Here is a 57671-nt window from a genome sequence, read left to right as displayed (position 1 = left end):
CTCATCCACATGTTTTGCCGTCAAACGAAGTGTGACTTCTCCATCTCCGGCAAGCGGTGCGATCGTTGGATTACTTTGGGCATCAATTAGGTCGATAATTTCTGTTTCTAGTGCCGCTTCACCAATTCCAAAGAAACGCAGAACCCTTGAAACAATTTTTTCATTGACCGCATCTTTAGGAGAAAGTGCTGGACAGCCATAATAACGGAACATAGGCTCCATTTCCTTTGGAGGACCCGGAAGTAGCATATAGGTGTTCCCATTTGTTTCAAGCACCATTCCAGGAGCCATACCGTGGTCATTTGGAAGGATATGAGACCCTTCTAACACCAATGCTTGCTTTCGATTATTTTCCGTCATCACCCGGTTTGTCCGAGAGAAGTACAACTCAATGGACTCTAGTGCATTTTGATCCATTACAAGATTCTTTCCTAGATGATGGGCAATTGTTTCCTTCGTTAAATCATCTTTTGTTGGCCCTAAACCGCCAGTAAAAATAATGACATTAGCCCGTTTTTCTGCCGTTTTGATCGCAGATAGAAGTCTGTCAGGATTATCGCCGACAACCGTATGAAAAAATACGTTAATTCCAAGATCCGCTAACTGCTGTGAAATAAATCGGGCATTAGTGTTAACAATTTGTCCAAGCAATAACTCTGAACCAACCGCAATAATTTCAGCATTTTTCAAGCCCTTCTCCCCCTTAAAAACAAACCATTTTCAGACCTATTTTGAGTTTTTTAACACATGACTGTTCTTGGCGAAATAATCCCAGCCAGACCAAATGGTAAAAAACATCGCAACCCATAATGACAAAATATCAAAGCGGAAAGGAATCATTGCAAAAATAAAATTATGTAATAATAACGACGAAATGGCGATAATTTGTGTCCAGGTCTTAATTTTACCAAGCATATTTGCTGCCACTACCTCACCCTCACCCGCCAATAACAAGCGAAGTCCGGTAACAGCAAATTCTCTGCTGATGATAATAATCACAATCCATGAAGGGGCATAAACATCGTTAAGTTCAACAAGAACGATTAAGGCGGCTGACACTAGTAATTTATCAGCTAATGGATCAAGGAATTTGCCCATATTTGTCACCAGATTAAATTTTCGGGCGTAATAACCGTCAACCCAGTCTGTAGTTGAAGCGAATATAAAAATGAGTGCTCCAACAAAATGAGTGACAGGTAAATCTGCGCCGAGAAGATGCATATCGCCCCAATCAAAAGGTACGAGCATAATGATTAAGAATAATGGGATTAGTAGGATCCTTGATACCGTTATTCTATTAGGAATATTCATAATTCTTCTCCTTATCTTTGAAAAAAGTGAAAAATAGTCATCAGCAGATGACTATTCATTCTTCAGAACATATTGAATCTTGATGTTCTGAACATTGGCTGTTGCTGGAATCGCATACTCAAGCTTTTGGTCATTCACGTAAATGTCTGTATTTGCAGCGTTTCCGACTCTTATAATAGCCATCGTTTCTGTCGACAAATCTTGTGTTTGACTCTCGGTTTTACCTTTTATAAGCATTCCATGGAAAAAGGTTTTCTGTTTTCCGTTTTTAATGCTTACCCAGGTTTGTCCTTTAGAAACTAGCTTAATGACAAATTTATCTGCATTTTTCAAGTCATATGTTGTCGTAGTACCTTGTTTTTGAACAGCCGTTAATTCTTGCTTTGGTGTTACTGGGGCAGGTGTTGCCTCTTTTTTAGTCGTGGTTGTTTCTTTATTCGTAACACTATCATTAGTGTCTGTTTTTGCCGTCTGATCAGAGTTTAACTTTTCAAGCTCGGTAGATTTTTCAATTTTAACTTTCTGTGTGTCATTGCTAAGTGTTTGATTTTTATTATCTCCAACATTATTGGAAATAAAATAATATAAAAGACTCGCAATACCAATGACAAACACACCAATTAAAACCTTTGGCAGTAGATCAAATACTTTTGAGCTCCGCTCTGAAATTGCTTTGTGCGTTTTCACCCTAGATAAATGATGAATCTCATCATTATGGGAGGCAGGAATTTCATTCTGATAGGTTTCAAAGATTTCATCAGGATTTAAATTAAGTGCTTCTGCATATTGCTTAATAAAGGCCCTTACGTAGAAATTTCCGGGCATGCTTTCATAATTACCTTCTTCAATACCAACTAAATATCGTTTTTGAATTTTGGTAATGGTTTGAAGATCATCTAAGCTTAAGTTTTTAGCTAATCGGGTTTCCTTTAATCGATTCCCTAATTCCGTCAACTGTAACACCTTCCAATTTATTAAAAATCAAAATCCCCAAAGTCAGATCCAGTGAACATATTATGCTGGTCAACGACATCGTAGGTTATTTCTTCATCTGCATGGTTTCGAAGTTCAATAATATAATCAAAATCGTCAAGCGTGTACTCTGAATTTTGTACAAAAATATCAGGATGCTCTATTACTTTAACAGACGGCATGCGCATAATTTCACGAACAAGCTGCCAGTGCCGCTCGTTAGCACGTCTGGTTGAAACAATCCCATCAAGAATAAACAAATTGTTAGCATTGTATTCATCTTCAATCAATTGATTGCGAATCGTTTGCTTTAACAGAGTAGAAGAAACAAACAACCATCGTTTGTTTGCACAAACACTTGCAGCAACGAGAGATTCCGTTTTCCCGACTCGAGGCATTCCCCGAATACCGATGAGTTTATGTCCCTCCTGCTTAAATAATTCTGCCATAAAATCAACTAATAATCCAAGCTCATCTCTTACAAATCGGAATGTTTTTTTATCATCAGCATCCCTTTGTATATAACGACCATGCCTAACTGCAAGTCTGTCACGCAGTTTCGGTTCTCTTAGTTTTATTACCTTTATTGTGTCCATAGTATTTAAAATTGACTCTAACCGTTTTATTTGGTCATCATCTTTTGCTAAGATAAGTAAACCGCGTCTGCCTTCATCAACACCATTAATAGTGACAATATTAATTGCCAGCATTCCTAATAAAGAGGATATGTCACCCAAGAGACCGGGACGGTTTTTTTGAATCTCATATTCTAAGTACCATTCTTTTTTCATACTCATAAAACCCCCAAAAAGAAGTTTCGACAATTTTTTCGCACTGTCACATCTAAACTTTATAATAAATGATTTTAATAGAAGATGAAAGAAAAAACGAAGAATAAGAACGATTTATTGAAAATCTTTCCCAAATAAGAAAGAGAGAGACCATTTAGGTCCCCCTCTCTTAACGGTTGCCGTTGTTTGAAATTAATTTTACCATCATATTGGCAATAGCCTGCTGTTCTTGTTTATCCGCAACGGACCATAGGTCTGCAAGTATTCTTTCTTGTTCATTTTTTGGCTCAACTTGGTTAGCCAAATAGTCACCAATTTGAAATGCTAAGTTATTAACAGCCCCTTCGCTCATGCCTTCATTCTGTGCATGGTGAAGACGATCTGCTAAGAAGTCTTCCCATTGTTTCCAGTTTTCTAAAACAGACATTGTATTCCCTCCTTTAGAATAGTACAAGGATATTTTGTGAAGAAGCTTAATGAACTATACATTTATCATCATGAAATTTTTTATGTGTACCATCCACCGTTCACTGACAGTACTTGACCGGTCATGTATGAAGAGTCATCTGACAGTAAAAAAGCAACGCTTCCCGCGATTTCTTCAGGTCTCGCGATTCTCCCCATTGGAATATCAAAAGAAATTTGCTCCACTTCTTCAAAGGTAAATCCCTCCATCATAGAGGTGTCTACAGCCCCTGGAGCTATGGCATTTACACGGATGCCATTTAATGCTACCTCTTTACTTAATGCCTTCACAAAGGCTATTTGTGCCCCTTTAGCGGCAGAATAGGCCACTTCACATGACGCCCCCGTCTGCCCCCACATAGACGTGATCACAATAATATTGCCTGAACGTTTTGTTAAAAATTTAGGCAATAGTTCTTTTGTCAGCATCAATGGATTTAAGACATGGATATTGAATAATTCTTGAGCTTCTTCCTGTTTTAAATCAAGTAGTAACCCATAATGACTTTTCCCACCGCAATGGATGATTGCATCTAAGGAAAAAATTTGCTCTGGAATGGACTGGTATCCTGTAACGGAGGAAAAATCAGCCTGTATCGGGATGTATTCTCCGCCAAATGATGCAAGTTTATCCCTTAATTCTAGGATGGTTTGTTTGTTTTGATTATAGTGAAGATATAAATGATATCCCTTCGCAGCCAAATGTAAGGCTACCGCTTGTCCAATTCCCCCGCTTGCTCCCGTTAATAACACATACTTTTTCAATTTTTATCACTCTTTCTATACATAGACGCCAAAGAAGCGCCGGTTTCCGACGCTTCTTCGCCTACTTTTGTTTTGGGATCACTTGGCATACCGAGAAACGTTCCTCTGATATGACTTCAGATGCTAACGACTGAACATCCTGAAGGGTAATTTTTTCGAGTGTTGGCACGACATCGAATAAATTCATATCATTAAACGCATAGCGAGTAAATTGATTGGCGATATATTCAGGTGAATTGACCGCCCGCAAAAAGGCACCAATTTTCTTTCTTTTTGCCCTTTCGAGTTGTTCTTCGTTAAACACACTGGCTTTCTTTGCATCCAGAAGCATTTGCTGCAGCCGGTCAGCAAGTTGATCCGGTTCGCCTGTGTCACCGCCAACCATTGCAAAACCAAATCCTTGTTCCTGTGTATAGTCATAGGAGAAGGTTTCGTCTACAAGCCCTTCATCATATAACTTATTATAGTTTTTAGAACTCTTGCCAAACAATAAATCAAGCAGCACGTTCATGGTCAGCTCATTTTTCAAAAGCACATCGCCCGACTGATCAACATGAAGGGCCTTAATTCCTAAAAGTGTTTTAGAAGTTTGCACATTCATTTGAAGAACTTGTTTCTTTTCGGCAGCCTGCGGCGGCTCTTCTTCAAATTTCCGTTTAATTTCCGGCATATCTTTATAATCTTTTTTCGCCTGGTTATCTCTTACCTGCGTCATAATTTTTTCCGGGTCTACAGGACCTACAATAAATAAAAGCATGTTGCTTGGGTGGTAGAATGTGTTGTAACATTCATAAAGCCAATCTTTATCAATTTCAGCAATTGACTCAATCGTCCCTGCAATATCAATTTTCACTGGATGGTTTTGATATAAATTTTGAATTAAGCCAAAGTACAAACGCCAATCTGGATTATCATCGTACATGGTAATTTCCTGACCAATAATTCCTTTTTCCTTTTCCACTGTTTTTTCAGAAAAATAAGGGCTTTGGACAAAATCAATCAATGTTTCTAAATTCTTTTCAACATCAGCGGTACTTGAAAATAAGTAGGCTGTACGTGTAAAAGATGTAAAGGCGTTAGCTGACGCCCCTTGACGGCTAAACTGCTGGAATACATCGCCATCTTCTTTTTCAAACAGCTTATGCTCTAAAAAGTGGGCAATCCCATCTGGTACCTTAACATAGTCATCTTTCCCTAGTGGCACAAAGGTATTATCAACGGATCCATATTTGGTTGTAAAAGTGGCATATGTTTTATTAAAGCCTTTCTTTGGCAGAATATACACATTCAAGCCATTAGACATTTTTTCATGAAAAAGTTCTTCTTGAAGCTGGTCAAAAGAAATTTTCTCCATTATTTGCCCGCCTCCGTTCCCGTTAAGAAATAAATCGTATCAAGTTGTATTTTATTGGCTACTGCTATTATTTCTTCTTTTGTGACGTTATTCATTTCAGACATCCAGGTTTCAAGAGAAATATTTGTACATGCCACGACATTATGATAAAGGATTTCTGTTAAACCACGAGCAGTGTCAACCGTTTCTAAAATTTGATTTTGGATAACAGCCTTGGTTTGCTCCAATTCTTGATCCGTAAAATCGCCTTTTTTCATTGCATCCATTTGTTCGTGAATAATCCCTACTGCTTGATCATAGTTCTTTAAATCAATCCCAGACATAACCATCATCAATCCCTTATGGCTCTCGAGACGGCTTGCAGCATAGTAGGCTAAACTCGCCTTTTCACGAACATTAATAAATAATTTAGAATGTGAAAAACCGCCGAAAATTCCATTGAAAACTTGAAGGGCAAAATAATCAGGATCTCCATATACAATATTGGTCCGGTACCCGATATTTAATTTTCCTTGTTTAACATCTTGTTGCTCTTTTACCTCATTCACTTCAGTTCGATTAGCTATTTTTTCTGTTTCCACTTTTTTCGGGGGGCGATTTTCAAAGTTTAGTAACTGACCAGCCAGTTGTTTTACTTCCTCTTCTTTCACATCACCAATGACATAAAGATCTAGTTCATCTTCCGAAAAGGCTTTCTGAAAATATTCATATAAATTTTCCGGTGTTATTTCATCCACAGCATCTGCTTCGCCATTCACCTGAAGGGCATATGGTTCGTCTTTACACATTTCTTCTAAAAGGCGGACATTGGAATAGCGCATTTTATCATCATAGACAGATTGAATCCTTGATTTAAGAACTCGCTTTTCTTTCTCCACAGTATCTTTATCAAAAGCGTTTCCTGAACCATTCGGATGAGTTAAAATTTCTGATAACAACTCAAATCCTTTTTTCAAAAGTGGGGTAGGATCACTTAAGAATTTTTCATTGGCGATTTCTAAAGACACACTCATCACATGGTATTCACCCTTTTTGGACAAATCAACATAAAGAGTGGCGCCATATAATTCATCTAAATAGGAGCGTAAGGCCGTTGTTGAGGGATATTTTGCTGAGCTGCTCTGCAAAACATGCGGGAGCAGTGCCCTTTTGGTTACATCCTCTTTTGTTAATGGTGCTTTCATTCTCCAGACAAATGTATTCGTCTTATACTTTTCTGTTTCAATCACATGAAGCTTATATCCCTGCAATTCTGATATTTTTTCTGCAGTTGAGTTCATTTGTAATCCTCCTTTTCCATAAAGGGCTTACTTTAAGAATATGTAAACATTTTTCTTTATATCTTTTCCTTTTGTAAAAAACCTATACTTCTTACTATAATTTACCAGACTAGTACTTCACAAGAGATTACTTCTGATTACTAAAAAAAAGAACTCTCATGATACGAGAGCTCTTTTACAATTATTTCTTTTTCATTATCTGCTTCCTTTAATATAATGTGTTCCACTTGCTTTTGGAGCGTCAGCACGGCCGATGAATCCTGTTAAAGCAAGAATGGTTAATACATAAGGAGCAATTAACAAATATACATTTGGAATTTCTTTTAAGAACGGTAAATCTGAACCAATTATACTAATACTTTGTGCAAAACCAAAGAAAATAGCTGCCCCTAGTGCACCAAGTGGATGCCATTTACCAAAGATCATCGCCGCAATAGCCATAAATCCTTGACCGCTAATGGTCGAATGGCTGAAATTGGAAGTAATTGATTGAGCATAAACGGCACCGCCAATACCACCAAGAGCGCCAGATATAATCACTCCGATGTAGCGCATTTTGGTAACATTAATCCCCATTGTATCCGCAGCCATCGGATGCTCTCCAACAGAACGAAGACGAAGTCCAAATGGTGTTTTATAAATGATAAACCAAACAATGATAGCTACTATGATCGCTAAAAACGAGGTCCAATAAGTATTTTGGAAAAATATTTCTCCAATTATTGGAATATCCTTTAAGATTGGGATATCGATCTTGTTAAAGCCTTTACTAATAATCCCTGTTTCGCCCTTATCGTAAATTAACTTAACAAGGAACAAAGTTAGCCCTGATGCTAATAAGTTAATTGCTACACCAGATACTGTATGGTCAGCACGGAACGTAATCGCAGCAACAGCATGAAGTATGGAGAAAATAGCTCCAGCTACCATTGCCACAATAATGGAAATCCAAGGAGTTAAACTACCGAAGGTATCCACAAACGTAAGATTAAACACAATGGCCGAAAAGGCGCCAATGACCATTAAACCTTCAAGTCCAATATTAACGACCCCAGATCGTTCAGAGAAAATACCACCTAATGCAGTGAAGATAAGTGGAGCAGCCCATAACAATGTTGATGGAACAACGATTATTAAAATTTCCATTAAGCTCAACTTACTTCACCTCCTTCTTGCTTAATCGGTCAAGAATCATTCTTATCATGTAACTAGAAGCTACGAAAAATACAATTAATGCAATAATAATATCTACAAGTTCGTTTGGTACTCCTGCTTCAAGCGGCATATTTAATGCCCCTACTTTTAAAGCTGCGAATAATAGTGCCGAGAAAAACACACCTAAAGACGTATTTCCGCCTAACAAGGCGACGGCGATACCGTCAAATCCAACCCCTGTAAAACCGCCTTTAACTCCGTCATACCCGAATGTTCCTAGTCCATCCATGGAACCTGCTAAACCTGCAAAACCACCGGCAATGACCATAGATAGGATGATGTTTCGATTCACATTCATTCCTGCATAATGGGCAGCATGTTGGTTAAATCCTACAGCTCTTAATTCATAACCTTTAGTGGTCCTTTCAAGTAGAAACCACATAATAAAACAGCCAGCAATCGCGACGATAATCCCCCAGTGAAGACGAGAGTAATCTGTTATGCTCTGAAGCCATTCTGATCTTAATGTTGCAGAATCTTTAACCATGCCTGTTTTATCTTGATTTTTTGTAATGACATTCTGAATAATGTAATTACATACATGAAGTGCTACATAGTTCATCATGATGGAAACAATGACTTCATGGACCCGAAACCTTGCTTTTAAGAATCCAGGTATGAATGCCCAAAGTGCACCCGCAACCATTGCAGCTAAAATGGCTAGTGGCAAATGAATAAAGCGGGGAAGGTCAAATGAAACTCCAACCCAGACAGCAGCAAGCCATCCAACTAAATATTGGCCTTCAACCCCGATATTAAACAGACCTACTCGAAAAGCAAATGCCACAGCTAAACCAGCTAGGATATATGGAGTGAACTGTCTAATCACTTCCCCAAAGTAATAAGCCTCTCCAAAAGCCCCGTTCCATAGGGCTGAATAGGCAGCTATTGGATCGTACCCACTAGCAACCATAATGATGGTTCCGACAATTATGCCTAATAATACAGCAATAATGGGTGTTAGAATATTTCTGAACCTTTTAGACATGGGAATGTTCACCCGCTTCCTTTCTATTTGAACCAGCCATTAGCAAGCCTAACTCCTCTTCAGATGTTTCTTTCGGATTGACAACCGCTACAATTTTCCCTTCATAAATAACAGCTATTTTGTCACTGACATTGAGAATTTCATCTAACTCAAACGAAACAAGTAAAACTGCTTTACCATTATCTCGTTGCTCAATCAATCTCTTATGAATAAATTCAATGGCCCCAACATCTAAACCACGCGTTGGCTGTGCTGCAATTAATAAATCTGGGTTTCGATCCACTTCGCGACCTATAATCGCTTTTTGTTGATTTCCACCAGAAAGTGCACGTGCTAATGTATATTCACTCGGTGTACGAACATCAAATTCAGTAATTAATGATTTTGCTTTTTTATAAATTTCTTTAAAATTTAAAATCCCATTGCTAGAGAATGGCCTTTTATTATAAGTTTGTAAAACCATATTTTCACCAATCGGAAAGTTCAAGACTAGACCATGTTTATGTCGGTCCTGTGGAATATGCCCTACTCCTGATTCAGTAATTTTCCGAGGAGTTTGGTTCATCAGTTCCTTCCCATTTAACTTAATGCTGCCATTCTCTGCTTTACGCAGACCTGTTATCGCTTCAATAAGTTCTGATTGGCCATTACCGTCTACACCTGCGATGCCAACGATTTCACCGGCTTTCACAGTAAGATCCAAGCCGTTAACCACGGATACGCCCCTGGAATCTTTAACAGTCAAGTCATTGACTTCTAGAACATTATTTCTTGGAGTAGCTTCTTTTTTTTCAGTTTTAAACACAACTTCACGGCCTACCATTAAACTTGCCAGTTCATTTGGGTTTGTTTCACTGACATTAACGGTACCGATTCCTTTACCTTTACGAATAACCGTACAGCGGTCCGCTACTTCCATAATCTCTTTTAGCTTATGGGTGATTAATATAATTGATTTTCCTTCTTTAATAAGGGTTTTCATAATCTGCATAAGTTCTTTAATTTCCTGCGGTGTTAAGACGGCAGACGGCTCGTCAAAAATAACAATTTCCGCCCCACGATACAGGGTTTTTAATATTTCTACCCGTTGCTGCATACCAACGGATATGTCAGAAATCTTAGCTTGTGGGTCCACTGCCAATCCATAGCGCTCAGATATATCACGAACATCTCTTTCAGCTTTTTTTAAATCAATGCGTCCGCCGGATGTTATTTCTCTCCCAAGGATAATATTTTCCGTAACACTAAACGTATCCACTAACATAAAATGCTGATGGACCATACCGATTCCCAGATCATTCGCAATATTAGGATTGGTAATATTAACGGGGTTTCCTTTCACACGGATTTCACCTTGTTCAGGCTGATATAATCCGAAAAGAACATTCATTAAGGTGGATTTTCCAGCACCATTTTCTCCTAATAATGCATGAATTTCACCCTTTTTTAGTTGCAGTGTTATGTTATCATTCGCAACAAAGCCATTAAACTCTTTACGGATGTTAAGCATCTCGATTACATATTCCATCTTTCTCACTCCCAATGATTAGGATAAAAGGAAATTTCGACCTATAGTAGTAAGAGGTCATACCTTTCAGAGTTTTTAAAAAATAAGCGGTTTACCTAAATAAAATCCTAAATGAATAACAGAATCTAATTTTCTGTACTTCAGTTAAGATTTCATTAATAAGGAATAAGCGAGTTAGTCCCGCTTATTCCCATATAAAATTATTTTGCACTAAAAGTTTTTAATTCTTTACGTGTTCCAGGAACCTTTACGTCACCTTTTTTAATTTTTGCAACCCATTCTTTAACAGCTGTTTCAATAGCTGCTTTATTTGGTGCTTTACTATTAATTGGTGCTAAACCTACACCATCTTCTGCTAAACCATATAATGTAACTTTTCCGCCAGGGAAATTACCATTTTTCGCTTTTGTAGATAAGTCTTCCACTGCTACGTCAACACGTTTTAGTGCGGATGTAAGGACAACATCTGGACCCATATCAGATTGGTCACGGTCAACACCAATAGCCCAAATTTCTTGAGTAGGATTTTTGGACTTTCGGTCAGTAGCTTCCTTGAACAAACCATTTCCAGTTGCACCCGCTGCAGCAAAGATTACGTCTGCTCCAGATGTATACATTTTAGAAGCAATAGATTGTCCAAGTTCTGCTTTATCAAATGCACCAGCATATTGAATATCAACTGTAGCTTTCGGATTTGCAGCCTTAACACCTGCCACGAATCCTGATTCAAAACGCTCAATTACTGCTCCTTCAACACCACCGATAAATCCAATTTTGTTAGACTTGGTTGTCATCGCAGCAGCAACCCCTGCTAAGAAGGACGCTTCTTGTTCTTTAAATAGGATACTTGCAACGTTTGGTTGATCCACTTCTGAATCGACAATCGCAAAGTGTTTTTTACTTTGTTGTTTAGAAATTTCATTAACTGCATCCTGCATCAGATAGCCAATTCCAAATACAAGATCAAAATCTTGACGTGCAAGTGTATTTAAGTTAGTAGAGTAATCAGCATCTGATTTTGACTGTAAGTAGTCATATCCACCTTTACCCTTTTGCATATTATTGTCTTTACCAAATTTTTGAAGCCCTTCCCAAGCAGATTGGTTAAATGATTTGTCATCTACCCCACCGATATCCGTAACCATTCCTACAGAGAATGTATCTTTTTTACCACTATCTTTAGTCGTGTCATTACTTTTTCCACATGCACCTAAAAGTGTCCCGGCTGCTAGAACTAAAGATAAAGTCAAGCCAATTTTACGTTTCTTCAAGATATTAAACCCCCTAATATTTTCTTTTTTCTGATTAAGTAGAAATGTTTTGAAAAACTAAATTGTTTTCGTTTACATATATTAACAAAAAGAATTAAATCCTTTTTCTTAATACATGGAAACTAAATTTATCTGCTTTAAAATAGTTTACCGAAAACAGGACTGGTTCATCCATTTCATCGAAATGCATTTGTTTTAAAACTAATAATGCAGTTTCAGGATCACATTCTAATATGGGAGAAATTTTCTCATGATAACCCAAAGGCTCAATTTGTGTAATTGCGTATGTAATTTTGCGATTTGCCTCTTCTTCTAAAATTTGAAAAATCGATTCTTCCCCATGGGAAAATGTTTCCGGCAAAATTCGCTCCGGAACCTTGTCAATGCAATAGACGACCGGTTCTCCGTTTGCGGTTCTAACTCTTTCCATCACAAAAATTTCCTCATTATCAGCACATGTGAAACGACGAATATCCTCTTCGGTAGGTCCTTGAGTCGATGAACTCAGGAAAATGGTCCCTGGTTTCATCCCAGCTTGCTTAATCATATCCGTTACACTATTAAGTTGTTCAATACCTGAGGTAAACATAGGTCTTGAATTAACAAAGGTCCCCACACCGTGGCGCCTTATGATGACATTTTCCTCCTCAAGAATACGAAGTGCTTCCCTTAGAGTTGCTCTGCTTACACCCAGTTGTTTAGCAAGATCGAATTCTGATGGCAGTTTTTCTTTTTCTTTGTATACCCCATTTTCAATATCCTGCTTCAAGCGATCGATTACTTGTAAATATAAGTGCCGGTTATCTGACTTAATAGACATGCTGTTTCCTCCAGCCTTTTTCCTAAGACATCAGACATCTGATATCATTCCTACTAATCGGATTTATATTAACATTTTTTCTAGGATAAATAAATAGGATTATGGGATTTCGTCGAAAAAAGGGGTAAATAATCTAATATTAGAAATATCGCTTACATTTTTTTGAAAAATATCATGATTTTCGTCGAAAAATGTCGAGTTTAATCGAATATGACCAATCACCCTCTTAGTACTATAGTATCGATTTTTTGAAATATTAGTCTAACAAAAAAGAGCCAAACGGCCCTTTTTTACGTTTATATAAATAAGATTATGAACTCTGTTCTTCTTTTGGTTTTGCCTGCAAGACAGCACGTGGTTTACTTCCTTCATAGGGACCCACAATGCCGCGGGCCTCCATTTCATCAATCAAACGTGCTGCTCTTGTATAACCGATTCGGAATCGACGTTGGAGCATCGACACAGATGCTGTTTGCATATCAATAATTAAATCTACTGCCTCTTCATATAAATCGTCATCGACAGCACCTGTAACCTCTGGAATATCGTCCGGAATCATTTCTTCTTGGTATTGAGCCTTTTGCTGTGAAATAACAAATTCCACTGTCTCTTCTACCTCTTGGTCTGAAAGGAATGCACCTTGTACGCGAACTGGTTTCGAGGAACCGACTGGAAGGAATAACATGTCACCTCGTCCTAGAAGCTTTTCCGCACCACCCATATCTAGGATGGTCCTTGAATCAGTCGCACTGGAAACAGCAAACGCAATACGTGATGGAATATTGGCTTTTATAACTCCGGTAATTACATCAACCGATGGGCGCTGCGTGGCAATAATTAAATGAATTCCTGCCGCACGTGCCATTTGTGCTAATCGAGTGATTGAATCTTCAACATCTGATGAGGCAACCATCATTAAATCTGCTAATTCATCAACAATTACGACTATATATGGTAACAATGGCTGCTTATCATTTTCCTCAAGATTGTGTTTTCTTACATGGTCATTGTATCCTTCAATATTACGTGTACCTGTATGGGAAAACAGTTCATAACGCCTTTCCATTTCGCTTACGACTTTCTTTAATGCCTGAGAAGCTTTTTTGGCATCTGTTACGACTGGTGCTAGTAAATGAGGAATCCCATTATAAACATTCAATTCGACCATTTTAGGGTCAATCATCATTAATTTCACTTCATGTGGTTTTGCTCTCATTAAGAGACTTGTTATGATGCCATTAATACACACACTCTTACCACTTCCAGTTGCGCCGGCAACAAGTAAGTGTGGCATTTTATTTAATTCCGCAAGTACCGCTTCGCCAGTTATATCTCTGCCCAGACCAATTAGTAGTTTCGCATCTGGCTTATCATTTTGGGTCGCTTCTAGTACTTCCCGTAAAGAAACCATCGCGACCTCAGAATTAGGGACTTCAATCCCAATCGCAGATTTCCCGGGAATCGGAGCCTCAATTCGGATCCCTTTCGCTGCAAGTGCAAGAGCAATATCATCACTTAAGCTTACAATTTTGCTAACCTTCACCCCGACGTCGGGATGTACCTCATATTTTGTAACAGCTGGTCCTAAATGCACTTGGGTAACCCGAGCTTTAACTCCAAATGATAGGAAGGTCCTTTCAAGTTTGGCTGCATTAGCATGAATTAACTCATATTCACCACTTTGGTCTGTTTTCTTTGGTGCTTTTAATAATCGGAGTGGTGGTAACTCATAAGACACATTTTCCACTTCAGCTCCAGTAAATGAGATTGGAGGGTTATTGTCATCGTCTTGCTCTTCTGTTTTACTCTTTTGTTGTTTCCCCTTTGCTTGCACTGCTTCAGGTTGCTCCACTGGTGCCTCGTCAAGATAGGCTCGGTCTGCAAAACTAGAGATAATCGGCTCAGGAATAATGGTTTCTTCCTGGTCCCGAACCTGATTATTGATAACTGGTACAGGTTCTCTTCGTCGATTTTCTTTTTCCTTTTGTTTCTCTGCCTGCCGCTCATTACGACGTTCTGTTTGTTTCTGTTTCCATTCTGTCATATCTAATTTAAAGGCATCCCATTGACCTTTGATAAAATCAGAAATGGTTAAGATTATTTTCCCAATAAAATCACCAAAAGATTTACCTGTTAACAAGATAATACCAATAATAATAAGAATGAATGCAATGATCTTTGTTCCGGTCTCCGCAAAGAGATAATGGAATAAGGCAAATAAAATAGCCCCTAAGATTCCTCCTCCAAGATCAGTGGTACTTGTCTCCCCTTTAAGTTCCATCATAAATAACTCCCAAGTATTATTAATCACACTTGGGTCTTTAAATTTGCCATCATTTGTCAGCAAATGAAAAAGGGTCATATGACTTAAAAGTAGGATAGCTGAAATAATAAAATAGCTGCCAACTAACTTAGTATGAAATAAAAATGGCATACTGCGTTTCCACATTAAATAGATACTTAAGATAACTAATCCTAAGAGCCCCAGCATATACCATTCGCCCATCCAGAAACGGAAGAAAAGAACGGTTGCTTTACCGACAGCCCCTAGCTTAGCCATCGCAATAATCGCTAAGGCTAATATGGCTAGCGCGGATAGTTCATATTGAACGGTCCGTTTTAAATGATTGTCTCTCTTTTTAGGTTGTCTTCTCTTTTTTTTGGCCATTTAATCACCTGTTATATGTTATGATTTTCCAATTTATTCCTATGTCCTAGGGGTGAAAGATAAATATGTATAAAGAAAGCAGCCTAATTTTGGGCTGCTTTTTCCTTCAAAAATTATTATACCATATTCTACTAGTACAATGCCGATAATCCTCCAAGGTTTGCATAAGAAATTTTTGCTCCTGGGCATAGCTGTTCATTTAAATAATGCTGGGGGTCACTGCTTAATACCCGAACGACTTGTACATGATCCGTGTCTATTTGTTCTACTAGCAGCGAGACTCCCTGATAGCTAATCATCCTTTGTTTGCTCTCTTCTGCCGCTTCGGCGGGAAAGATAAGTTCATGGGGCATCATGGTATAAAGAATCATTGGATCAGCCCCTCATTTTTCCCCTTTTGCATCTCAATCATATCATTTAATTTCTTCATAGCAGGTCCAAGCCCGCCAACTTCATCAATTAATCCACATTTAACCGCATCGACGCCAATCACATTTGTGCCAATGTCCCTGGTTAAATTGCCTTTAGCAAACATTAAGTCTTTAAATGTTTCTTCTGTAATCTTCGAATGCTTCGTCACGAAGTTTACAACCCGTTCCTGCATTTTATCCAAATATTCAAATGTTGCAGGAACACCAATGACTAAGCCGGTTAAGCGGATGGGATGGATGGTCATTGTCGCCGTTTCAGCAATATAAGAATAATCACAGGAAACAGCAATCGGAACCCCGATTGAATGTCCTCCACCTAAAACAATCGAAACTGTTGGTTTAGATAAAGAGGCGATCATTTCAGATATTGCCAACCCGGCTTCTACATCTCCGCCAACTGTATTTAGAATAATCAGGACTCCTTCGATTTTTGGGTTTTGTTCAATTGCCACCAACTGTGGAAGTAAGTGTTCATACTTAGTTGTTTTATTTTGAGGTGGCAATGCCATATGTCCTTCAATTTGGCCAATTATGGTTAAGCAGTGAATACTAGAATCGGCTGAAAGCTGAGGAACATTGGTTTGACCCAGCTGTTGAATTTTTTCGATTAGTGGAGAAGCCTTTTCTTCTTTTTGAGGCTCTTGCCCTTGTTGTTTATCGGCATCATTATTCTGGTAATCGTTAGTCATTCTGCTACTCCCTTCAAGCATGATATGAATTAGTATTTACTCGAGAAACAATTTCATGCTCTTAATATAAAAAGGCACTGGTTTTTAGCCAGTGCCTTACTTAATAGAATTAGCAAGTATGAATTTCAACTTCGAGAAATGTCCAGCTCCAGGCGCCATCGGCTCGAGGTCACAAGCTTATCCAGTTGCGGCTCCTTGGGACTCAAGGCATAAGCCACCCCCTGAAGAAGGCAAAAAACGCCTTCTTACATGGTGCGTCTTATGCCTCCGTCCCAAAACAGTCGCCTCCACATTTAGATCAATCCGGCCAAAAGGTTAAAAAACAACCTTTTGGCCGGCTCGACTTACTTGTGCTTGTCGCCGAAGTCTAAGCGCCTTGCGCTTTTCTTATTACACTTCCATAATAATCGGTAATATCATCGGTCTTCTTTTTGTTTTTTCGTATAAGAATCGATTTAATTCATCTCTTATTTCTTGTTTTAAGCTTGACCATTCAAAGTTACTTTTAGCTGTATTCCTTTCAACAATGTCACGCACTAATTTTGTAGAATCATCCATTAATTTTTCTGATTCACGAACATAGACAAAGCCCCTAGAAATAATTTCGGGTCCTGCTGCAATTTGCTTTTCCTGTTTGGTCAAGGTGACCACGACAATTAGAATGCCATCTTGAGATAAGAGTTTACGATCACGTAATACAATATTACCTACATCACCCACACCAATTCCATCAATTAAAACATTACCAGATGGGACTTTTCCGGTAATCCCAATACTGCCATCTTTCCATTCAACCACATCACCACGGTCAGGTATGACAATTTGCTCGTCCAAAAGCCCACATTCTAAAGCCACTTTGCGATGGGCCTTCAAGCTTCTAAATTCACCGTGAACTGGAATGAAAAATTTAGGTTTCATCAAATTAATCATAAATTTCAATTCTTCTTGGCTACCATGACTTGATACATGAAGGGTTCGTTTTCCCGAGATAACATTTGCACCGGCCCTAAACAACATATCAATGGTTTTAAATAAAAATACTTCACTGCCTCTAAGAGGGGAAGCGGCAATTAAAACCGTATCGCCCTTTTGAATATTTAAAAGCTTATGTGACTGCTTAGCCATCTTCTGTAATGCTTCAATTGGTTCGCCTTGGATACCTGTCATTAATACGACTATTTCTCGATCCTGATAGTTTTTAATTTCATTAACAGGAATGATTAAATCTTCATCTACTTCTAAATAACCTAAATCGAGTGCGATATGATAGATTCGCTCAAGACTCTTTCCAACAACCGCGACTTTTCGAGCATTCTCTTTAGCAGCATTAAAGATATGCTGAATTCGATTAATATCAGATGCAAAACAGGCTGCAATAATTCGACCTGGAGCATTATAAAAGGCATTGGACATTTCACGTTCAACAATTGTCTCTGATGTTGAGTACCCAGGAATTTCAGCTTCCGTACTATCAGATAATAAGCACAATACGCCTTGTTCGCCAATGGCAGCCATTTTGCCTACTTCAGGTTTATAAAGCTTTGTCGCGCCTTGATCAAACTTAAAGTCACCCGTATAAACAATAATTCCTTCAGATGTATGAATACACACTCCAACCGAATCAGGAATACTATGATTAGTTCTAAAAAAGCTAGCCTGTACCGTGTCTAATTCCACCATCGTGTCCGAATCAACTTCAATAAAATGAGTGGCACCGTAAAATTCTTGCTCCTTAAGCTTAGCGTTAGCTAGTGCTAGGGTAAGTTTGGTCCCGTAAACAGGAACATCCACATGCTTTAAGACATAAGAAAGAGCTCCTATATGATCTTCGTGACCATGTGTTAAAAAAATAGCTTTAACCCGTTCCTTATTGTCCCTTACATAAGTTAAATCAGGAATAACCATATCGATACCAAGCATTTCTTCCTCGGGGAACATTAAGCCGGAATCAATAATATAGATGTCACTATCCACCTCAACAAGATACATGTTTTTTCCGATTTCTCCAATACCACCAAGTGCAACCACCTTAATGGATGTATTCTTTTTCTTTACCAATTTCCGTTTCCTCCTATGCTGACAATAAATAGTAGAGAAGTGAAGAAGCCCATATGTATGAATTTCACTTTTCTATCGCCGACCCAAGATCAGTTATGTTTATTATACTTGATGGAAGAAAACCTTTACAACCATAATCATTTTTTTAAGGCAACAAGGCAATAAGAAAAGTGCAAGCGCCTTGGTCAGCCCCGCCAAGCACAAGACAAGCCGGCTGAAAGGTAGCCTTTTAACCTTTTGGACGGATTGGCTTGTGACCTCGAGGGGCTAGGCGCTTGAGCGGGACAATTCTCGAAGTTAAAATTTATACTTTCTTATCCGTTAAAAAAAGACCAACCGAACTAAAACGTTCGATTGGTTCCTTTTTGGTTCCTTATATACTATTAAGTAAAGCTGTGAGGGTCGTACGTTCTTGTTGTGTTAACCCAACAAGTGGCAGCCTTACCGATCCCACATCCAACCCATTGATTTGTAATGCCGTTTTTACAGGTCCAGGACTAGGGGCAGCAAAAAGTCCTTGCATAAGCGGAAGCAAATGTTGATGTAATTTTGCAGCCTTTGCATTTTCACCATCAATAAATGCTTTAACCATTTCCTGAATTTGGTTACCAATCACATGGGATGCCACCGAAATAACACCGGCACCGCCAATGGATAATACCGGAATTGTTAAACTGTCGTCCCCACTATAGAGGACAAAGTCCTCAGGTGTATTGGAAATAATCCGGGCCATTGCACTTAGATCACCGCTAGCTTCCTTTACAGCGACAATGTTTGGAATTTCAGACAATCGGATGATTGTCTCTGGCTGAATATTGACCGAAGATCTTCCCGGAATATTATAAACCATTAACGGAAGTGCGGTAGCTTCGGCAATAGCTTTAAAGTGTTGATACAAACCCTCTTGGTTTGGCTTATTATAATAAGGTCCAACCGCCATAATTGCATCGACACCAAGCGACTCTGCCCTTTTAGTTAATTCAATTGAGGCATACGTATTATTACTTCCCGTACCAGCGATGACTGGAATTCGTTTTTTTACAACTTTTACAACATGATCAAATAGAGCCAGCTTTTCTTCTTTGGAAAGGGTTGGGGATTCTCCTGTCGTACCTGCAATCACAAGGGAATCCGTGCCATTATCAATTAAATAATTAACTAATTGAGTGGTTTTACCAAAGTCAATATGCCCATTTTTATCAAAAGGCGTTACCATTGCTGTTGACACTCGCCCAAAATGAACCATTTTAGTACTCCTTTCAATACATCAGATTGAATCCGATGTATCGCATCATTCCATTTAAAAACTTATTTCTTTTCTAAGCTTAGAGATTATAGTCAACTGTTTCTTCCTCTAATTGAAAGGCATCATGCAAGGAATTAACGGATTTAACTAAGTCATCTTGTTTTACCAGTACCCAAATAGTTGTATGGCTGTCTGCAGATTGTAAAATACGAATTCCGTGATTTGATAGGGCAGTTACGATTTTAAAAGTTACCCCTGGTACTCCTGCGATCCCCGCGCCAACCACTGAAACCTTTGCACAATGGCGCTCCACAACCGGTTCATGACCTAATTCTTTTAAAACTTGAATTGCCCGATCGGTCATTTCATCTGTTACCGTATAAACCACACCGTTAGGAGAAATATTGATAAAATCTACACTTATTTTTTCGTTCGCCATGGCTTTAAAGACTTCGGCCTGTAGATTATATTGATCCTTTTTAGCATAGACCTTTAGTTGTGTAACATTTGAAACATGTGCTATCCCTGTTACAGTTCGTTCTTTTATATCACTGCCACGATTTTCTTTACTGATGGAGGTAACTAAAGTTCCTAAAGAATCCGAATAGGTGGACCGAATCCGAATCGGTACTTTTGCCTGCATTGCAATCTCCACCGCTCTTGGATGAATAACCTTAGCTCCCTGATAGGCTAGGTTACATACCTCAGTATAGGTCACAACAGAAAGCGGACGGGCATTTTCAGCAATACGCGGATCGGCTGTCATAATGCCCTCAACGTCTGTAAAAATGTCGATCCATTCAGCATTCAAGGCAGCTCCTAATGCTGCAGCCGAGGTGTCACTTCCACCGCGACCAATCGTGGTAACATCTCCATTTTTTGCAGCTCCTTGAAATCCAGCTACAACAACGACATCATTCGTTTCTAATTCTCTTAGGAGTCTATCACATTTCATTTCCATAATCTTTGCATTTGTATGATCATTATTGGTACGGAATCCTGCTTGTGCGCCTGTTAAAGCCGTGGCATTGATTCCGCTCTCCAATAACATATTAGTAAAGATAATGCTTGAAATAACCTCTCCACAAGATAAAAGAAGATCATGTTCCCGTTTTGAGATTTTGCTTAGGTTGCCGCCAATTAATGATAATAGTGTATCGGTTGCATAGGGATCTCCTTTTCTTCCCATTGCAGAAACCACCACAACAACCTTATACCCTTCACTTAATGCTTTTTCAATATGGCCTTGAGCATGCTTTCTGCTCTCTTCATCCTTAACAGATGTTCCGCCAAATTTCTGCACAATAATTTTCATGTAACACCAAACCCTGCCTTTATCATGTAGCTTTATTTAACAAGACCTAATTCTACTAACCTTTCTGCTATTTGAACAGAATTCCAAGCAGCTCCTTTAAGTAAGTTATCTGAAACAACCCACATATGGAAGCCGCGGTCCTCATCAATGTCTTTTCTAATGCGACCAACAAAAACATCATTCTTGCCTACACAATTTGCTGGCATTGGATATACTTGATTTTCTGGATCATCTTGTAAGATAACACCTGGTGCATCTTTTAATAATGCCTTAATTTCTTGTGCGCTAACGCCTTCTTTTTCCACTTCAAAATAAACAGATTCTGAATGTCCGACAGCAACCGGAAGTCTTACACAAGTTGCTGAAACTTGTAGTTCAGGTAAATGCATGATTTTCTTTGTTTCATTTATCATTTTCATTTCTTCAAATGTATAGCCGTTATCTTGAAACTTATCAATTTGCGGAATCGCGTTAAATGCAATTTGATAATGATTTTTGTCAGAACTTACTGGTAAAATTTTAGGCTCAACGGTTTCTCCAGCAATAATAGATTTTGTTTGTTGCATTAATTCTTCCACTGCTGAAGCGCCGGCACCAGAAACTGCTTGATACGTAGACACAATGATTTTTTTCAAACCAAACTGTTGACGAATAGGCTCTAGAGCCACAACCATTTGGATTGTAGAGCAGTTTGGATTGGCAATGATACCGTTATGCTGATGCAAATCGGCTTCGTTTACTTCCGGTACTACTAATGGTTTATCCGCATCCATTCTAAATGCACTAGTGTTGTCCACGACGATGGCACCACGTTTAACAGCCTCTGGAGCAAGCTCCTTGGAAACATTTCCTCCAGCACTAAATAAAGCTATTTGAACTCCTTCAAAGCTTTCAGGCTTTGCTTCTTGAATAGTTATTTCTTGTCCATTTACCTCTACAACTTTACCAGCCGAACGAGCGGAGGATAATAGGGTAAGCTTACTAATTGGAAAGTTTTCTTTCACTAATGTTTGGATCATTTGTTGTCCTACTGCTCCTGTTGCTCCAACAACCGCAACGTGAAAACCTTTTTGCTGACTCATTTTTCTAGTTCCCCTTTCAATCCTACAATACAATAGTGGTTATTTCTAATTATTACATCAGAGAGGGTTGACCCCTCTGATGAAAGATTAATTTATTTTAACATATTCTTATTCAGAAATAACCCTTTTTGCCGAAAGTGGGGAAATTTAGTCGGAATCTTTATATCTCTCCACTAATACTGGTTGAATTTGTCTACCTTCCAGGGCTGCTTCTACAGTTTCTGAAAGCAGAGTCATTCTGGCAACCATAGAATTAGGTTTTTTGACAGGATCATCTTGACCATATGGAATAAAGTAAATATTCTTTGTTGCCATTAGTCTCATTAGATTCACTCCGTTTAAACCTAGAGCATCATTGGTAGAGATACCAAGTACAACCGGTTTTAAATTTCTTAGCGTCGCTTTTGCCGCCATTAATACAGGGCTGTCATTCATAGCATTGGCAAATTTGCTCATGGAAACCCCGGTTAATGGAGCAATAACCATGCAATCTAATGGAATCTTAGGACCTAATGGCTCGGCTTTTACAATCGTATCAATTACCTTATTTCCAGTTAAGTCTTCAATTCTCTGGATCCAATCTTCTCCCTTGCCAAAACGGGTATCAGTATTTTTAACGGTAAAAGTCACAACTGGCATTACTTCTGCACCAGCTTGAACTAATTTTTCTATCTCGGGAAATACGGCATCATACGTACAATGTGAACCCGTAAGACCAAAGCCAATTCTTTTACCCTTTAAACTCATTTTTCTTTCCCCTTTCGCTCTCTTAAATCATCCTGAAGCAGTTGGGCTAGAACATTTGCTAAAATTTGCCCTGCTGTTTTTGGAGCAACAATCCCTGGTAATCCAGGGGCTAGCAGAGCTTTGATTCCCCTTTTTTCGGCATATCTGAAATCAGTACCGCCCGGCTTAGAAGCCAAGTCAATAATGAGGGAATGGGCAGGCAATTTAGAAATAACCATTGCCGTAACAATTAGATGTGGTGCTGTATTAATTAAGATATCAGTATCTTTTACTTCATTTACCAAATCACTTAAATGAAAGGGTGTTAAGCCCATTTCTGTAATCCGTGCCAGATGTTCACTTTTTCTTGCTCCAACCTTTACCTTTGCACCTAGTGCAGCAAAAGTTCTCGCTACACTCATCCCAACTCTTCCGAGCCCTAAGACTGTTACATCTGAACCATGTATGGTAAAGTCCGTATGTTGAATGGCCATCATAATAGTTCCTTCAACGGTTGGGATCGAATTATAAATAGCAACATCGTCCCTTTCAAACAATTGAATAAGGTCTCGCTTTGCTTCTTGGGTTATGCCATTTAAATAAGAGTTACTAATTCCCGAATAAATAGAGCAATGTTCAGGAGTTTTGGCTAAGATGTCACTCGTTAAAATAACCTTTTCATTTGAAAAGATGGTTTCTACCTGACCTTCTAAATTGGTTCCCGGCACAGGTAAAATTAGGGCATCCATATTTGAAAAATCAACTTCTTCGAGCTTTTCCTTGACCGCACCAGTGAAGGCATGATCAAGCTGTTCAAAGCCAATAAGCGATAATCTCGCATCTAATTCGGTTAACCTACGGATGATTTCCAGCTGTCTGGCATCACCGCCAATTACGGCTATCTGCATCCCTGTCAGCATGAAAACTCTCACCTTCTTTTTTTTATAAATCCAACGAGGAATTCCTTTTCTGTTATCACTTCAACATCTTATGTAAGATTACTTCATTCGGTGAGTTTTCCAGTAGAGGAAATTAAAAAAGCCCAAGCAAATGTAATTTTGCTTGGGCGTACACTTTAGTCTCTAGTCATTTGGTATATCAATAATAATCATATCAGATCCTATTTTCCGTATATGTTGCCATGGCACCCGAATTTCCTCTCCTTGTTTTCGAAAACCAAACCATTTAAGTGAAGGAATAAGAAGAGCCTGAATTTGTCCTGTATGTTCATTAATTTCTAAATCCGTTTGTCCAAAAACACCAAGACGTTCTGCCTTTTTCACATCCACAATTTCCTTCCCGCTTAATTCACTTAACCTCATTACTTCCTACCCCCTCTGAAACCTTTTTTATTAGTTTATAGAGAGTGGACAAATTTTAGAATCATAAAATAAAGCGCCATAACGGCACTTAATTTCGTTCAGAAAATACAGAAGAGGTATCCAATTAATGGAATACCTCCTTTGATTATGATATTTTATTTGGGAATTCACCACTCGGGCTTATTAAAGTTACAGAGTATTTGTCAGTAAATAGCGATCTTGCCATGTCATCCACGCTCTTTTTAGTAACAGCATCAATCTGCTCGATAATTTCATCTAGAGAGCGATGGCGTTTTAGAAGGAGTTCGTTTTTTCCATTACGGCTCATGCGGCTATTTGTACTCTCCAAGCTCAACATTAAACTGCCCTTAAGTTGTTCCTTACTATTGGTTAGTTCCTTTTCAGTAATCCCATTTTGCTTTAACTTATCCAGGGTCTCTTGAATCGTTTCGAATAAAAGGTCTAGCTGTTTAGCTCCGGTTCCTCCATAAACAGTCAAAATTCCACTATCTAAGTAAGCAGAATGATAGGAGAAGACCGAATAGGCCAGGCCTCTTTGCTCACGGACATCTTGGAATAGCCGGGAGCTCATACTGCCGCCCAATATATTATTCAGAGTTATTAAACTATAAACATCCTCATGTCCCACCTTCAAACCTTCAAATCCGATACATAGGTGGGCTTGCTCTGTGTCTTTCTTTCTGGAAATTTTATTTACATGGAAATTAGGAATATTTTCAGGAACTTCTTTCGTATCACCTTGGTAAGAACCAAAATAATTTTCAACTTCTTGAATAAAGTTTTCGGATACATTTCCAGCAATGGATATTACTACATTTTCAGGAGTATATCTTTGCTGAATATATTCCTTTAAGGAATCACCTGTAAATGTATTTAAGGTCTCCTCCGTTCCTAAAATCGGATATCCAAGTGGATGATCTTCATATACAGCTCTGCTTAATAAATCATGAACAATATCATCAGGTGTATCCTCATACATTTTGATTTCTTCCAAAACAACATTTCTTTCCTTGTTCAACTCCTCTTCGACAAATGTGGAGTTAAAGAACATGTCAGCTAACACATCTAGAGCAAACTTAGAATGTGTATCAAGTACTTTTGCATAGTAGCATGTATATTCCTTTGAGGTAAAGGCATTAACCTGGCCGCCGATACTATCAAAGGATTCAGCAATTTCCTTTGCTGTTCTTGTTGTGGTCCCTTTAAAAAACATATGCTCAAGGAAATGGGAAATTCCATTTGTAGCAGGATCCTCATTTCTAGAACCTGTTCCAATCCATACACCTATAGCAACCGATCGGACGGTAGGGATATTTTCTAGAACAATTCTTACTCCGTTTTGGCAAGTGTACTTATTAATCATCGATTTCCTCCTGTCTATACAGCGAACTCCTAACAGTGGGTGAACCCTTCTCCACACTGCTCTAACTAATCGGACTTACTTACAGGCAGCTGCCCCCTAGCCCATAGATATTTTCCTTTAAGTTTCTAAAGCTGTTCTCTCCATGTTTATTAAAAGGACTAACTTTTAACGCTACTACTCCAATTATTTATTATACTTATTTAAAAGTATTTTCTCCAATTTCTAGAATTGTTTCCCTTTATTATTTTATTATTTTATTATTCTTTCCTCATCCATTAATTCACTAACCGTACCTATCTGTAAATTCTTTTTTTCAATTAACGTTATGAGCCGATCTAAAGATTTTGCAGTCGATTCTGTTGGATGCATTAGAACCATTGAGCCATTGCCTATCTTCGACATTACACGATTAATTAGAACGTCAGGAGACGGCTTTCTCCAGTCAACCGTGTCGACTGTCCACATGACAGTTTTCATGCCTAATTCATTCGCTATTTTAACCGTCTCATCCCGATAACTTCCGCTAGGGGGTGCAAACCAGACACATTTTTCACCAGTAGCCGCTTCAATAATTTCATTCGTTTTAATCATTTGTTCTCTTGCCTTATCGGCGGTTATTTTGCTCATATCTGGATGGGAATAGGAATGATTTCCAACCTCATGACCAGCACTTACAATCATCTTAGCAAGTTCTGGGTTATTTTTCGTCCAATTTCCCTCAAGAAAAAAGGTAACTGACACATTATGCTTTTTTAATGTCGCAAGCATATCGGATAAATATTCATTTCCCCAAGCTACATTAATAATGAAGGAGACCATTGGTTTATCTGGATGACCTTTATAAATAGCTGTAGGTTGCAAATTTTTTAGATGGACCTTTGGCTTTGTTTGGACAAACACAAGCTTCTTCTCATCAAATTCGCCTTTTATCTTCATTTTTTTATAAGATGCAGCTATATCCACTTTAATTCCATTATATCCAGGAATAGCCTTCCAAACAGAATCAATCTTGGCATCAGAAGGCGGGACTTCATATGTATGTGCACTTTTGATGATTTGTTGATATAGAGGATCCGTTTGCTTTGTAACGGGAAGTACGGATTCTGTTAATGAAGCTATATATTTTTCAACAAAAGGATTGTTGACGGAAAACCAAGCAGCCAAACAAATGACGATAAACACACTGACCTTCTTCATCTACCATTCCCCCTTCCATACAGATTATGACTAATAGGGACAAGGTAGAACATCGAAAACGGCAAAAGAAAAAGCCAGGTTTTTCCCTGACTTTCCTACTTAAAAATTATTGGTTTTGTTCTGCCTTTTCGCGCTGTTCTTTTAGAACTGCTTTACGTGAAAGGTTCACACGGCCTTGCTTATCAATTTCTGTTACCTTTACTAAAAGTTCATCGCCAATTTTAACAACATCTTCCACTTTCCCTACTCGTTCTTCAGCAAGTTCGGAAATATGGACAAGTCCGTCTTTACCAGCAAAGATTTCAACAAAGGCGCCAAACTTTTCAATCCGCTTGACCTTACCAAGGTACAGTTCGCCTACTTGAACTTCACGAACGATATCTTCAATGATTTTCTTCGCCCTTTGGTTCATTTCTTGATTAGTTGAGGCAATAAAGACCGTACCATCCTGCTCGATATCAATCTTAACACCAGTTTCTTCAATAATCTTATTGATTTGTTTACCACTAGGTCCAATAACATCACGAATTTTGTCCGGATTAATGGTCATCGTTAAGATTTTTGGTGCAAATTGAGAAAGCTCTGTTCTAGGTTCTTTAATCGTGGCAAGCATGGAATCTAAAATATGCATTCTTCCCACTTTCGCTTGCTGCAGGGCTTCCTCTAAAATCTCACGGGAAAGACCTTCAATCTTAATATCCATTTGAAGAGCTGTTACCCCTTTAGCTGTTCCGGCAACTTTAAAATCCATGTCGCCAAGGTGATCTTCCATACCTTGAATATCAGATAAAACCGTATAATGCTCACCTGATTTAACAAGTCCCATCGCAATACCCGCAACAGGGGCCTTAATTGGAACACCTGCATCCATCATCGCTAATGTACTTCCACAAATACTAGCTTGGGATGTGGAACCATTGGATTCAAGTACTTCGGAAACAAGGCGAATTGTATACGGGAAATCTTTTTCAGATGGAATAACTGGTTCTAGGGCACGTTCTCCAAGTGCACCATGTCCAATTTCACGACGACCTGGACCACGAATTGGACCTGTTTCCCCTACACTAAAGGAAGGAAAGTTATAATGGTGCATAAAGCGTTTTTCTTCTTCAATTCCTAAACCATCAAGGATTTGGACATCACCCATTGCCCCAAGTGTACAAATACTTAATGCCTGTGTCTGTCCGCGAGTAAATAAGCCTGAACCATGGGTACGAGGTAAGATACCTACTTGTGATGACAATGGGCGGATTTCATCAATCTTACGGCCATCTGGACGAACCTTTTCAACCGTAATTAAGCGGCGTACCTCACCTTTTACAATTTTATCTAAAATTTGCTTAATTTGCTTCATATCATCTTCTGTAGCTTCTTGTTCTTCGTATTTCGTGATTACTCGGTTTTTTACTTCTTTAATCGCATCTTCACGGGCATGCTTTTCTTGTACTTGAATAGCCTTTACCATATCCGTTTCACAAAGACCTCTTACCTCAGCTTCGAGTTCTTTATCAATTTCATACAAAGTAATTTCCCTTTTTTCTTTACCGATTTCAGCGACAATTTTCTCTTGGAATTCAATTAAACGTTTAATTTCTTCATGACCAAACATGATGGCTTCAAGCATGGTTTCTTCAGGAACTTCTAAAGCACCTGCTTCTACCATGTTAATGGCATCTTTTGTTCCTGCAACCGTTAAGTTTATATCACTTTTTTCCGCCTGTTCCACATTTGGATTAATCACAAATTCATTATTGACACGACCAACAACTACACCCGCAATAGGTCCTTCAAAAGGAATATCTGAAGTACTTAATGCTAAGGATGATCCGAACATGGCTGCCATTTCAGTTGAACAGTCTTGGTCCACACTCATAACAATGCTAATAACTTGTACATCATTTCGGAAACCATCTGCAAATAACGGACGAATCGGACGGTCAATCAATCGGCTCGCCAAGATTGCTTTTTCACTTGGGCGTCCTTCCCGTTTAATAAAGCCGCCAGGGATTTTACCAACTGCATATAAACGCTCTTCATAGTTAACTGTTAATGGAAAAAAGTCGAGGTTCTTTGGTTCTTTTGATGCAGTTGCCGTACTTAAAACAGCTGTATCTCCATAACGTACTAAAACTGCACCGTTCGCTTGTTTCGCTAATTGGCCAATCTCAACCGTTAATTTCCGGCCGGCCCAATCCATAGAATATTCATGTTTTGTTTGTTCCATATTATTACCCCTCTCTAACTAAATCCTTAGAAGGATGATACGAAAGAAAGCCCTCTCGGTTAATCACCAACTAATTCTCACTCATATAAAAAAAGCCTATAAAGCTTATTGTTTAAACCAAATTATTAATAGTATGCACAGAAAAGCCTAGACTTAAAATTATGTATAAAAAAAATGTTTTTTTGCTAACAAAAAAGCGGGAAAAATCCCGCTTCTGTGACTAACGACGTAGACCAAGCTTATTAATTAACACACGGTAACGTTGAACATCTTTATTACGTAAGAAAGTTAAAAGATTACGACGTTTACCTACCATTTTCAAAAGACCGCGACGTGAGTGGTGATCTTTCTTGTGTGTACGTAAGTGCTCGTTCAAATTATTGATTGATTCTGTAAGGACAGCGATTTGAACTTCAGCAGATCCAGTGTCGCTTTCATGAGTTTTGTACTCATTGATAAGTTCGTTTTTACGTTCTTGAGTGATTGCCATCCGGTTCACCTCCTAAAATTTTCATATCCCCTGGTACCGAGCAAGCGTCGGAGACTCGACTTGCCAAGTAAAGGTTCTTTTAATACGTATTTAAGAATACATGGTTTTCCGTCAAAATGCAAGCTAAAACCAAATGATATTGTAAGAAATCCTCAATTCTTGCACCCGAGGTTAATATGATTGTCGATTTTTCTCAAAATAGAGAAGCGAATTTTGTTTATCTTTTTCGATTTGAGCAACTAATTGTTCAATCCCGGCAAATTTTTGCTCTTTTCGGAGATATTGATGCCATTCAATGATGACCTCTTTGCCGTAAATATCTTGATTAAACTCAAATAAATGAACTTCGATTGATATCTGGAGTGATTCCTTATTAAATGTAGGTTTATAGCCAACATTACAAACACCATTATACCAGTTTTGTTCAAGCATTAATCGAACAGCATAAACACCGGTTGGCGGGGTGATATATTCCTGGTAAAGTTCCACATTGGCTGTTGGAAAGCCGATCGTTCTTCCACGTTTATCTCCATGGACAACGATACCAGTTGTTGTGTAGAATCGACCAAGTAGAAGTGGAAGCTCACTTGTCTTCCCTTCCTTCAATAAGTAGCGTATTCTTGTGGAACTTACCTTTTCATCCCCTTCCATAAATTTAGGAACAACGGTATAAGTAAATTGATCTCGGGAATGAAACGGCAGTGTTTCCATATTCCCTTTTCCCATCCGTCCATAGGTAAAATCAAATCCGGCAACTACATGCTGTACATTTAAACCAATTACAAATTGATCAATAAATTCCTGTGGCAAGAGATTTGCAAATTCAGGCGTAAACTCAATAATAAATAAATAATCAATCCCCAATTCTTGGATGATTTTTACCTTTTCCACTAATGGGGTGATATATTGATCATGCTGTGTGTTTTTGCCTAACACTACAGATGGATGAGGATCAAAAGTCATGACCGCACTGGATAAATTGTTTTCTTCTGCTTTAGCCTTGGCCTTTAGAATAACCTGCTGGTGCCCGCGGTGGACACCATCAAAATACCCCAAAGCCATGGCTAATGGAGGTAACTCGATATTTGATAAATTAATTGGGTAACTAAGCCGTATTACTTCCAAGGAAACTCACCTTTTCTATTCCGTACCTTTTTATTCTATTTCATTACGCAATACTTTAACGGGTTTTAGGAGGTCCGGCTTATTTGGGTGTTTAGCATAAATAGCCAGAGCCGTTCCATCATCCGTTTCAGCAATAATTGGTCCGTTAATTGTTTGTAAATGATCTGGTGTTTGTAAAAGGGCACCATTTTTCACTTTCTCTGCTACTTTATCATTAATACGTAATTTCGGCAAATGAGAAAGTGCCATTTCAAGCGGTTTTAATACCTCTGAAATCGTCCCATTATCCATATGTGCTTCTATGTCTTCAAAGGTTAAACAATCCTCTAATGTAAAGCTTGCGGATTGGATTCTTTGTAAATACGACATATGGGCCGGAAAACCCAGTCTTTCTCCTATCATTACTGCCAGAGTCCGAATATAGGTCCCTTTACTGCAGCGAACCTGAAAGCGAAATGTAATGGTCTCTCCTTCAAAATGTTCTCGATCATCGAGAAGTTCAATAGAATATATCGTTACGACCCTTGTCGGGCGTTCTACTTCGATTCCTTTACGGGCATACTCGTAGAGACGGACACCTCCCACCTTAACGGCTGAGAACATTGGCGGGGTTTGTTCAACTTCTCCTGTCAATGATTGCAGTACCTTCATTATTTCTTCTCTTGTAATGACCCGATCAACCTTTTTTCTTTCGACAACCTCACCAGATGCATCCTCTGTGGTCGTTGAGTACCCAATGGTGACTTCTCCCAAGTAGGCTTTGCCTGCATCTGTTATGTATTCTGCTACCTTTGTGGCTTTACCAATACAGATTGGTAGGACGCCGGTAACATCAGGGTCTAATGTGCCTGTATGACCTACCTTTTTGGTTTTTAAAATTTTCCGAAGTCTAAAGACACAATCATGTGAAGTTAATCCTGCCGGCTTAAATAATGGTAAAATACCTTCCATTTAATTACACCTTTCTTATAAAAATTAGGCTGTGTTAAACTAAAATGTTGATTTCCGCTGCAGGCGCTCAGCAAACCCGCGGGCGTGCCGGGGAGCCTCCTCGGCGCTAAAGCGCCTGCGGGGTCTCCCCTGCCCCGTACTCCCGCAGGAGTCGAGCGCCTTCCTCTCCAATCAACATTGTTATAAAATCACTAAGTTCCTTTAACACAGCCCAAAATTAAAAAAGGGATAGACATGATGTCTATCCACTATTTTTCCTCATGCTTTTCAAACGGTTTATCATCATCCGTATGCAATTGGTGAAGAAGGGTTTCAATTCGATTTCCATAATCGATTGATTCATCCCACTCAAAAATAATTTCAGGTGTTTTACGTAGGCGGATACGGTGGCCAATTTCGGTCCGGATAAATCCCTTCGCTTTTGCCAGGCCTTTTAATGTATTCTCCTTTTGTTCGTCATCACCTAAAACGGATATAAATACTTTGGCTTGTTGAAGATCACCTGTTACTTGAACATCAGTGACGGTCACAAATCCGATCCGAGGATCTTTGATTTTCCTGCCGATAATCTCACTAAGTTCTTTTTTCATTTGTTCCCCAACACGATTTGCTCTGTGGCTCATTACATTCACCTCTTAACTTAAAGCCATTCTATCTCGGTGATCGTTCTTTCTATTTCTGGAAAAGAGTCAATTAGTTTTAATGCATTTTGTAATTCCTTTTCTGTGGATGCCCGTGAGGAGGTTACAGCCGCAATGGCAATTTTCGTTCGTTGCCAGACATCTTGATAATCCACTTCTGCAACAGATACATTAAATCGCTGCTTGAGGCGGGTGATGATTCGCTGCAATACCGCTCGTTTCTCTTTTAAAGAGTGGGCATCATAGATTAGGCATTCACATTCGGCTACGCCGACTATCATTTACGCTCGACTTCTTCCATCACAAAGGCTTCAATGATATCTCCCTCTTTAACATCATTGAAGTTTTTAATAGTGATACCACATTCGTAACCTTGTGAAACTTCTTTCGCATCATCTTTAAAGCGTTTTAAGGCATCGATTTGCCCTTCAAAAATAACAACACCATTTCGAATTAAGCGAATTCCGCTGTCACGTGTGATCTTACCATCAGTTACATATGAACCAGCAATGGTACCAACCTTTGATACCTTAAAGGTCTGGCGAATTTCTGCCTGACCAATAATTTTTTCTTGGAATTCAGGGTCAAGCATCCCTTTCATCGCTGCTTCAATTTCTTCGATTACTTTATAAATAATCCGGTGCAGACGGACATCGACTTTTTCAGCTTCAGCCGCACGTTTCGCATTCACATCCGGACGAACGTTAAAACCAATGACAATAGCATTTGACGCTGCGGCAAGGGTAATATCGGATTCATTAATAGCACCAACACCATTATGAATGATTTTAATATTAACGCCTTCTACATCAATTTTCTGTAAGGATGCTGCCACGGCTTCTGCGGAACCTTGAACATCAGCTTTTAAGATAATGTTTAGATCCTTCATCTCGCCTTGCTTCAACTGCTCAAAAAGATTATCCAAGCTGACAATTGATTTTTCACCGCGATGGGCAACTAGTGCTACTTGGGCACGTGCTTCTCCGATTTGACGGGCTGTTTTTTCGTCCTCAAATACGACGAAACGATCCCCCGCCTGCGGTACATCATTCAAGCCTGTGATTTCAACTGGCATAGATGGTCCAGCTTCTTTCACACGGCGACCTTTATCATTAACCATCGCACGGACACGTCCATAGGTATTCCCTACAACGATTGGGTCACCTATTCTTAGTGTACCATTTTGGACTAATAATGTTGCAACAGAACCGCGACCTTTATCTAATTGGGCTTCAATAACGGTTCCTACCGCATTACGGTTAGGATTTGCTTTGTATTCTTCTACCTCACTAACAAGGAGAATCATTTCAAGCAGGTTATCGATACCTTCTCCTGTTTTTGCGGATAGAGGTACAAAAATAGTATCCCCACCCCATGCTTCTGATACTAATCCATGTTCAGTCAATTCTTGCATAACACGGTCCGCATTTGCCGCTTCTTTATCCATTTTATTCACAGCGACAATAATTGGCACTTCAGCAGCTTTTGCATGGTTAATCGCTTCTACGGTCTGTGGCATTACACCGTCATCGGCTGCAACTACAAGAATGGTGATATCGGTAATTTTAGCACCACGAGCACGCATGGTTGTAAAAGCTGCGTGTCCAGGTGTATCCAAGAAGGTTATTTTCTTGCCGTTTTCTACCACTTGGTACGCACCAATATGCTGTGTAATTCCTCCAGCTTCACCTTCGGTCACCTTTGTATTCCTAATAGAATCAAGTAATGTTGTTTTACCATGGTCAACGTGTCCCATAATCGTTACAACCGAAGGTCTTTCCACTAATTCTTCCGCAGCATCTTCTGTAAAATACACTTCAAGATCGGTTGTATCAATTTTGATTTCTTCTTCTACTTCAACACCATACTCACCCGCAATTAATTCAATTGCATCTTTATCAAGTACCTGGTTGATAGTAGCCATTACACCGAGTAAAAAGAGCTTTTTAATGATTTCTGAAGGTTCACGATAGATTTTTTTCGCTAGTTCTCCAACCGTTAAAGATTCACTAAAAGTAATTTTAGCTGGAAGCTCTTTTTCCTTTTTCTTTACAGGCTGTGATTGTTGAACTGGCGTGTGGGTCTTCTTCTTTTTATTATTATTATTGTTATTGTTTCGATTTTGGTTGTTATTATAAGGCTTAGACTTAGCTTTATCAGCATTACTAAACACTTTATTCTCTTTGCTTTGATATTCTTTGTTTTGCTTATTGCCTTCCACCTTCTTTGGTGGTGAGACAACTTTTACCTTGCTAGGTGCTGTGTTATTATCAGCAGCTTCCTCAAATGCTTTAGGTGATTTGGCCTGTACTTGAGGTTTTTGACCGCTTTGAGCCGGTCTTTGATTTTGGCGATTTTGCGATCCCGCTGGACGGTTATTATTATTATTGTTACGATTTTGCTGCCCATTATTTTGTTGTTTGGGCTGTGAAGTACTAGCACCTGCTGCCTTATTGTTAAATGTGGCATCCAGTTTTATTACATCTGCATCTTCTATTGTTGCCATATGATTGGATACCTCGATATTCATTTCTTTTAATTTATTAATAATTTCTTTGCTTGAAATATTGTGTTTTTTTGCGTATTCATAAACACGGATTTTACTCATTTGTTTCACCCCCGCTAGATTTAATCGAGCAACGTTACCAATTTCTTTGCAAATCCATCATCCATAACAGCTACAACAACGCGGGCTTCTTTGCCAATTGCCTGACCAAGAAGATGACGATCTTTTACCATTTTTAAAGGCACATGATAAGAATTACATTTATCTGTAATTTTTTTAGTTGTATTTGCAGATGCATCTGCGGCTAATAAAACGAGTTTTGCCTTATTGTTGCGAATCTCTTTAACGGCAAGTTCCTCACCTGATATGATTTTACGCGCTCGATTGGCTAAGCCAAGCAATGACATCCATTGATTGTCCTTCATTTGGATAGTCAGTTCTCCTTCTCTATTAACTCTAGTAGTTCTTCATAGATGGAATCATTTATTGGTACTTCTAAGTGGTTAGATAAGGTGTTTTTTTTCTTGGCTAAAAGTACAGCTTCTTTGTTCTTTGAAAGGTATGCACCTCTGCCGGATTTCTTTCCAGTCAAATCGATCGATACTTCCCCTTCTTTTGAACGAACGATGCGAACGAGTTCTTTTTTCGGTTTCATTTCACCGGTAGCTACACATTTGCGCATAGGAACTTTTTTCTTCATGTTCACTCCGCCATTCACCTCACCTAGTCATCTAACTCTTCTTCAAAATCAAAATCATTTTCGACTTGATCGTCGAAAAGTCGGATCGTTTCTTCCCGTGGATAAATTCCAAGTTCGCGTGCATCCGTTTCTGACTTAATGTCAATTTTCCAACCAGTTAATTTTGCGGCTAGACGAGCATTTTGTCCCCGTTTACCAATAGCCAATGAAAGTTGATAATCAGGAACAACCACTGTCGTTGCTTTGTCCGCTTCATTAACCATTACATCAAGCACTTTCGATGGGCTAAGTGAATTGGCAACAAACACGACTGGATCATCAGACCACTTAACGATATCAATCTTTTCGCCCTTTAATTCATTTACTACAGCTTGAACACGGGTTCCTTTTGGACCAACACAAGATCCAACCGGGTCCACTTCTGAATTATCGGAATGAACCGAAATCTTCGAACGATCCCCTGCTTCACGGGCAACTGATTTAATTTCAACCGTACCATCATAAATTTCCGGTACCTCTATCTCAAAAAGACGTTTTAATAGTCCTGGATGTGTACGAGATACAAAAATTTGTGGACCTTTTGTTGTTTTTTCAACCTTTGTGATAAATACCTTAATGCGATCATGCGGCTTGTACCGTTCATTTGGCATTTGTTCATTTACTGGTAATAATGCTTCGATTTTTCCAAGACTCACATAAATGAATTTTGAATCAAGTCTTTGGACAATACCAGTCATAATATCTTCTTCACGGTCAATAAATTCAGAATAAATAATGCCGCGTTCTGCTTCTCTTACACGCTGTGTAACGACCTGTTTCGCCGTTTGTGCCGCTATTCTGCCGAAGTCCTTTGGTGTTACTTCCATTTCGACAACATCTTCAACTTGATAATTTGGGTTAATCCGCTGGGCATCTTCTAAAGAAATTTCCAGACGTGGGTCAAAAACCTGATCAACTACCTCTTTTCGTGCAAAAACACGCATAGAACCAGTTCCTAAATTTAAATCGATGCGGACATTTTGAGCCTGATTAAAATTTCGGCGGTATGCTGAAATTAGTGCTGCTTCGATGGCATCTATTAAAATATCCCTGGAAATACCTTTCTCTCTTTCCAGTATTAAAAGAGCATCTAATAATTCGCTGCTCATTTGCTTGTATCCCCCTAATCTTTGTTAATTTATCTTTACCTATGAAAAGGTCACTGCTAAACGTGCACTTGCTACCTTTTCAAATGGAATTTCAATCGACTTTTTACGAGTTTTAATCTTGATCTCAACGATGACGTGTTCACCATTGAATTCAACTAATTTGCCCTCGAACTTATTTTCGCCTTCGATTGGCTCATAAGTTTTGATAAATACATTTTTACCGATGGCCTTTTCAAAATCTTTAGCTTTTTTCAATGGCCGCTCTGCCCCTGGGGAAGACACCTCTAGAAAATAGTTATGTGGAATGGGATCCACTTCATCCAATTTCTCACTCAGCCGTTCACTCACCAAGCCGCAATCCTCGATATCAACACCTGTATCCTTATCGATATATACGCGAAGGAACCAGCTTTTTCCTTCCTTCACATACTCAATTTCCACTAATTCTAATCCAAGTTCTTGAAAAATTGGTGCAGCCAGCTCTTCTACAACTTCCGTCACATTGCTCATGCTTTACCTCCTTTTCTTATTATTCCACCCAAATTCTATGTAGTTCACGGAAAGTTTTATCATGTAACACTAAAAAACAATAGTAAACAAAACCAAGATGCACTAAGCAGCTTGGTTACATAACGAAAGAGTGGGTTTCCCCACTCTTAAACTCGAGAGTATTTCTTAGTATTTCCAATAAAACTATACCATAACCATAGTTTATATGCAAACTAGAAAAGCGGAAGCGCCTTGTTCAGGGGCGACCAGCATAAGACGAGCCGGCGGGAAGGTTGTTGTTTAACCTTCTCGACGGATTGATTTAAATGTGGAGGCGACTGTCCTGGGACCTAAGTATAAGATGCACCCTACAAGAAGGCGCTCTTTGCCTTCTTCAGGGGGTGGCTTATACTTGGAGTCCCAAGGAGCCGCAACTGGATAAGCTTATGACTCGAGCCCCTAGGCGCTGCAGCTGGATGTCCAAAAGCGGAAGCGCCTTGCAGAGGGCCGATCGACAAATTAGAACAGTGAAAGCTGGTTCTGTTCAGGCAGTGCTGCAAGACAGCCTTGTTTGTCTAGATATTCAAGGATGGTCTTTGATACCTTACCGCGTTGTTGCAGGTCTTCTTTTGAGAGGAATTCTCCTTCTTCCCTTGCTTTCACAATGTTAAAAGCAGCGTTGGTTCCTAATCCAGGTATCGAATTAAATGGTGGAATCAACGTATTCCCTTCAATTATAAATTCAGAGGCAGCTGATTTATATAAATCATAATTTTGGAAGCTAAAACCTCTTTCCGTCATTTCAAGTGCAAGTTCTAAAACGGTTAACAGGTTTTTCTCTTTATTTGATGCCTCAAGACCTTTTGCATTGATTTCTTCTAGTTTAGCCCGTATCGCTTCTGAACCGCGTGACATGGCTTCAATATCAAAATCCTCTGCACGAACCGTGAAATAGGCAGCATAATAAAGAAGTGGAAGATGTACCTTAAAATACGCAATCCTAACAGCCATTAAAACGTAGGCAGCGGCGTGAGCTTTCGGGAACATATACTTGATTTTTTTACAAGAATCAATGTACCATTCCGGCACCTCGTTCTTGCGCATTTCCGCTTCCATTTCTTCCGTTAACCCTTTCCCTTTACGAACAGACTCCATAATTTTAAAGGCAAACGATGGGTCAAGTCCCTGATAAATCAAATACACCATGATATCATCACGACAACCAATAACTTCACTTAAGTTACAGATATTATTATGGATTAATTCCTGGGCATTCCCAAGCCATACGTCTGTACCATGTGATAAACCGGAAATCTGCACTAGTTCCGAGAAAGTCGTCGGTTTCGTATCTTCTAGCATTTGACGAACAAATCGGGTACCAAATTCCGGAATCCCGAGTGTACCAGTTTTACACATAATTTGTTGTTCAGTTACACCTAACGATTCTGTGCTGCTAAAAATTTTCATGACTTCTGGGTCGTCTGTCGGGATCGTCTTAGGATCAATACCGCTAAGATCCTGATGCATCCGGATAACGGTCGGGTCGTCGTGCCCGAGTATATCAAGCTTTAAGACATTATCATGGATGGAATGGAAATCAAAATGAGTGGTCTTCCATTCTGAATTTCGATCATCTGCCGGGAATTGGATCGGGGTAAAGTCATAAACATCCATATAGTCTGGAATAACAATAATTCCCCCTGGATGCTGACCTGTTGTCCTTTTTACCCCCGTACAACCGGATGCAAGTCTTTCAATTTCTGCCCCGCGAATTTGCAGGTTATTATCCTGCTGATAGGCTTTAACATAACCGAAAGCCGTCTTATCTGCTACTGTACCAATGGTGCCGGCACGATATACATATTCCTCTCCGAAAAGAACTTTCGTGTAGTTATGCGCACGCGGCTGATACTCTCCGGAAAAGTTCAAATCGATATCGGGTACCTTGTCCCCCTTGAAACCTAGGAAGGTTTCGAAAGGAATATCATGGCCATCTTTACGGTATTTTTCTCCACAATTTGGACAGTCTTTATCAGGTAAGTCAAATCCTGAACCGACGGATCCATCATTAAAGAACTCAGAGTGCTTACAGGTTGGGCATACATAATGCGGCGGAAGTGGATTTACTTCCGTAATTTCCGTCATGGTAGCAACTAAAGATGAACCGACGGATCCACGTGAACCAACGAGATAACCATCATCAAGTGATTTTTTAACTAGTTTATGTGAAATTAAATAAATAACGGCAAACCCGTGTCCGATAATACTCTTTAATTCTTTTTCTAGCCTTGCTTCGACTATTTCTGGAAGCTGATCACCATATATACTGCGTGCCATTGCATAACTCATTTCACGCATTTCTTCGTCTGCACCTTCGATTTTAGGTGTATATAGATCGTCTTTAATCGGCTTAATGACATCAATCATATCCGCAATTTTATTAGTGTTGGTGACCACAATCTCTTTTGCCTTTTCTTTACCTAAAAATGAAAAGGCATCAAGCATTTCATTTGTTGTCCTAAAGTGAACATCGGGTAGTTCATGCCTGTTCAACGGGTTTGCCCCGCCTTGGGAGTTAACTAAAATTTTTCGATAAATTTTATCATTTTCATTTAAATAATGAACATTACCTGTCGCCACAACTGGAATTCCCAATTTGTCACCAAGGGCTACAATCTTGCCAATGATATCCTCCATCGCTTTCTCGTTACGTACCAGTTCCATTTCAATTAATGGAGCATTCACTTCTTTTGGCATGACTTCAAGATAGTCATAAAAGCCCGCAAAGTTTTCTACCTCTTCAGGCGATTTTTGCATCATGCCTTCAAACACTTCACCTTTATTACAAGCAGATCCAACGAGAATGCCTTCACGGTATTTTTGCAGAACTGACCTCGGAAGTCTTGGTACTCTGTAAAAATATTCAATATGTGAAATTGAAATAAGTTTGAAAAGGTTTTTCAAACCTGCTTCTGTCTGTGCTAAAAGGGTACAGTGATATGGACGGGCACGTTGATAGGCATTTCCTTTACCCATGTTATCGTTGAATTCATCATGATATTCGATACCTTTCTCCAAAGCATCTTTTAACATTTTCAAAAGCAGATACCCTGTTGCTTCTGTATCGTAAATGGCGCGGTGATGCTGGGTTAATTCTATATCAAATTTTTTGGCTAATGTATTTAAACGATGATTTTTCATTTCAGGGTATAAAAACCGGCCTAATTCTAAGGTATCAATAACAGGATTTTTTGCTTTTTCTAAGCCGATTTGCTTATAAGCTACATTTAAAAATCCCATATCAAAGGAAGCGTTATGGGCAACCAATACAGCATCTCCGACCCAGTCATAAAAATTCTTAATCACATCACCGACTTCAGGAGCATTTATAAGCATGTCATCGGTAATGCCCGTTAAGTTAATAATGGTAGCCGAAAGCCGCTGATGTGGATTTGCAAATGATTCGAACCGGTCAACAATTTCCCCATTTTGAATCTTAACCGCTGCGAGCTCGATGATTGTATCATAGACAGCGGATAGTCCTGTTGTCTCGACGTCAAATACAACAAATGTATCCTCTGCCAACAATCGATGGGCATCATTATAAGCAATCGGCACCCCATCATTGACTAGATTAACCTCAACACCGTATAGAATTTTAATATCATTCTTTTTCCCTGCCCCATAAGCTTCAGGGAATGATTGGGCTACGGCATGATCGGTTACAGCAATGGCTTTATGACCCCATTTTTTTGCTTGAGCAATAAGGGCACTTACGGGGGTAACAGCATCCATTTGACTCATAGGCGTATGAAGATGGAGCTCCACACGTTTTTCATCCTCCGGTGCGGTATCTTTCCGACCAGCAGGTTTTATTTCATTAATATCATTACAGATCATCACTAGGTCACGAACAAAGGTATCCATCTGAACGCTTCCCCGAACCTTTACCCACAAACCTTTTTTGACCAGTTGGAAAAGGGCAGCATCTTCTTTATCCCGTGAGAACATTTTTACAATGATTGAACTTGTGTAATCTGTTATTTTAAAGGTTAAAAGTGAACGCCCGCTGCGCAACTCTCTTATTTCAGCATCAAAGATATAGCCTTCCACAACGACTCGTCTTTCTTCATCGACAATCTCAATCAGACTGCGAAGCTCGCTGTCATCTTTAATAGTTAAACCAATGCTAAGCGGCCCTGAAGGAACCTCTCCACCGTTTTGACTCTTATCGGCTTCTTTCTTTTGCATCTCTACCACGGCCATTTGGGCACGCTCTTGATCTTCTTTCTGCTTTGCAAGTAGAAATTGCTGATATTCATCATTTGTATCTTCACTTTTTAATTCAGTATCAATGGCTAAGAGAGGAAAACCAAAGGATTGATAAATATCCCCTATAATCGGGCCATACTTACGTTTTAAAGCAAGACCTTCTGCTTCATTTCGAACAGTAACCGTAAGTTTATTCCCACTGGTCTCAGGGATTTGTTCATTTAAAAGTTTTATAAGCGGTGGCGCTATACCGTCAATTTGTTGGATACAATAATTCCAGTATTCTAGAAGTAATTCAGGAGTAAAAGATTGATTTGATACTTTGATATTATAGGAAATGGCGGCGATATTAGAAAATGTTCTTTCAAGTTGTGTTGTAAACTTAAGATATACATTAAAGGGAATGATCTTTTCAAATAAAAATTGAAAGTGCCACTTCCGCTCTTTCTTTTCCACCAAAAGTCTTTCAATTTCTGCATTTTGGAAATGTACTACTACAGCATCTTCTAGCAATTGCAGCTGCTGGAGCAAGAGTTTGAATCGCTCTTTATTGCCTAAGGCATGTTCGCTCATCGTCTCTCTCCCATCTATTAAAACTATTATTTATATCTATTTCAAAATTTAATTATATCATATGATAATCGTAATCGTCTTTTTTCGACAATACTATTTGTTCCCAAAAAAATGAAGGACCGCATCAGCGATCCTTATTAAAGTAACAAATTTTTATATTGATTTATAGGAAAAATCGTTGGATATCATTCCAGGTAACTACCAACATAAGCAGCATAAGGAGCGCAAAGCCAATGAAATGGACCATTCCTTCCTTTTGCCGGTCTATTGGTTTCCCTCTTACCGCTTCAACCGCAAAGAACATTAACCTTCCGCCGTCAAGAGCAGGAATTGGAAGTAAATTCATGATTCCTAAGTTGATGCTTAAAATACCAGCCCACTTCATTAAGTAATAGATTCCCGATTTTGCTACTTCATCTGTAGACTTATATATTCCAACCGGTCCAGATAATGCATTTATTGAAAATTGACCGGTAACTAACTTACCTAGCATTACAAAAATTTGCTTTGTCCAGAAATAGGTTTCCGTAAACCCAGATTTTACCGCTTGAATTGGTGATTTTACCACAGGGCTGTAAACACCAATAATCCCCATTTTTTGCCCATCAACTGTCTTTTCGATCGGAGTCACTTGGATTTCTTTCTCCTTGCCGTTGCGAAGGACCGAGAAATCAAGTTTTTGATTTGGGTTTTTGCGAATAATTTCGACCACATCTGCCCATGTAGAAATTTCCGAACCATTAATACTTTCTACCATATCCCCTTGTTGCAAACCAGCTGATTTAGCTGCTCCGTCTGGGGTAATGACACCCAATTTAGGTTCATTCGACGGAACACCTTGTAATAAAGCAATGATAATAAACACAACAAATGCTAAAACAAAGTTCATCATTGGGCCCGCAAAGATTGCCATAAATCTTTGTGGTAATGTTTTGGAACCAAATTGACGGTTAACCGGAGCAATTTGTGTTTCAATGCCATTGTCGACAATAACTGCTTTAGGATCAATTTGGAATAATTTTAAGTTTTCGTTGTCGTCCTCAGGGTATCCTTTGACGATAAGATCTTTCTCTATATCAGCATATTCAACTTCAACAATCCGGCATTGAGGATATTTCTCTTTATTATTTAAAATAATTTTTTCGATGCTTTCTTGTTTATTAAAGATAAGTCCAATTCGGTAACCAGGTTTAATTTCAATCATTTCCGGGTCTTCACCGGCCATTCGAACAAATCCACCGATTGGTAACAGACGGATTGTATAGGTCGTTTCTCCTTTTTTATGAGAAAACACCTTGGGTCCCATCCCAATTGCAAATTCACGACAGAGAATACCTGCTCTTTTCGCGAAAACGAAATGACCTAATTCATGAAAGAATACCAGGGCTCCAAAAATCACGATGAAGGCAATAACTGTGCTCAATGATAAAACCACCTTTTTTCAGGATAGGGAAGTTTCTTTCCTATAGAAGTGAGTGTACAAACTGTCGAGTCTCTTTGTCAACTTCTTCAATTAAATCTAAACTTGGATTCTCGATAACTTGATGTTTATTTAATGCTTTCTCAATTAAATCTTCAATCTGCAAGAACCTAATTTGACCCTTTAAGAATGCAGCTACTGCTGCTTCGTTGGCTGCATTTAAAACGGTTGGCATTGTTCCGCCTTGTTTTCCGGCCTGATAGGCAAAATCTAAGCATCGAAACCGTTTTAAATCCATTTCCTGAAAATGCAGTTTGCCGACACTTGCTAGATCCAACCGTTTAGCACTCAAAAGAGGCATGCGGTCTGGATAGGTAAGCGCATATTGGATGGGTATTCTCATATCTGGAGTTCCCAGTTGAGCTATGATACTGGAATCGTGAAATTCTACCATTGAATGAATAATACTTTCTTTGTGAAGTAAAACATCTATTTTTTCAAATGGGACTTCAAACAACCAATGTGCTTCAATAACCTCCAAGCCCTTATTCATCATGGACGCGGAATCAATAGTAATTTTCGCCCCCATAGACCAGTTTGGATGGTTTAAGGCCTCTTCAACTGTAACATGCTCTAATTCGGCACGAGTTCGGTCACGAAAACTTCCGCCTGAAGCTGTTAAAATTAATCTTTCAATATTTTTAGCCCTTTCCCCTTGCAATGCCTGGAAAATGGCTGAATGTTCGCTGTCAACCGGGATAAGCGGTACATTATTTCGTTTTGCAGCATCTACCACTAAATGCCCTGCTGTGACTAATGTTTCTTTATTGGCTATTGCAATAACCTTCCCTGCTTCAATAGCTTGTAATGTAGGTTGCAGACCTACACTGCCAAGGACAGCATTGACGAGGATTTCTGATTTTTCAAAAACGGCAACCTCGATTAAGCCCTCACTGCCAAAAGTAAATTTAGTCTGCGGAAATTCCACTTTTAATGCAGCACAATCACTTGCTTCTTGCACAGAAACTAGCTCTGGCTTAAATTCGGTTATCAACTGCCTAGCTAATGTTATATTTTTCCCTACCGAAAAAGCAGCTAATTGAAATTCTGCCGGATGCTCACGGATTACATCGGTCGTTTGGATTCCGACCGATCCTGTTGCACCTAATAAACTAATGATCTTCAAATAATTCAACTCCTAATCAGAAAAGCGGAAGCGCCCGTTTAGCGAAGTACACTAGTCGCTGGGTGCTGAAGCTGGACAATTCTCTAAGTACTTTAAACTATTCCTTTTCTTAAACAAGCACTCAACCTATGTCCAAAGATGGAATAAATGTAATAATGGCAATACAAATAATAGGCTGTCAAAGCGATCAAGAATGCCGCCATGTCCAGGCAAAATGTTCCCAGAATCCTTTACATTAAAATGACGTTTAAAGGCCGATTGAACAAGGTCGCCGATTTGTCCAAAAACAGAAAGCACAACCGTTATTCCCATCATTGTAACAAGACTGGCCGGAATGGTGGTCGAAAATAATGAGAATAAAACACCCACAATGACAGCACAAATGACACCGCCTAGTGATCCTTCAACGGTTTTATTAGGGCTAATTTCCGGCCAAAGCTTGTTTTTCCCCATCGCTTTTCCGACAAAATAAGCGCCAGAGTCTGTTGCCCAAATAAGAAATAGAGAATAAAAAACATAGACAATACCTGCTTGTCGAGTCTCAATAAAAAAGTAAAAGCCAATTCCAACGTAAATGGCCGATAGGATTGAAAATGACACATCTTCAAAAGTAAAACGATTTTTGGTCACAACTGTATAGGCTAATAACAATAAAATACATATTATAGCTATTTCAGTTTTCGAATAGAAGAAACTGGAGATTATATGTTGATATTGCCTAGGGAAAATAATGACCCATAGAAACAACATCGATAATAGTCCATTAATGGAGAAAATACTCAATTTCTTCATTTTCAGTAGTTCATATAAACCAATTGTAGCAAGAATGTACGTTAACAGAACAAAAGGAAGTCCACCGTAAAATACTATGGGCAAAAATAATGCCGCTGCTACCACTCCTGTAATGATTCTTTGCTTCATCTACTAGTTCAACACCTTTTATGTTCTTAAAAGAGAGGTAATGACTTGAAACTTTAAATTCCGCCAAACCTTCGCTGGCGTTTTTGATAGGCCTCAATCGCTTTAAGGAAATATTCCTCATTAAAATCAGGCCACAATACTTCTGTAAACCAAAATTCCGAGTAAGCTAACTGCCATAACATGAAGTTGCTTAAACGAATTTCACCACTTGTTCGGATTAATAGGTCCGGATCGTGAAATTCGGAACTCATTAAATAGGAGGAAAAAATTTGTTCGTTTAGGTCTGTCTCTTTCAGTATGCCATTTTTACTATCAATTATAATTTGTTTTACAGCATCGAGTATTTCAGCCCTGCTGCCATAATTCAAGGCAAAATTTAGTACAAGTCCTGAGTTATCCTTTGTATCCTCAACTGCCCTCTCAATGGCTCTAAGTGTATGCGCAGGCAGTTGATCTCGATATCCCATCATTTTTACTTGAACATTATTCTCAATTAGTTCAGGAAGAAAAGTACCTAAAAATTCTTCCGGAAGCTTCATAATATATTCCACTTCATTTTTAGGTCGTTTCCAATTCTCGGTAGAAAAGGCATATAAGGTTAAGGTCTTAATCCCGAGTTTATTTGCCAGCATAGTAGTCTTCCGGACAACTTTCATACCTTCATGATGACCTGCAATCCGCGGCAAGGCCCTCTTTTTTGCCCAGCGCCCATTGCCATCCATAATAATAGCTACATGCTCTGGGACAGGCGATTCTTTTATTTCTTCTATTTTATCTCGGAGTGTGGAAGAGTTAGCCGGCTTCTTCCAAAGCCCAAATTTATTCAACATAACATTGCTCCTCAAATTAATTAATCATTTCCTCCGATAATAAATCATGTATTCACATAATCGTATATGTAAAAGTAATTTTAGGATAGATAGTATTATCATACCAAAAAAACTAAAAGATATCTCTACTTAAACTTATGTAATAAAACAGGAATTAAGAATAATGTTCAGAAAATATTAAGGGACAATCTAGTTATATCCCAATAATAGTGAAAAAACCCCCTATGAAAGAGGGCTTTTTCATCAAAATTCATAATGAGCATTCTTACACTTCTAAAATTTCTTTTTCTTTATCTTTCGTGATTTGGTCAATTTTTTGAATAAACTCATCAGTAAGCTTTTGGATATCGTCTGAGTAGCCACGAAGAGCATCTTCTGTAATTTCACCATTTTTCTCAAGTTTCTTCAAATCATCGTTTCCGTCACGGCGAATATTACGGATGGCTACTTTTGCTTCTTCTGATTCTTTTTTCACTACTTTAACTAGTTCTTTCCGTCGTTCTTCTGTTAATTGTGGAATAGCAATACGAATAATGGTGCCATCGTTAGTTGGATTCAATCCTAAATCAGATTTAAGAATCGCTTTTTCAATATCACCAAGGATTGATTTATCATACGGTTGAATTACGAGTAGACGAGCTTCTGGAGTGGTAATCCCCGCCATTTGATTTACAGGAGTTGGTGCCCCATAATAATCAACTGTAATACGATCGAGCAATGATGCACTAGCGCGTCCGGCACGAATGGTAGCAAGCTCACGAGAATAGGCTTGAATTGCTTTTGTCATACGATCTTTTGTTGAAGCAATGACTTGTTTCGGCATTAGTTTTTCCCCCTAACGATAGTTCCAATTTTTTCACCCATAACGGCTCTTTTAATATTTCCTTGTTCCATAATTGAGAACACAATCAATGGAATATCATTATCCATACATAATGAAGAAGCAGTTGAATCCATAACGGCTAAGCCTTCTTTAATGACATCTAAGAAAGTAAGATCTTCATACTTAGTGGCATTTGGATCAATTCTTGGGTCTGCAGAATAAACACCATCCACATTGTTTTTGGCCATTAAGATTACTTCCGCATCAATCTCCGCTGCCCTTAATGCTGCTGTTGTATCTGTGGAGAAGTAAGGATTACCTGTACCTGCTGCAAAGATAACAACCCTCTGTTTTTCTAAGTGTCTCATCGCCTTGCGTCTGATATATGGTTCAGCAACCTGACGCATTTCAATGGATGTTTGGACACGTGATTGAATTCCTAATTGCTCTAAGCTATCTTGTAAAGCTAAAGAATTCATAACGGTAGCAAGCATGCCCATATAATCAGCAGTTGCTCTATCCATACCCATTTCACTGCCGATTTTGCCGCGCCAAATATTACCTCCGCCAACAACCACAGCGACTTCAACACCAAGCTCTGCAACTTCTTTTACTTGTTCCGCGATTGACTTAATGACAGAAGGTTTAATACCAAAACTGGACTCACCAGCAAGTGCTTCCCCACTTAATTTTAATACCACTCTTTTATACTTAGGACCGTTCATATAAACCTCCGTATGTAAATTTTAAAAGCGCAAGCGCCTTGATTAGGGGCGACAAGCACAAGACGAGCCGGACGAAAGGTTGTTTTTTAACCTTTTGGTCGGATTGGCTTGTGACCTCGAGCCCCTAGACGCTGGAGCTAAATATTTTTATTTTATTAGATATTTCCCTTTAAAAATAGGGAACACATTGTGTCCCCTATTTAATAACCTATTACAGTAACATTCCCTTTAAGCATGTGTTTTTACGCTAGAGAATATTTGACTTATTTTTTATTTACTTGGTTCATAACTTCTTCAGCGAAGTTGTCTTCTTTCTTTTCAATACCTTCGCCTACTTCGTAACGTACGAATTCACGTACAGTTCCACCTTTTGACTGAACAAATTGACGAACTTTTTGATCAGGGTTTTTAACGAAAGTTTGGTCAAGAAGACATACATCTTCAAAGTATTTACCAAGACGACCTTCAACCATTTTTGCCACGATGTTTTCTGGCTTACCTTCGTTAAGTGCTTGTTGTGTTAATACTTGACGCTCATGTTCAACTTCTTCTGCAGAAACTTGATCACGAGATACATATTTTGGTCTTAATGCAGCGATGTGCATAGAAATATCTTTTGCAGCAGCATCATCAGTAGTACCTTCAAGTACTGTTAATACGCTGATACGACCGCCCATGTGGAGGTAAGCACCGAAAGCATCGCTGTCAGTCTTAGATACAATTACAAAACGGCGAAGTGATAGCTTTTCTCCGATTTTTGCGATTGCAGCGTTAATGTGGTCTGCAACAGTTGCACCATTTTCCATTGTTTGAGCAGAAGCTTCTTCAACAGTAGCTGGTTTGTTTTTTAATAAGTGTTGAGCAAGCTCTTGTACTAACGCTTGGAAAGCTTCATTTTTCGCAACGAAGTCTGTTTCTGAGTTCACTTCAAGGATAACTGCCTCGTTTCCTTGTGCAACAACTGAAGTTAACCCTTCAGCAGCAATACGGTCTGCTTTATTTGCAGCTTTTGCAATCCCTTTTTCACGTAAGAAATCGATCGCTTTATCCATATCACCATCTGTTGCGGTAAGTGCTTTTTTACAATCCATCATTCCTGCGCCTGTTTTTTCACGAAGTTCTTTTACCATTTGAGCAGTAACTGCCATTTAAATTTCCTCCTTTAAACTATGTACTATACTATATCTTAGCCATTCATACTCAAGATAAACATTTCTTAAAAAAAGGTGATAAAGGGTCTCCCTCTTATCACCTTTTGAATAAGTCATGATCTTATGCTTCTTGTGCTACTTCTTCACCTTGTTTAGCTTCAAGGATTGCATCTGCCATTTTACCAGTTAATAGTTTAACAGCACGGATTGCATCATCGTTAGCTGGGATAACAACATCGATCTCATCTGGATCACAGTTAGTATCAACAATACCTACGATAGGAATGTTTAACTTTTTAGCTTCTGCAACTGCGATACGTTCTTTACGAGGATCGATGATGAATAGTGCATCAGGAAGTTGTTTCATGTCTTTGATTCCGCCTAGGAATTTCTCAAGACGTTCTTGTTCTTTCTTAAGTTGAACAACTTCTTTCTTAGGTAATACTTCGAAAGTACCGTCTTCTGACATTCTTTCGATATCTTTTAAGCGACCAATACGCTTTTGGATTGTTTCGAAGTTTGTTAATGTACCACCTAACCAACGTTGGTTAACATAGTACATACCAGAACGAGCTGCTTCTTCTTTAACAGAATCTTGAGCTTGTTTCTTTGTACCAACAAAAAGAATAGTTCCGCCGTTACCAGCAAGATCTTTTACCCAGTTATAAGCTTCTTCCACTTTTTTAACTGTTTTTTGTAGGTCGATGATGTAGATACCGTTACGCTCTGTGAAGATATATTTCTTCATCTTAGGGTTCCAACGGCGAGTTTGGTGTCCGAAGTGTACACCAGCTTCAAGCAATTGCTTCATAGAAATTACTGACATGTGTTTTTTCCTCCTAGTGGTTTGTTTTCCTCCGCTTATCTCATTTTTAAATAGAAACTGTTAAACAGCACCATCCATTTAAATCAACAAGCGTGTGTATTAACACCATGAAATAATATAGCATAAGTAAATATAACAATCAAGAAATACTTTTATAAAAAATTGTCTGTTATAACTAAGTTGTTGATTTCCTCTCCAGGCGTCAAGCTACCCGCGGGCGTGCCGGGGAGCCTCCTCGGCGCTTACTCCCGCAGGAGTCGAGCGCCTTCCGCTCCAATCAACAAAATTAATATTAAAACACTTCTTTAACACAGTCCAAAAATAAAAAATCCCCAATTCTCTCAAACTGGGGATCAAGTGTTTAGTGTTGTCTTAATTTATCAAGTTCGACTAGGAATTTATCGTTAAGGACTTTAATATAAGTTCCTTTCATTCCGAGTGAACGTGATTCAATAACCCCTGCACTTTCAAGCTTTCTAAGTGCATTTACAATCACTGAACGAGTAATCCCCACTCGGTCAGCAATTTTTGATGCTACTAATAAGCCCTCATGGCCATTCAATTCTTCAAAAATATGTTCAATCGCTTCTAGTTCACTATATGATAATGAGCTGATTGCCATTTGCACCACAGCTTTACTTCTTGCTTCTTCTTCGATTTCTTCAGACTTTTCACGTAAAATCTCCATACCTACTACTGTAGCACCATATTCAGCTAAGATTAGATCGTCATCATGGAATTTTTCTTGTAATCTTGCAAGGATTAAGGTACCAAGACGTTCCCCGCCCCCGATAATTGGAACAATTGTAGTTAAACCTTCTTTGAACAAGTCTCTATTTTCAACTGGGAAAGCTGTATATTGACTTTCAATATCAAGATTTGAAGATGTCTCTTGAATATTAAATAAACCTTTTGAGTACTCTTCAGGAAATTGACGATCCTCAAACATTTTCTTAATACGTTCGTTTTCAATTTGCTGATAAATCGAAAATCCTAAAAGCTTCCCGCGGCGGCTAACAATGTATACATTAGCCTCAATTGTTTCACTTAATGTTTCCGACATTTCTTTGAAATTAACCGGTTTTCCCGCTGCTTTTTGTAATAAAACATTTATACGTCTAGTTTTTGTAAGTAAATCCATTTGTTTCTTCCTCCTAATGACTACAACCAGTATTAAGTTTTTTGTTATAACGTAAACCGATATTTAGAATTTATTTAAGAATGGCATTTCTTAAAACGAAGAAAAAGACACTCCTAAAGAATAAATTGACTTAAATCTTTATTTTTCGAAATAGCACCAAGTTTTTCATTTACATAATGAGGGGTTATCGTAATTTTCTCCATTGTGATATCAGGGGCTTCAAAGGATAAATCCTCCAATAACTTCTCAAGTATCGTATGAAGGCGTCTAGCCCCAATATTGTCAGTATTTTGATTCACTTCAAATGCTACTTCAGCTATTCTACGAATAGCATCGTCAGAAAATTCAATTTGTATACCTTCCGTTTCCAATAACGCCTGATATTGTTTAATTAAGGCATTATCTGGCTCAATTAAGATTCTAAAGAAGTCGTCAACCGTTAATTTTGTTAGTTCAACGCGAATTGGAAAACGCCCCTGTAACTCAGGAATTAAATCAGAAGGTTTAGCAATATGAAAGGCACCAGCCGCAATAAATAAAATGTGATCAGTCTTAATGGAACCATGTTTCGTCACAACTGTAGAGCCCTCTACTACTGGCAGGATATCCCGTTGGACACCTTCCCTCGAAACATCTGCTGATGATCCGCCTGAATTTTTACTAGCAATTTTATCAATTTCATCAATAAAAATAATGCCAGTTTGTTCGGCACGGTAGATGGCTTCAGAAGAGACTTCATCCATATCTATCAGCTTTGCAGCTTCTTCGCTTGTTAACACCTTTCTAGCTTCACGAACAGTAAGTTTTCTTTTCTTCCTTTTCTTCGGCATAAAACTGCTTAAAGCATCCTGCATGTTCATTCCCATTTGTTCAATCCCTGAACCTTGGAGCATATCGAACATGGAAGGAGTTTGCTCTTCCACTTCAACTGTAACGACTTCATCTTCTAATTGTCCTAAAGCAAGTTTTTCTTTCACAATCTTTCGTTTTTCCTGTGCAGAAAAATCGTCCTGCTGTGTATCAGGTTCAGATGAAGTATTACCGCCGCCGAATAACATTTCAAGTGGATTTTTATAATTGGTTGCTTTTTTAGCTGATGGAACAAGCAAATCAACAAGCCTGCTGTTTGCATTTTCTTCTGCGCGTTCTTTCACGCTCTGCATCCGTTCCTCTTTCACTAAACGCACAGAGGTCTCAGCAAGATCGCGAACCATTGATTCTACATCGCGACCAACATACCCTACTTCGGTAAATTTGGTTGCTTCCACTTTAATAAATGGAGCTCCAACCAGTTTTGCCATCCTTCTGGCAATTTCGGTTTTCCCTACCCCTGTTGGGCCAATCATCAAGATATTCTTAGGAATAATCTCTTCACGAAGTTTATCATTTAAAAGACCTCTTCTGTAACGGTTCCTTAAAGCAACAGCAACCGCTTTCTTTGCGTCCTTTTGCCCAATAATATATTGATCAAGTCTTTCAACTATTTGTCGAGGAGTTAAATCAGTTGTTTTTACCATTTTTTTCGTCTCCTTCCCGTTACAGCTCTTCAACGATAATATTGTGGTTGGTATATACACATATTTCAGCAGCTATTTCTAATGAGGCTTTCGCAATTTCTTTTGCAGATAAGTGCTCTCCTGCATATTTCTTTAAGGAACGGCCTGCAGCCAATGCGTAATTTCCACCTGATCCAATTGCAAGAATCCCATCATCAGGTTCAATCACTTCACCGGTTCCGGAAACTAGTAACAAGCTTTCACGATTCATAACAATTAACATGGCTTCCAACTTGCGGAGCATCTTATCATTTCGCCACTCCTTAGCAAGCTCGACTGCCGCTCTCTGAAGGTTGCCATTATATTCCTCTAATTTTCCTTCAAACAGTTCAAAAAGAGTAAATGCATCTGCAACCGACCCAGCAAAACCCGCTAATACTTTACCATTAAATATCTTTCTTACTTTTTTAGCAGTGTGTTTCATCACAACAGCATTTCCAAACGTCACCTGACCATCACCGGACATTGAGCATTCGCCGTTATGGTGGATTGCAAATATTGTAGTTGCATGAAATTGATTCATTTCATTGTTCCTCCTTTTGGAGTTAATTCCGTTTTATTAAGTCAAGTGCTATGTAATCGAGTGGTTATTACTCTTTCTCTTTTATTGAGAAAACGATATTACTGAAATCAAGTTATTAATGGTTCAACTGTCATTTTGCGTAATGATTCTTTATTTGTAAACACCCAACTAATATGTTTAATAAAACCTTCACAATTGACATACTATTTTAGCTGGCAAGGGCTACTAAATCGTAACACACTTCCATAGCCCTTGCAAGGAATTTTACAAAACTTTCACAAAGTTCTGAATTGTTTCTAGCGCTCTATTGGCATGTTGTAAATTCCTTTCCTGTTTGCCTTTTATTTTCACAGGAAGCTCTGGAAATAAACCAAAGTTTGCATTCATTGGCTGGAAATTATCCGGGTTGGTTGTTGTGATATAACGCGCCATGCCACCGATGGCAGTTTCAGCCGGAAACTCAACCGTCTCCATTCCAGCTGCTAATCGCGCCGCGTTGATTCCAGCAATTAAGCCGCTTGCAGCAGATTCAACATACCCTTCAACTCCAGTCATTTGGCCAGCAAAAAATAAATCATCACGGCTTTTAAATTGGTAGGTTGCCTTAAGTACCTTAGGCGAATTAATGAACGTGTTTCGGTGCATAACGCCGTACCGGACAATCTCGGCATTTTCAAGACCAGGAATCAGTTGGAAAACTTCTTTTTGAGCTCCCCACTTTAAATGTGTCTGAAAACCAACCATATTAAAAAGCGTACCTGCAGCATCATCTTGGCGAAGTTGAACAACTGCAAATGGTCTCTTTCCAGTTTTCGGATCTTCAAGGCCTACAGGCTTTAGCGGTCCAAAAAGCATAGTTTTCTTTCCTCTTGAAGCCATTACTTCAATTGGCATACAACCTTCAAAAAATACTTCTTTTTCAAATTCCTTCGTAGGAGCTGTTTCAGCTGAAATCAGAGCCTCATAAAAAGTATTAAACTCTTCTTCTGTCATCGGACAATTTAAATAAGCAGCTTCTCCCTTATCATAACGGGATTTCAAATAAACCTTGTCCATATCAATACTTTCTTTTTCTATAATTGGGGCTGCTGCATCATAAAAATAAAGATAGTCTTCTCCAGTTAAGTTTTTCAACTGCGTTGAAAGTGCTTCACTCGTTAGCGGACCCGTTGCAATGACTGTAATCCCCTCGGGAATTTCGGTTACTTCTTCATTAAAAACGGTGACATTTTCGTGATTTTTAACCATATCGGTTACTTTCGCTGCAAACTCATGGCGGTCTACTGCTAAGGCTCCACCCGCTGGAACAGAACAAGCGTCTGCGGCAGCAATAATGACGGAATCAAGCTTTCTCATTTCTTCTTTCAATACCCCAACTGCATTTGTTAAGTTATTGGCGCGTAAAGAATTGCTACAAACTAACTCCGCAAATTTATCTGTATGATGGGCAGGAGTTTGCTTCACTGGTCGCATTTCATAAAGGTTCACCTTTACCCCACGTTTTGCGATTTGCCAAGCCGCCTCACTTCCAGCCAATCCTGCACCAATTACATTTATTGTTAAATCTTTCAATTAAGTACCTCCTCAATAAACTTTCCCTGTTTATGCTTATTAACCATTTTGGATTAAAAAGTACTATAAATATACCTTACCCTCAGAATAAGTCCATCTTGCATTGTACTATACGATTCAGGAACAAAAAAGTTTTTTGTTTATAAGAAAAGCGGAAGCGCCTTGCACAGAGGCGACAGGAATAAGACGAGCCGGCGAGAAGGCTGCTTTTTAGCCTTCTTGACGGATTGGCTTATTACCCCGAGCCTCTAGGCGCTGAAGCTAGACATTTCTCAGAAAAAATAAAAGAGTGGGAGTTTCCCCCACTCTTAGCTTTGCGGCTCTTCCTTATAATCACAATTAACACACTGCACTTGGACGCCTTTTTTCAATTTCTTCTCAATCAGCATGCCTTCACATTTCGGACAAGCCCTCGGAAGCGGCTTATCCCATGAGATAAATTCACAATTCGGATAATTGGTACAGCCGTAAAATAGTCGTCTTTTCTTGCTCTTCCGTTCGATGATTTGTCCTTCTTTACAGGTTGGACATGTGACACCAATTTCTTTCACAATCGCTTTCGTATTCCGGCAATCAGGAAAATTACTGCAAGCCATAAATTTTCCATATCGTCCCATCTTGAATACCATTGGGTTGCCACAGTTTTCGCAATCCTCACCAGCCGGCTCATCTTTAATCTCGACAGATTGCATTTCTTTTTCTGCAATTTCAAGATGTTTCTCGAAGTCCTTGTAAAATTCATCGATTACATTTACCCAACTTACTTTGCCTTCTTCGACGTAATCTAGACCCTGCTCCATTTTAGCGGTGAATTCTACATCGAGAATCTCTGGGAAAAACTCCACCATTAATTCATGAACAATCTCACCAAGTTCTGTTGGTACAAAGCGTTTATTATCCAACGCCACATAACCCCGCTTTTGAATCGTATCCAATGTTGGTGCATATGTGGACGGACGACCTATCCCCAGTTCCTCTAGGGTTTTTACAAGTCTAGCTTCAGTATAACGTGGTGGCGGCTGGGTGAAATGCTGTTTAGGATCGATATCCTTCTTAAACGCCTCATCCCCCTCTTTCAGGTCTGGAAGCATTTTATTCGGACCGTCCACTTGGTCATCTGTACCTTCCACATAAACTTTCATAAAGCCAGGAAATTTAATTTTAGAGCCAGTCGCCCGGAAAATAACATTACCATTTTGTAGATCAACACTCATGGTATCCATGACAGCCTGTGCCATTTGACTGGCAAGGAACCGTTCCCAAATCAGCTTGTATAATCGCAGCTGGTCACGGGAAAGAAATTCCTTCAAGCTAGCAGGATCACGTAAGATACTTGTTGGTCGTATCGCTTCATGAGCATCCTGTGCGTTCGCTTGTTTTTTTTCTTTTCTTTGTTCATTCTTCAAATACTCTTCTCCGAATTCTGCGGTGATGTAGCTCGCAGCCTCTCCTTGAGCTACATCTGAAATTCGAGTAGAATCGGTTCTCATATAAGTGATGAGACCCACAGTCCCTTCCTTGCCAAGCTCAATCCCCTCATATAATTGCTGGGCAAGCATCATCGTTTTCTTGGCACGGAAATTTAGCTTTCTGGCTGCTTCCTGTTGAAGCGATGAAGTAATAAAAGGAGGGGCCGGGTTTCTGCGGCGTTCCTTTTTACTCACCGAAACCACACTAAATTTATTATCCTTCATTTCCTTTAAGACTGCCTGAACATCCGCTTCTGACTTTAATTCACTTTTTTCCTGTCCAACTATAGAATGAAAAGAAGCGCTGAATTGATCCTTGCCCTTTAAGAACTCACCCTCAATGGTCCAATATTCTTCGGGGGTAAAATCTTTTATTTCCTTTTCACGATCGATAATCAACCGAACTGCCACAGATTGTACACGACCAGCACTTAACCCCTTTTTCACCTTTTTCCAAAAAAGTGGACTGATGTTATAACCAACTAATCGGTCTAAAATCCTCCGGGCCTGCTGAGCATCAACTAGATCCATGTTAATAGGACGAGGATGTTTGAAAGATTCCTTAATCGCATCCTTGGTTATTTCATTAAAAACCACTCGGCAATCGGAATGTACATCGACATCCAAACTATGAGCTAAATGCCAGGCAATTGCTTCTCCTTCACGATCCGGGTCGGCTGCGAGATAGACTTTTTTTACCTTTTTGGCCGCTGTTTTTAATTCTTTTAAGACAGGACCCTTGCCGCGGATGGTAATATATTTTGGTTCAAAACTATTTTCAACATTAACTCCCATTTGACTGCGCGGTAAGTCGCGGACATGTCCCATTGAAGCCTTTACTTTATACTTATTTCCTAAATAGCGCTCTATTGTTTTCGCTTTTGCAGGCGACTCAACAATTACTAGATATTCTGCTGCCATTCTAAATCCTCCTTAAGAGGGAAAGTGTGAAAGCGCCTTGAATGCGGCAAAAGCCTGATTCTAAGATGCTTACCATTTGAGAAGTTTTCCTACATACAAGTTTTTACACTTTTAACCGGAGAAAATACTTTACAAAACTGCCTTATCCCAAAATTTTTGAATATATGTTAGTTAACATAGTATTTAAATTTTTTTATTCTATTCGTTTTTTTTCATGATGTTGTAATAAAAAGTATTTTAACTTATGTTGGAAAATGTATAACATAATAGAATTTTTTGCAACCTTTTTAAGGTAATTTCTCCACTTAATCAAAAATACCTCCTAAAAAGATTATTTTTTATTCTTTAGATTTTTTAAGTTTGGTTGTTGATTTCCGCTCCAGGCGCTCGCTTTCCGCGGGCGTGCCGGGGAGCCTCCTCGGCGCTAAAGCGGAGGGCACTGAAAAACTTACGTTTTTTTAACTTTTCATTTTGAGCTAATAAAAAAAGGTGACATTCCGTCTTAAATTTGATGAAAATGTCACCTTTTTCTTTGTCTTCTTTTACACTTTTTCATTTAGGAGCTTTAGAATCCGCTTAATATTCACTGCGAATATCGCTGTTGCCCCTT

Annotated in this window: 50 protein-coding genes (1 of these 50 running past the window's edge); all 50 read right to left on the bottom strand. The window is 38.9% G+C overall.

From position 1 onward, the window contains the following. Window positions 1-690, bottom strand: partial view of a competence/damage-inducible protein A gene (locus JOC76_RS22430; RefSeq protein WP_205181005.1) — the 5' portion only. Its footprint begins 564 nt before the window's first position; 690 of the gene's 1254 nt are visible here — the first part of the coding sequence; the start codon lies at window positions 688-690; the stop codon falls past the left edge of the window. Window positions 691-726: 36 nt separating this feature from the next. Next, window positions 727-1311, bottom strand: coding sequence for a CDP-diacylglycerol--glycerol-3-phosphate 3-phosphatidyltransferase (gene pgsA, locus JOC76_RS22425; protein WP_205181004.1), 585 nt, complete (start codon window positions 1309-1311; stop codon window positions 727-729). A gap of 51 nt (window positions 1312-1362) precedes the next feature. Next, window positions 1363-2274, bottom strand: coding sequence for a helix-turn-helix domain-containing protein (locus JOC76_RS22420; protein WP_307784754.1), 912 nt, complete (start codon window positions 2272-2274; stop codon window positions 1363-1365). Window positions 2275-2285: 11 nt separating this feature from the next. After that, window positions 2286-3074, bottom strand: a complete 789-nt coding sequence (locus JOC76_RS22415; RefSeq protein ID WP_205181002.1) for a DUF3388 domain-containing protein — start codon at window positions 3072-3074, stop codon at window positions 2286-2288. Window positions 3075-3243: 169 nt separating this feature from the next. Next, on the bottom strand, window positions 3244-3501 hold the full coding sequence (locus JOC76_RS22410) for a DUF3243 domain-containing protein (protein ID WP_205181001.1): 258 nt from the start codon (window positions 3499-3501) through the stop codon (window positions 3244-3246). Window positions 3502-3581: 80 nt separating this feature from the next. Further along, window positions 3582-4304 (bottom strand): elongation factor P 5-aminopentanone reductase, encoded by a 723-nt coding sequence (ymfI, locus tag JOC76_RS22405; protein WP_205181000.1) that lies wholly within the window; start codon window positions 4302-4304, stop codon window positions 3582-3584. 61 nt (window positions 4305-4365) lie between these two features. Further along, window positions 4366-5658 carry an EF-P 5-aminopentanol modification-associated protein YfmH gene (gene yfmH / locus JOC76_RS22400; protein ID WP_205180999.1) on the bottom strand — a complete coding sequence of 431 codons (1293 nt, stop codon included), beginning with the start codon at window positions 5656-5658 and terminating at the stop codon, window positions 4366-4368. Next, window positions 5658-6938 carry an EF-P 5-aminopentanol modification-associated protein YfmF gene (gene yfmF, locus JOC76_RS22395; RefSeq protein ID WP_205180998.1) on the bottom strand — a complete coding sequence of 427 codons (1281 nt, stop codon included), beginning with the start codon at window positions 6936-6938 and terminating at the stop codon, window positions 5658-5660. The genes yfmH and yfmF overlap by 1 nt, the downstream gene beginning before the upstream one ends. Before the next feature lie 195 nt (window positions 6939-7133). Then, window positions 7134-8093, bottom strand: coding sequence for an ABC transporter permease (locus JOC76_RS22390; protein ID WP_205180997.1), 960 nt, complete (start codon window positions 8091-8093; stop codon window positions 7134-7136). A 1-nt stretch (window position 8094) separates the two neighbouring features. Beyond that, entirely contained in the window at window positions 8095-9141 is a 1047-nt protein-coding gene (locus JOC76_RS22385) for an ABC transporter permease (RefSeq protein WP_205180996.1), read from the bottom strand. Beyond that, entirely contained in the window at window positions 9134-10669 is a 1536-nt protein-coding gene (locus JOC76_RS22380) for an ABC transporter ATP-binding protein (RefSeq protein WP_205180995.1), read from the bottom strand. The genes JOC76_RS22385 and JOC76_RS22380 overlap by 8 nt, the downstream gene beginning before the upstream one ends. Before the next feature lie 200 nt (window positions 10670-10869). Continuing rightward, window positions 10870-11940: a BMP family lipoprotein gene (locus JOC76_RS22375; RefSeq protein ID WP_205180994.1), complete on the bottom strand. Its 1071-nt coding sequence runs from the start codon at window positions 11938-11940 to the stop codon at window positions 10870-10872. A 94-nt stretch (window positions 11941-12034) separates the two neighbouring features. Next, window positions 12035-12760, bottom strand: a complete 726-nt coding sequence (locus tag JOC76_RS22370) for a GntR family transcriptional regulator (protein ID WP_205180993.1) — start codon at window positions 12758-12760, stop codon at window positions 12035-12037. 310 nt (window positions 12761-13070) lie between these two features. After that, complete coding sequence (locus tag JOC76_RS22365) at window positions 13071-15428, bottom strand: DNA translocase FtsK (protein ID WP_205180992.1); 2358 nt, start codon at window positions 15426-15428, stop codon at window positions 13071-13073. A 131-nt stretch (window positions 15429-15559) separates the two neighbouring features. Further along, entirely contained in the window at window positions 15560-15799 is a 240-nt protein-coding gene (locus JOC76_RS22360) for a YlzJ-like family protein (protein WP_205180991.1), read from the bottom strand. Further along, on the bottom strand, window positions 15796-16548 hold the full coding sequence (locus JOC76_RS22355; protein ID WP_205180990.1) for a ClpP family protease: 753 nt from the start codon (window positions 16546-16548) through the stop codon (window positions 15796-15798). The genes JOC76_RS22360 and JOC76_RS22355 overlap by 4 nt, the downstream gene beginning before the upstream one ends. Before the next feature lie 390 nt (window positions 16549-16938). Continuing rightward, a complete protein-coding gene (locus JOC76_RS22350; protein WP_205180989.1) occupies window positions 16939-18606 on the bottom strand; it encodes a ribonuclease J in 1668 nt (555 codons plus the stop codon). Between the two features lie 373 nt (window positions 18607-18979). After that, window positions 18980-19852: a 4-hydroxy-tetrahydrodipicolinate synthase gene (dapA, locus tag JOC76_RS22345; protein WP_205180988.1), complete on the bottom strand. Its 873-nt coding sequence runs from the start codon at window positions 19850-19852 to the stop codon at window positions 18980-18982. A 79-nt stretch (window positions 19853-19931) separates the two neighbouring features. Then, on the bottom strand, window positions 19932-21167 hold the full coding sequence (gene dapG / locus JOC76_RS22340; protein ID WP_205180987.1) for an aspartate kinase: 1236 nt from the start codon (window positions 21165-21167) through the stop codon (window positions 19932-19934). A 32-nt stretch (window positions 21168-21199) separates the two neighbouring features. Continuing rightward, the gene (gene asd / locus JOC76_RS22335; protein WP_205180986.1) at window positions 21200-22249 is read right to left on the bottom strand and encodes an aspartate-semialdehyde dehydrogenase; all 1050 of its coding nucleotides are present in this window, start codon (window positions 22247-22249) and stop codon (window positions 21200-21202) included. Between the two features lie 147 nt (window positions 22250-22396). Next, entirely contained in the window at window positions 22397-22996 is a 600-nt protein-coding gene (dpaB, locus tag JOC76_RS22330; RefSeq protein WP_205180985.1) for a dipicolinate synthase subunit B, read from the bottom strand. Beyond that, on the bottom strand, window positions 22993-23895 hold the full coding sequence (gene dpaA, locus JOC76_RS22325) for a dipicolinic acid synthetase subunit A (protein WP_205180984.1): 903 nt from the start codon (window positions 23893-23895) through the stop codon (window positions 22993-22995). The genes dpaB and dpaA overlap by 4 nt, the downstream gene beginning before the upstream one ends. A gap of 162 nt (window positions 23896-24057) precedes the next feature. Then, on the bottom strand, window positions 24058-24297 hold the full coding sequence (locus tag JOC76_RS22320; RefSeq protein WP_205180983.1) for a YlmC/YmxH family sporulation protein: 240 nt from the start codon (window positions 24295-24297) through the stop codon (window positions 24058-24060). 145 nt (window positions 24298-24442) lie between these two features. Next, window positions 24443-25681 carry a M16 family metallopeptidase gene (locus tag JOC76_RS22315; RefSeq protein ID WP_205180982.1) on the bottom strand — a complete coding sequence of 413 codons (1239 nt, stop codon included), beginning with the start codon at window positions 25679-25681 and terminating at the stop codon, window positions 24443-24445. Between the two features lie 249 nt (window positions 25682-25930). Beyond that, entirely contained in the window at window positions 25931-26878 is a 948-nt protein-coding gene (locus JOC76_RS22310; RefSeq protein ID WP_205180981.1) for a polysaccharide deacetylase family protein, read from the bottom strand. Window positions 26879-26984: 106 nt separating this feature from the next. Further along, on the bottom strand, window positions 26985-29102 hold the full coding sequence (gene pnp, locus JOC76_RS22305) for a polyribonucleotide nucleotidyltransferase (protein WP_205180980.1): 2118 nt from the start codon (window positions 29100-29102) through the stop codon (window positions 26985-26987). Between the two features lie 220 nt (window positions 29103-29322). Next, a complete protein-coding gene (gene rpsO / locus JOC76_RS22300; RefSeq protein ID WP_024026799.1) occupies window positions 29323-29592 on the bottom strand; it encodes a 30S ribosomal protein S15 in 270 nt (89 codons plus the stop codon). A 171-nt stretch (window positions 29593-29763) separates the two neighbouring features. Beyond that, the gene (gene ribF / locus JOC76_RS22295) at window positions 29764-30717 is read right to left on the bottom strand and encodes a bifunctional riboflavin kinase/FAD synthetase (RefSeq protein WP_205180979.1); all 954 of its coding nucleotides are present in this window, start codon (window positions 30715-30717) and stop codon (window positions 29764-29766) included. 30 nt (window positions 30718-30747) lie between these two features. After that, complete coding sequence (gene truB, locus JOC76_RS22290) at window positions 30748-31668, bottom strand: tRNA pseudouridine(55) synthase TruB (protein WP_205180978.1); 921 nt, start codon at window positions 31666-31668, stop codon at window positions 30748-30750. A gap of 248 nt (window positions 31669-31916) precedes the next feature. Beyond that, a complete protein-coding gene (rbfA, locus tag JOC76_RS22285; RefSeq protein ID WP_205180977.1) occupies window positions 31917-32291 on the bottom strand; it encodes a 30S ribosome-binding factor RbfA in 375 nt (124 codons plus the stop codon). A 17-nt stretch (window positions 32292-32308) separates the two neighbouring features. Then, a complete protein-coding gene (locus tag JOC76_RS22280; protein WP_205180976.1) occupies window positions 32309-32590 on the bottom strand; it encodes a DUF503 domain-containing protein in 282 nt (93 codons plus the stop codon). Then, window positions 32587-34917, bottom strand: a complete 2331-nt coding sequence (gene infB, locus JOC76_RS22275) for a translation initiation factor IF-2 (protein WP_205180975.1) — start codon at window positions 34915-34917, stop codon at window positions 32587-32589. The genes JOC76_RS22280 and infB overlap by 4 nt, the downstream gene beginning before the upstream one ends. Before the next feature lie 20 nt (window positions 34918-34937). Then, window positions 34938-35240, bottom strand: coding sequence for a YlxQ family RNA-binding protein (locus JOC76_RS22270; RefSeq protein WP_205180974.1), 303 nt, complete (start codon window positions 35238-35240; stop codon window positions 34938-34940). An 8-nt stretch (window positions 35241-35248) separates the two neighbouring features. After that, window positions 35249-35521: an RNase P modulator RnpM gene (gene rnpM, locus JOC76_RS22265; protein WP_205180973.1), complete on the bottom strand. Its 273-nt coding sequence runs from the start codon at window positions 35519-35521 to the stop codon at window positions 35249-35251. Window positions 35522-35538: 17 nt separating this feature from the next. Continuing rightward, entirely contained in the window at window positions 35539-36663 is a 1125-nt protein-coding gene (nusA, locus tag JOC76_RS22260) for a transcription termination factor NusA (protein ID WP_205180972.1), read from the bottom strand. A gap of 39 nt (window positions 36664-36702) precedes the next feature. Continuing rightward, window positions 36703-37173 (bottom strand): ribosome maturation factor RimP, encoded by a 471-nt coding sequence (rimP, locus tag JOC76_RS22255; RefSeq protein ID WP_205180971.1) that lies wholly within the window; start codon window positions 37171-37173, stop codon window positions 36703-36705. 498 nt (window positions 37174-37671) lie between these two features. Beyond that, a complete protein-coding gene (locus JOC76_RS22250; RefSeq protein ID WP_205180970.1) occupies window positions 37672-41997 on the bottom strand; it encodes a PolC-type DNA polymerase III in 4326 nt (1441 codons plus the stop codon). 163 nt (window positions 41998-42160) lie between these two features. Next, on the bottom strand, window positions 42161-43420 hold the full coding sequence (gene rseP / locus JOC76_RS22245) for an RIP metalloprotease RseP (protein ID WP_205180969.1): 1260 nt from the start codon (window positions 43418-43420) through the stop codon (window positions 42161-42163). 40 nt (window positions 43421-43460) lie between these two features. Then, on the bottom strand, window positions 43461-44603 hold the full coding sequence (gene dxr / locus JOC76_RS22240) for a 1-deoxy-D-xylulose-5-phosphate reductoisomerase (protein WP_205180968.1): 1143 nt from the start codon (window positions 44601-44603) through the stop codon (window positions 43461-43463). Window positions 44604-44729: 126 nt separating this feature from the next. Beyond that, window positions 44730-45524 (bottom strand): phosphatidate cytidylyltransferase, encoded by a 795-nt coding sequence (locus JOC76_RS22235; protein WP_205180967.1) that lies wholly within the window; start codon window positions 45522-45524, stop codon window positions 44730-44732. 53 nt (window positions 45525-45577) lie between these two features. Continuing rightward, window positions 45578-46354 carry an undecaprenyl pyrophosphate synthase gene (uppS, locus tag JOC76_RS22230; protein WP_205180966.1) on the bottom strand — a complete coding sequence of 259 codons (777 nt, stop codon included), beginning with the start codon at window positions 46352-46354 and terminating at the stop codon, window positions 45578-45580. 265 nt (window positions 46355-46619) lie between these two features. Then, window positions 46620-47177 (bottom strand): ribosome recycling factor, encoded by a 558-nt coding sequence (frr, locus tag JOC76_RS22225; protein WP_205180965.1) that lies wholly within the window; start codon window positions 47175-47177, stop codon window positions 46620-46622. Next, complete coding sequence (pyrH, locus tag JOC76_RS22220; protein ID WP_205180964.1) at window positions 47177-47902, bottom strand: UMP kinase; 726 nt, start codon at window positions 47900-47902, stop codon at window positions 47177-47179. Before pyrH ends, frr begins: the two co-directional genes overlap by 1 nt. Before the next feature lie 263 nt (window positions 47903-48165). Next, window positions 48166-49050, bottom strand: coding sequence for a translation elongation factor Ts (gene tsf, locus JOC76_RS22215; protein WP_205180963.1), 885 nt, complete (start codon window positions 49048-49050; stop codon window positions 48166-48168). A gap of 124 nt (window positions 49051-49174) precedes the next feature. Then, window positions 49175-49879 carry a 30S ribosomal protein S2 gene (gene rpsB / locus JOC76_RS22210; protein ID WP_098528709.1) on the bottom strand — a complete coding sequence of 235 codons (705 nt, stop codon included), beginning with the start codon at window positions 49877-49879 and terminating at the stop codon, window positions 49175-49177. 361 nt (window positions 49880-50240) lie between these two features. Continuing rightward, window positions 50241-51020: a GTP-sensing pleiotropic transcriptional regulator CodY gene (gene codY, locus JOC76_RS22205; protein ID WP_205180962.1), complete on the bottom strand. Its 780-nt coding sequence runs from the start codon at window positions 51018-51020 to the stop codon at window positions 50241-50243. A 113-nt stretch (window positions 51021-51133) separates the two neighbouring features. Then, window positions 51134-52537, bottom strand: a complete 1404-nt coding sequence (hslU, locus tag JOC76_RS22200; protein ID WP_205180961.1) for an ATP-dependent protease ATPase subunit HslU — start codon at window positions 52535-52537, stop codon at window positions 51134-51136. Window positions 52538-52556: 19 nt separating this feature from the next. Then, window positions 52557-53099: an ATP-dependent protease subunit HslV gene (gene hslV / locus JOC76_RS22195; RefSeq protein WP_205180960.1), complete on the bottom strand. Its 543-nt coding sequence runs from the start codon at window positions 53097-53099 to the stop codon at window positions 52557-52559. A gap of 264 nt (window positions 53100-53363) precedes the next feature. Further along, a complete protein-coding gene (gene trmFO, locus JOC76_RS22190) occupies window positions 53364-54671 on the bottom strand; it encodes an FADH(2)-oxidizing methylenetetrahydrofolate--tRNA-(uracil(54)-C(5))-methyltransferase TrmFO (RefSeq protein WP_205180959.1) in 1308 nt (435 codons plus the stop codon). Between the two features lie 308 nt (window positions 54672-54979). Beyond that, window positions 54980-57061: a type I DNA topoisomerase gene (gene topA, locus JOC76_RS22185; RefSeq protein WP_205180958.1), complete on the bottom strand. Its 2082-nt coding sequence runs from the start codon at window positions 57059-57061 to the stop codon at window positions 54980-54982. Between the last annotated feature and the right edge of the window lie 610 nt (window positions 57062-57671).

It is taken from the genome of Neobacillus cucumis, assembly GCF_016908975.1.
Classification (GTDB): domain Bacteria; phylum Bacillota; class Bacilli; order Bacillales; family Cytobacillaceae; genus Neobacillus; species Neobacillus cucumis.
Note: the sequence above shows the minus strand (reverse complement) of the source record. Positions and strands in the feature narration are given on the sequence as shown.

Bases quoted from the DNA above. Each gene is read 5' to 3' on its own strand.
- JOC76_RS22415 (WP_205181002.1), bottom strand. From the start codon at position 3,074: ATGAAAAAAGAATGGTACTTAGAATATGAGATTCAAAAAAACCGTCCC.
- topA (WP_205180958.1), bottom strand. From the start codon at position 57,061: ATGGCAGCAGAATATCTAGTAATTGTTGAGTCGCCTGCAAAAGCGAAA.
- tsf (WP_205180963.1), bottom strand. From the start codon at position 49,050: ATGGCAGTTACTGCTCAAATGGTAAAAGAACTTCGTGAAAAAACAGGC.
- hslV (WP_205180960.1), bottom strand. From the start codon at position 53,099: ATGAATCAATTTCATGCAACTACAATATTTGCAATCCACCATAACGGC.
- JOC76_RS22385 (WP_205180996.1), bottom strand. From the start codon at position 9,141: ATGTCTAAAAGGTTCAGAAATATTCTAACACCCATTATTGCTGTATTA.
- dapA (WP_205180988.1), bottom strand. From the start codon at position 19,852: ATGGTTCATTTTGGGCGAGTGTCAACAGCAATGGTAACGCCTTTTGAT.
- JOC76_RS22280 (WP_205180976.1), bottom strand. From the start codon at position 32,590: ATGATAGTCGGCGTAGCCGAATGTGAATGCCTAATCTATGATGCCCAC.
- rimP (WP_205180971.1), bottom strand. From the start codon at position 37,173: ATGAGCAATGTGACGGAAGTTGTAGAAGAGCTGGCTGCACCAATTTTT.
- nusA (WP_205180972.1), bottom strand. From the start codon at position 36,663: ATGAGCAGCGAATTATTAGATGCTCTTTTAATACTGGAAAGAGAGAAA.
- pnp (WP_205180980.1), bottom strand. From the start codon at position 29,102: ATGGAACAAACAAAACATGAATATTCTATGGATTGGGCCGGCCGGAAA.
- rpsB (WP_098528709.1), bottom strand. From the start codon at position 49,879: ATGTCAGTAATTTCTATGAAGCAATTGCTTGAAGCTGGTGTACACTTC.
- asd (WP_205180986.1), bottom strand. From the start codon at position 22,249: ATGAGTCAGCAAAAAGGTTTTCACGTTGCGGTTGTTGGAGCAACAGGA.
- rbfA (WP_205180977.1), bottom strand. From the start codon at position 32,291: ATGAGCCACAGAGCAAATCGTGTTGGGGAACAAATGAAAAAAGAACTT.
- JOC76_RS22250 (WP_205180970.1), bottom strand. From the start codon at position 41,997: ATGAGCGAACATGCCTTAGGCAATAAAGAGCGATTCAAACTCTTGCTC.
- frr (WP_205180965.1), bottom strand. From the start codon at position 47,177: ATGCCGAAACAAGTCATTGCTTCAACAAAAGATCGTATGACAAAAGCA.
- yfmF (WP_205180998.1), bottom strand. From the start codon at position 6,938: ATGAACTCAACTGCAGAAAAAATATCAGAATTGCAGGGATATAAGCTT.
- dpaA (WP_205180984.1), bottom strand. From the start codon at position 23,895: ATGCTGACAGGGATGCAGATAGCCGTAATTGGCGGTGATGCCAGACAG.
- uppS (WP_205180966.1), bottom strand. From the start codon at position 46,354: ATGTTGAATAAATTTGGGCTTTGGAAGAAGCCGGCTAACTCTTCCACA.
- pyrH (WP_205180964.1), bottom strand. From the start codon at position 47,902: ATGAACGGTCCTAAGTATAAAAGAGTGGTATTAAAATTAAGTGGGGAA.
- codY (WP_205180962.1), bottom strand. From the start codon at position 51,020: ATGGATTTACTTACAAAAACTAGACGTATAAATGTTTTATTACAAAAA.
- hslU (WP_205180961.1), bottom strand. From the start codon at position 52,537: ATGGTAAAAACAACTGATTTAACTCCTCGACAAATAGTTGAAAGACTT.
- dapG (WP_205180987.1), bottom strand. From the start codon at position 21,167: ATGAAAATTATTGTGCAGAAATTTGGCGGAACATCTGTTAAGGATGAA.
- JOC76_RS22235 (WP_205180967.1), bottom strand. From the start codon at position 45,524: ATGAAGCAAAGAATCATTACAGGAGTGGTAGCAGCGGCATTATTTTTG.
- JOC76_RS22315 (WP_205180982.1), bottom strand. From the start codon at position 25,681: ATGATTAATAAGTACACTTGCCAAAACGGAGTAAGAATTGTTCTAGAA.
- truB (WP_205180978.1), bottom strand. From the start codon at position 31,668: ATGGAAGGTATTTTACCATTATTTAAGCCGGCAGGATTAACTTCACAT.
- dpaB (WP_205180985.1), bottom strand. From the start codon at position 22,996: ATGAGTTTAAAGGGTAAAAGAATTGGCTTTGGTCTTACGGGTTCACAT.
- pgsA (WP_205181004.1), bottom strand. From the start codon at position 1,311: ATGAATATTCCTAATAGAATAACGGTATCAAGGATCCTACTAATCCCA.
- infB (WP_205180975.1), bottom strand. From the start codon at position 34,917: ATGAGTAAAATCCGTGTTTATGAATACGCAAAAAAACACAATATTTCA.
- JOC76_RS22365 (WP_205180992.1), bottom strand. From the start codon at position 15,428: ATGGCCAAAAAAAAGAGAAGACAACCTAAAAAGAGAGACAATCATTTA.
- JOC76_RS22310 (WP_205180981.1), bottom strand. From the start codon at position 26,878: ATGAAGAAGGTCAGTGTGTTTATCGTCATTTGTTTGGCTGCTTGGTTT.
- rpsO (WP_024026799.1), bottom strand. From the start codon at position 29,592: ATGGCAATCACTCAAGAACGTAAAAACGAACTTATCAATGAGTACAAA.
- JOC76_RS22370 (WP_205180993.1), bottom strand. From the start codon at position 12,760: ATGTCTATTAAGTCAGATAACCGGCACTTATATTTACAAGTAATCGAT.
- JOC76_RS22270 (WP_205180974.1), bottom strand. From the start codon at position 35,240: ATGAAGGACAATCAATGGATGTCATTGCTTGGCTTAGCCAATCGAGCG.
- JOC76_RS22355 (WP_205180990.1), bottom strand. From the start codon at position 16,548: ATGACTAACGATTACCAGAATAATGATGCCGATAAACAACAAGGGCAA.
- JOC76_RS22380 (WP_205180995.1), bottom strand. From the start codon at position 10,669: ATGGAATATGTAATCGAGATGCTTAACATCCGTAAAGAGTTTAATGGC.
- yfmH (WP_205180999.1), bottom strand. From the start codon at position 5,658: ATGGAGAAAATTTCTTTTGACCAGCTTCAAGAAGAACTTTTTCATGAA.
- JOC76_RS22320 (WP_205180983.1), bottom strand. From the start codon at position 24,297: ATGAGGTTAAGTGAATTAAGCGGGAAGGAAATTGTGGATGTGAAAAAG.
- JOC76_RS22410 (WP_205181001.1), bottom strand. From the start codon at position 3,501: ATGTCTGTTTTAGAAAACTGGAAACAATGGGAAGACTTCTTAGCAGAT.
- JOC76_RS22360 (WP_205180991.1), bottom strand. From the start codon at position 15,799: ATGATTCTTTATACCATGATGCCCCATGAACTTATCTTTCCCGCCGAA.